The organism is Klebsiella terrigena, from assembly GCF_006539725.1.
In the GTDB taxonomy this organism is placed as follows: domain Bacteria; phylum Pseudomonadota; class Gammaproteobacteria; order Enterobacterales; family Enterobacteriaceae; genus Klebsiella; species Klebsiella terrigena.
Window position 1 is genome coordinate 1 of record NZ_BJNO01000003.1, and the last position, 55,390, is coordinate 55,390.

General features: G+C 56.8%; 58 protein-coding genes, 1 tRNA gene and 4 pseudogenes (1 of these 63 cut by a window edge). 43 read left to right on the forward strand and 20 right to left on the reverse strand.

Annotation, left to right across the window (positions count from 1 at the left end; translation table 11 throughout):
- Positions 1–647: 647 nt before the first annotated feature.
- The 4 genes and pseudogenes from RTE01_RS04925 to RTE01_RS26340 all read left to right on the forward strand — a co-directional run.
- The gene (locus RTE01_RS04925) at positions 648–1,019 is read left to right on the forward strand and encodes a type VI secretion system contractile sheath small subunit (protein WP_141334749.1); all 372 of its coding nucleotides are present in this window, start codon (positions 648–650) and stop codon (positions 1,017–1,019) included.
- 2 nt (positions 1,020–1,021) lie between these two features.
- Positions 1,022–1,453: pseudogene (tssK, locus tag RTE01_RS04930) on the forward strand (type VI secretion system baseplate subunit TssK); the annotation flags it as partial.
- Between the two features lie 2 nt (positions 1,454–1,455).
- Positions 1,456–1,824: a DUF6201 family protein gene (locus RTE01_RS04935; RefSeq protein ID WP_134527200.1), complete on the forward strand. Its 369-nt coding sequence runs from the start codon at positions 1,456–1,458 to the stop codon at positions 1,822–1,824.
- Between the two features lie 106 nt (positions 1,825–1,930).
- Positions 1,931–1,996 (forward strand): annotated as a pseudogene (locus RTE01_RS26340) (type VI secretion system baseplate subunit TssE); the annotation flags it as partial.
- A gap of 16 nt (positions 1,997–2,012) precedes the next feature.
- Here the strand turns inward: RTE01_RS26340 and RTE01_RS04945 are convergent.
- From RTE01_RS04945 to RTE01_RS04965, 5 genes and pseudogenes are all read right to left on the reverse strand, one after another.
- Positions 2,013–2,105 (reverse strand): annotated as a pseudogene (locus RTE01_RS04945) (integrase); the annotation flags it as partial.
- Positions 2,106–2,465: 360 nt separating this feature from the next.
- Positions 2,466–2,534, reverse strand: a complete 69-nt coding sequence (locus RTE01_RS26570) for a hypothetical protein (protein WP_406632634.1) — start codon at positions 2,532–2,534, stop codon at positions 2,466–2,468.
- Entirely contained in the window at positions 2,531–2,968 is a 438-nt protein-coding gene (locus tag RTE01_RS26345; RefSeq protein WP_255313506.1) for an integrase arm-type DNA-binding domain-containing protein, read from the reverse strand. Before RTE01_RS26345 ends, RTE01_RS26570 begins: the two co-directional genes overlap by 4 nt.
- Before the next feature lie 155 nt (positions 2,969–3,123).
- Positions 3,124–3,198 (reverse strand) — tRNA-Arg (locus tag RTE01_RS04960).
- Between the two features lie 74 nt (positions 3,199–3,272).
- Complete coding sequence (locus tag RTE01_RS04965) at positions 3,273–4,181, reverse strand: formate/nitrite transporter family protein (RefSeq protein WP_134527197.1); 909 nt, start codon at positions 4,179–4,181, stop codon at positions 3,273–3,275.
- Between the two features lie 270 nt (positions 4,182–4,451).
- Here RTE01_RS04965 and mlaA point away from each other — a divergent pair, with 270 nt between their 5' ends.
- Complete coding sequence (mlaA, locus tag RTE01_RS04970; protein WP_041146618.1) at positions 4,452–5,213, forward strand: phospholipid-binding lipoprotein MlaA; 762 nt, start codon at positions 4,452–4,454, stop codon at positions 5,211–5,213.
- Positions 5,214–5,274: 61 nt separating this feature from the next.
- Here mlaA and fadL read toward each other — a convergent pair whose 3' ends face one another.
- A complete protein-coding gene (gene fadL / locus RTE01_RS04975) occupies positions 5,275–6,597 on the reverse strand; it encodes a long-chain fatty acid transporter FadL (protein ID WP_041146617.1) in 1,323 nt (440 codons plus the stop codon).
- Between the two features lie 371 nt (positions 6,598–6,968).
- Between fadL and RTE01_RS04980 the strand changes: the two genes are divergently transcribed.
- The 4 genes from RTE01_RS04980 (at position 6,969) to sixA (ending at position 11,560) form a co-directional block, all read left to right on the forward strand.
- Complete coding sequence (locus tag RTE01_RS04980) at positions 6,969–7,253, forward strand: YfcZ/YiiS family protein (protein ID WP_134527194.1); 285 nt, start codon at positions 6,969–6,971, stop codon at positions 7,251–7,253.
- Between the two features lie 157 nt (positions 7,254–7,410).
- On the forward strand, positions 7,411–8,721 hold the full coding sequence (fadI, locus tag RTE01_RS04985; protein ID WP_141334751.1) for an acetyl-CoA C-acyltransferase FadI: 1,311 nt from the start codon (positions 7,411–7,413) through the stop codon (positions 8,719–8,721).
- Positions 8,721–10,865 (forward strand): fatty acid oxidation complex subunit alpha FadJ, encoded by a 2,145-nt coding sequence (gene fadJ, locus RTE01_RS04990; protein ID WP_141334753.1) that lies wholly within the window; start codon positions 8,721–8,723, stop codon positions 10,863–10,865. The genes fadI and fadJ overlap by 1 nt, the downstream gene beginning before the upstream one ends.
- A gap of 209 nt (positions 10,866–11,074) precedes the next feature.
- Positions 11,075–11,560, forward strand: a complete 486-nt coding sequence (gene sixA, locus RTE01_RS04995) for a phosphohistidine phosphatase SixA (RefSeq protein ID WP_045856130.1) — start codon at positions 11,075–11,077, stop codon at positions 11,558–11,560.
- Between the two features lie 21 nt (positions 11,561–11,581).
- On the opposite strand, the gene smrB is transcribed toward sixA, so the two are convergent.
- Positions 11,582–12,133 carry an endonuclease SmrB gene (gene smrB / locus RTE01_RS05000; RefSeq protein ID WP_134527191.1) on the reverse strand — a complete coding sequence of 184 codons (552 nt, stop codon included), beginning with the start codon at positions 12,131–12,133 and terminating at the stop codon, positions 11,582–11,584.
- A 166-nt stretch (positions 12,134–12,299) separates the two neighbouring features.
- Between smrB and prmB the strand changes: the two genes are divergently transcribed.
- From prmB to RTE01_RS05030, 6 genes are read left to right on the forward strand one after another with little or no spacing between them, the layout of a single operon-like run.
- The gene (gene prmB, locus RTE01_RS05005; protein ID WP_041146611.1) at positions 12,300–13,232 is read left to right on the forward strand and encodes a 50S ribosomal protein L3 N(5)-glutamine methyltransferase; all 933 of its coding nucleotides are present in this window, start codon (positions 12,300–12,302) and stop codon (positions 13,230–13,232) included.
- Between the two features lie 36 nt (positions 13,233–13,268).
- Positions 13,269–14,354: a chorismate synthase gene (gene aroC, locus RTE01_RS05010; RefSeq protein WP_041146610.1), complete on the forward strand. Its 1,086-nt coding sequence runs from the start codon at positions 13,269–13,271 to the stop codon at positions 14,352–14,354.
- 3 nt (positions 14,355–14,357) lie between these two features.
- Positions 14,358–15,182: a penicillin-insensitive murein endopeptidase gene (gene mepA / locus RTE01_RS05015; RefSeq protein ID WP_041146609.1), complete on the forward strand. Its 825-nt coding sequence runs from the start codon at positions 14,358–14,360 to the stop codon at positions 15,180–15,182.
- The gene (locus tag RTE01_RS05020) at positions 15,182–15,991 is read left to right on the forward strand and encodes a sulfite exporter TauE/SafE family protein (RefSeq protein ID WP_041146608.1); all 810 of its coding nucleotides are present in this window, start codon (positions 15,182–15,184) and stop codon (positions 15,989–15,991) included. The genes mepA and RTE01_RS05020 overlap by 1 nt, the downstream gene beginning before the upstream one ends.
- Complete coding sequence (locus RTE01_RS05025) at positions 15,991–16,539, forward strand: elongation factor P hydroxylase (RefSeq protein ID WP_041146607.1); 549 nt, start codon at positions 15,991–15,993, stop codon at positions 16,537–16,539. Before RTE01_RS05020 ends, RTE01_RS05025 begins: the two co-directional genes overlap by 1 nt.
- Before the next feature lie 31 nt (positions 16,540–16,570).
- Positions 16,571–16,846 carry a YfcL family protein gene (locus RTE01_RS05030; protein ID WP_041146606.1) on the forward strand — a complete coding sequence of 92 codons (276 nt, stop codon included), beginning with the start codon at positions 16,571–16,573 and terminating at the stop codon, positions 16,844–16,846.
- 81 nt (positions 16,847–16,927) lie between these two features.
- On the opposite strand, the gene mnmC is transcribed toward RTE01_RS05030, so the two are convergent.
- Positions 16,928–18,916, reverse strand: a complete 1,989-nt coding sequence (mnmC, locus tag RTE01_RS05035) for a bifunctional tRNA (5-methylaminomethyl-2-thiouridine)(34)-methyltransferase MnmD/FAD-dependent 5-carboxymethylaminomethyl-2-thiouridine(34) oxidoreductase MnmC (RefSeq protein WP_166793748.1) — start codon at positions 18,914–18,916, stop codon at positions 16,928–16,930.
- Between the two features lie 158 nt (positions 18,917–19,074).
- Between mnmC and fabB the strand changes: the two genes are divergently transcribed.
- Entirely contained in the window at positions 19,075–20,292 is a 1,218-nt protein-coding gene (fabB, locus tag RTE01_RS05040; protein WP_041146604.1) for a beta-ketoacyl-ACP synthase I, read from the forward strand.
- A gap of 111 nt (positions 20,293–20,403) precedes the next feature.
- Positions 20,404–21,579 (forward strand): MFS transporter, encoded by a 1,176-nt coding sequence (locus tag RTE01_RS05045; RefSeq protein ID WP_134527185.1) that lies wholly within the window; start codon positions 20,404–20,406, stop codon positions 21,577–21,579.
- A gap of 105 nt (positions 21,580–21,684) precedes the next feature.
- On the opposite strand, the gene flk is transcribed toward RTE01_RS05045, so the two are convergent.
- Positions 21,685–22,668: a flagella biosynthesis regulator Flk gene (gene flk / locus RTE01_RS05050; protein ID WP_115192171.1), complete on the reverse strand. Its 984-nt coding sequence runs from the start codon at positions 22,666–22,668 to the stop codon at positions 21,685–21,687.
- Positions 22,669–22,777: 109 nt separating this feature from the next.
- On the opposite strand from flk, the gene pdxB reads away from it, so the two are divergent.
- The 10 genes from pdxB (at position 22,778) to RTE01_RS05100 (ending at position 32,894) form a co-directional block, all read left to right on the forward strand.
- Complete coding sequence (gene pdxB, locus RTE01_RS05055; RefSeq protein WP_041146601.1) at positions 22,778–23,914, forward strand: 4-phosphoerythronate dehydrogenase PdxB; 1,137 nt, start codon at positions 22,778–22,780, stop codon at positions 23,912–23,914.
- 62 nt (positions 23,915–23,976) lie between these two features.
- A complete protein-coding gene (locus tag RTE01_RS05060) occupies positions 23,977–24,990 on the forward strand; it encodes an aspartate-semialdehyde dehydrogenase (RefSeq protein ID WP_115192172.1) in 1,014 nt (337 codons plus the stop codon).
- The gene (gene truA / locus RTE01_RS05065) at positions 24,990–25,802 is read left to right on the forward strand and encodes a tRNA pseudouridine(38-40) synthase TruA (protein WP_041146599.1); all 813 of its coding nucleotides are present in this window, start codon (positions 24,990–24,992) and stop codon (positions 25,800–25,802) included. The genes RTE01_RS05060 and truA overlap by 1 nt, the downstream gene beginning before the upstream one ends.
- Before the next feature lie 147 nt (positions 25,803–25,949).
- A complete protein-coding gene (locus RTE01_RS05070) occupies positions 25,950–26,609 on the forward strand; it encodes a DedA family protein (protein ID WP_041146598.1) in 660 nt (219 codons plus the stop codon).
- 200 nt (positions 26,610–26,809) lie between these two features.
- Positions 26,810–27,724: an acetyl-CoA carboxylase, carboxyltransferase subunit beta gene (gene accD / locus RTE01_RS05075; RefSeq protein WP_041146597.1), complete on the forward strand. Its 915-nt coding sequence runs from the start codon at positions 26,810–26,812 to the stop codon at positions 27,722–27,724.
- 131 nt (positions 27,725–27,855) lie between these two features.
- Positions 27,856–29,124 (forward strand): bifunctional tetrahydrofolate synthase/dihydrofolate synthase, encoded by a 1,269-nt coding sequence (folC, locus tag RTE01_RS05080; RefSeq protein WP_141334755.1) that lies wholly within the window; start codon positions 27,856–27,858, stop codon positions 29,122–29,124.
- The gene (dedD, locus tag RTE01_RS05085) at positions 29,114–29,830 is read left to right on the forward strand and encodes a cell division protein DedD (RefSeq protein ID WP_134527181.1); all 717 of its coding nucleotides are present in this window, start codon (positions 29,114–29,116) and stop codon (positions 29,828–29,830) included. The genes folC and dedD overlap by 11 nt, the downstream gene beginning before the upstream one ends.
- A 313-nt stretch (positions 29,831–30,143) precedes the next feature.
- Positions 30,144–30,632: a colicin V production protein gene (gene cvpA / locus RTE01_RS05090; protein WP_041147709.1), complete on the forward strand. Its 489-nt coding sequence runs from the start codon at positions 30,144–30,146 to the stop codon at positions 30,630–30,632.
- A gap of 33 nt (positions 30,633–30,665) precedes the next feature.
- Positions 30,666–32,183, forward strand: a complete 1,518-nt coding sequence (gene purF, locus RTE01_RS05095; protein ID WP_041146594.1) for an amidophosphoribosyltransferase — start codon at positions 30,666–30,668, stop codon at positions 32,181–32,183.
- A 141-nt stretch (positions 32,184–32,324) separates the two neighbouring features.
- Positions 32,325–32,894: a UbiX family flavin prenyltransferase gene (locus RTE01_RS05100; RefSeq protein ID WP_041146593.1), complete on the forward strand. Its 570-nt coding sequence runs from the start codon at positions 32,325–32,327 to the stop codon at positions 32,892–32,894.
- Between the two features lie 80 nt (positions 32,895–32,974).
- Here the strand turns inward: RTE01_RS05100 and RTE01_RS26130 are convergent, their stop codons facing one another.
- Entirely contained in the window at positions 32,975–33,136 is a 162-nt protein-coding gene (locus tag RTE01_RS26130; RefSeq protein ID WP_161795682.1) for a hypothetical protein, read from the reverse strand.
- A gap of 49 nt (positions 33,137–33,185) precedes the next feature.
- Here RTE01_RS26130 and argT point away from each other — a divergent pair, with 49 nt between their 5' ends.
- The 5 genes from argT (at position 33,186) to hisP (ending at position 37,243) form a co-directional block, all read left to right on the forward strand.
- On the forward strand, positions 33,186–33,968 hold the full coding sequence (gene argT / locus RTE01_RS05105) for a lysine/arginine/ornithine ABC transporter substrate-binding protein ArgT (RefSeq protein ID WP_041146592.1): 783 nt from the start codon (positions 33,186–33,188) through the stop codon (positions 33,966–33,968).
- Positions 33,969–34,213: 245 nt separating this feature from the next.
- The gene (hisJ, locus tag RTE01_RS05110; RefSeq protein ID WP_041146591.1) at positions 34,214–34,996 is read left to right on the forward strand and encodes a histidine ABC transporter substrate-binding protein HisJ; all 783 of its coding nucleotides are present in this window, start codon (positions 34,214–34,216) and stop codon (positions 34,994–34,996) included.
- A 66-nt stretch (positions 34,997–35,062) separates the two neighbouring features.
- Positions 35,063–35,749, forward strand: a complete 687-nt coding sequence (locus tag RTE01_RS05115) for a histidine ABC transporter permease HisQ (protein ID WP_041146590.1) — start codon at positions 35,063–35,065, stop codon at positions 35,747–35,749.
- The gene (locus RTE01_RS05120; protein WP_041146589.1) at positions 35,746–36,462 is read left to right on the forward strand and encodes an ABC transporter permease; all 717 of its coding nucleotides are present in this window, start codon (positions 35,746–35,748) and stop codon (positions 36,460–36,462) included. The genes RTE01_RS05115 and RTE01_RS05120 overlap by 4 nt, the downstream gene beginning before the upstream one ends.
- Positions 36,463–36,469: 7 nt before the next feature.
- Entirely contained in the window at positions 36,470–37,243 is a 774-nt protein-coding gene (hisP, locus tag RTE01_RS05125; protein ID WP_041146588.1) for a histidine ABC transporter ATP-binding protein HisP, read from the forward strand.
- 42 nt (positions 37,244–37,285) lie between these two features.
- Here hisP and RTE01_RS05130 read toward each other — a convergent pair whose 3' ends face one another.
- The 7 genes and pseudogenes from RTE01_RS05130 to RTE01_RS05160 form a co-directional block, all read right to left on the reverse strand.
- Positions 37,286–37,783: a GNAT family N-acetyltransferase gene (locus RTE01_RS05130; RefSeq protein WP_115192174.1), complete on the reverse strand. Its 498-nt coding sequence runs from the start codon at positions 37,781–37,783 to the stop codon at positions 37,286–37,288.
- Positions 37,784–37,868: 85 nt separating this feature from the next.
- Positions 37,869–38,435: a helix-turn-helix transcriptional regulator gene (locus RTE01_RS05135; RefSeq protein WP_134527178.1), complete on the reverse strand. Its 567-nt coding sequence runs from the start codon at positions 38,433–38,435 to the stop codon at positions 37,869–37,871.
- Positions 38,432–38,691 (reverse strand): annotated as a pseudogene (locus tag RTE01_RS26350) (hypothetical protein). Before RTE01_RS26350 ends, RTE01_RS05135 begins: the two are co-directional and overlap by 4 nt.
- Before the next feature lie 255 nt (positions 38,692–38,946).
- Positions 38,947–39,840 carry a TIGR01777 family oxidoreductase gene (locus RTE01_RS05145; protein WP_076945802.1) on the reverse strand — a complete coding sequence of 298 codons (894 nt, stop codon included), beginning with the start codon at positions 39,838–39,840 and terminating at the stop codon, positions 38,947–38,949.
- Between the two features lie 18 nt (positions 39,841–39,858).
- Positions 39,859–40,221, reverse strand: coding sequence for a dihydroneopterin triphosphate 2'-epimerase (gene folX / locus RTE01_RS05150; protein WP_041146583.1), 363 nt, complete (start codon positions 40,219–40,221; stop codon positions 39,859–39,861).
- A 65-nt stretch (positions 40,222–40,286) separates the two neighbouring features.
- Positions 40,287–40,916 (reverse strand): GSH-dependent disulfide bond oxidoreductase, encoded by a 630-nt coding sequence (gene yfcG / locus RTE01_RS05155; protein WP_141334757.1) that lies wholly within the window; start codon positions 40,914–40,916, stop codon positions 40,287–40,289.
- Positions 40,917–40,995: 79 nt separating this feature from the next.
- Positions 40,996–41,904 carry a LysR family transcriptional regulator gene (locus RTE01_RS05160; protein WP_115192177.1) on the reverse strand — a complete coding sequence of 303 codons (909 nt, stop codon included), beginning with the start codon at positions 41,902–41,904 and terminating at the stop codon, positions 40,996–40,998.
- A 103-nt stretch (positions 41,905–42,007) separates the two neighbouring features.
- On the opposite strand from RTE01_RS05160, the gene RTE01_RS05165 reads away from it, so the two are divergent.
- From RTE01_RS05165 to yfcD, 4 genes are all read left to right on the forward strand, one after another.
- Complete coding sequence (locus tag RTE01_RS05165; RefSeq protein ID WP_141334759.1) at positions 42,008–43,429, forward strand: aldehyde dehydrogenase family protein; 1,422 nt, start codon at positions 42,008–42,010, stop codon at positions 43,427–43,429.
- A gap of 85 nt (positions 43,430–43,514) precedes the next feature.
- The gene (yfcF, locus tag RTE01_RS05170; protein ID WP_123551769.1) at positions 43,515–44,159 is read left to right on the forward strand and encodes a glutathione transferase; all 645 of its coding nucleotides are present in this window, start codon (positions 43,515–43,517) and stop codon (positions 44,157–44,159) included.
- Positions 44,160–44,213: 54 nt separating this feature from the next.
- Positions 44,214–44,765 carry a phosphodiesterase gene (gene yfcE, locus RTE01_RS05175; protein WP_041147708.1) on the forward strand — a complete coding sequence of 184 codons (552 nt, stop codon included), beginning with the start codon at positions 44,214–44,216 and terminating at the stop codon, positions 44,763–44,765.
- Between the two features lie 57 nt (positions 44,766–44,822).
- Positions 44,823–45,377 carry an NUDIX hydrolase YfcD gene (gene yfcD, locus RTE01_RS05180; RefSeq protein WP_045856070.1) on the forward strand — a complete coding sequence of 185 codons (555 nt, stop codon included), beginning with the start codon at positions 44,823–44,825 and terminating at the stop codon, positions 45,375–45,377.
- A 4-nt stretch (positions 45,378–45,381) separates the two neighbouring features.
- Here yfcD and RTE01_RS05185 read toward each other — a convergent pair whose 3' ends face one another.
- Positions 45,382–46,401 (reverse strand): LacI family DNA-binding transcriptional regulator, encoded by a 1,020-nt coding sequence (locus RTE01_RS05185; protein WP_041146577.1) that lies wholly within the window; start codon positions 46,399–46,401, stop codon positions 45,382–45,384.
- Between the two features lie 238 nt (positions 46,402–46,639).
- Here RTE01_RS05185 and RTE01_RS05190 point away from each other — a divergent pair, with 238 nt between their 5' ends.
- From RTE01_RS05190 to RTE01_RS05210, 5 genes are all read left to right on the forward strand, one after another.
- Positions 46,640–47,083 carry a PTS sugar transporter subunit IIA gene (locus tag RTE01_RS05190; RefSeq protein WP_141334761.1) on the forward strand — a complete coding sequence of 148 codons (444 nt, stop codon included), beginning with the start codon at positions 46,640–46,642 and terminating at the stop codon, positions 47,081–47,083.
- 77 nt (positions 47,084–47,160) lie between these two features.
- Entirely contained in the window at positions 47,161–47,433 is a 273-nt protein-coding gene (locus tag RTE01_RS05195; RefSeq protein WP_041146575.1) for a PTS sugar transporter subunit IIB, read from the forward strand.
- A 20-nt stretch (positions 47,434–47,453) separates the two neighbouring features.
- On the forward strand, positions 47,454–48,845 hold the full coding sequence (locus tag RTE01_RS05200; RefSeq protein WP_041146574.1) for a PTS ascorbate transporter subunit IIC: 1,392 nt from the start codon (positions 47,454–47,456) through the stop codon (positions 48,843–48,845).
- Positions 48,842–49,672: a transketolase gene (locus RTE01_RS05205; RefSeq protein ID WP_041146573.1), complete on the forward strand. Its 831-nt coding sequence runs from the start codon at positions 48,842–48,844 to the stop codon at positions 49,670–49,672. The genes RTE01_RS05200 and RTE01_RS05205 overlap by 4 nt, the downstream gene beginning before the upstream one ends.
- Positions 49,665–50,618, forward strand: coding sequence for a transketolase family protein (locus tag RTE01_RS05210; RefSeq protein ID WP_123551766.1), 954 nt, complete (start codon positions 49,665–49,667; stop codon positions 50,616–50,618). Before RTE01_RS05205 ends, RTE01_RS05210 begins: the two co-directional genes overlap by 8 nt.
- A gap of 65 nt (positions 50,619–50,683) precedes the next feature.
- Here RTE01_RS05210 and pta read toward each other — a convergent pair whose 3' ends face one another.
- Positions 50,684–52,828 (reverse strand): phosphate acetyltransferase, encoded by a 2,145-nt coding sequence (gene pta, locus RTE01_RS05215; RefSeq protein ID WP_041146571.1) that lies wholly within the window; start codon positions 52,826–52,828, stop codon positions 50,684–50,686.
- A 231-nt stretch (positions 52,829–53,059) separates the two neighbouring features.
- Positions 53,060–54,262 carry an acetate kinase gene (gene ackA, locus RTE01_RS05220; RefSeq protein WP_041146570.1) on the reverse strand — a complete coding sequence of 401 codons (1,203 nt, stop codon included), beginning with the start codon at positions 54,260–54,262 and terminating at the stop codon, positions 53,060–53,062.
- 337 nt (positions 54,263–54,599) lie between these two features.
- On the opposite strand from ackA, the gene yfbV reads away from it, so the two are divergent.
- The gene (yfbV, locus tag RTE01_RS05225; protein WP_041146569.1) at positions 54,600–55,055 is read left to right on the forward strand and encodes a terminus macrodomain insulation protein YfbV; all 456 of its coding nucleotides are present in this window, start codon (positions 54,600–54,602) and stop codon (positions 55,053–55,055) included.
- Between the two features lie 86 nt (positions 55,056–55,141).
- On the forward strand, positions 55,142–55,390 hold the 5' portion of the coding sequence (locus RTE01_RS05230; RefSeq protein WP_041146568.1) for a YfbU family protein. 246 nt of this gene lie beyond the right edge of the window; the window shows 249 of its 495 coding nt (coding positions 1–249); the start codon lies at positions 55,142–55,144; the stop codon falls past the right edge of the window.

Below are 55,390 nucleotides of genomic sequence, written 5' to 3' on the forward strand. Positions count from 1 at the left end.
CTGGTTCTAAGTTAGTTTGATTACCTTGTGTCAGGACCGGAGTGGAGTAGTTGCTTACGGCTGAGTGGCCTGCAGGGATGAGAATTCCTGTCGGTCACTGCCGCCTGCCGGAAGAGGAATGAGACTTCCTGAATAATGTGCGAGTTTGCATAAAACCTCGGGAAGTTCTGCCGCTGTAAGGGCTGTAAGGAAGGGGGAACCGCCTGAGCGATCGACTTTAATACGATGGTAGTTACACAAACTTACTGACAGGTTCTGCGATCATAGTTTTGAGGAGTTAAATCCATTTGTTGCAAGTTTTATATTCCCCTTTAATATTTCACTCCGTATATATTTATCCTTGTTATTAATTGGTGGTTTTGTTTTTCAAACGTTGATTTACATCAACCCAGGAGCGTATTTTAAACAATGCTCTGACGGTATTGCCTTCTTCGATATAAATGATTGTTTATTTTGGATGGCGATAGTTTGTTTTCCTGCCGCCCCAGTGCAGCTCATTATTAATAATTAGACGAAAAATCCTGGTTATTTTATTGTTTTGGCTTGAGTGTATTTATTTTTGATCTTTTAATCATCATTATTCTATTATCGCCTCTAAGGAATCGAAACGTGAAAACGTGCATCGTGATAAGCAGAGGGATGATTAGATGGCTGAAAGTTTCCAAAATGAGTTGCCTAATTCGTGCGTCAATATAAGGTTTTATTTTTCAACGTGCAGGGCGATCAATAAAATAGAGTTGCCACTGAGGTTAATGGTTGCGGCTGATTTAAGTAACGGTCAGTTGACTGCGGCATTATCAGTGTATGAAAAAGGCAATGTTAATAACAATAACTTCAACGCTATTCTTTCCGAATATTCCCCAAAAGGGAATCTTACCGTTAAGAATAGCCTTGCTGATGACGGTAGCGAAAACAACATCGGTCTGACATTTTGCACTTCCCGGTGGAAGGCATGGGCGTCCACCCATTACGGGGTCGCCGGATGCCGTAATCCAGGTCATAAGGCCAGGGGAAATTAGCGATGAAAATTTATCGTCCCCTTTGGGAGGACGGGGCCGCTCTGGCTCCCCAGCAGTTTCAGCAGCAGGCCCGCTGGAGTGCGCACGTTACCGATATAGTGGCCCGGATGGGAATCTCTCATCCCTGGGGAGTGATTGCCGCAGAATTTGATGATACCGCGCTGGCACTCTCACGCCTGAACGCTACCTGCCTGGTGGTGCGCTTTCAGGACGGTACCCTGGTTGATACAGGCCTGGCTGACAATCTTCCCCCGGTCTGTGATTTATCCTCTGCTGCCGGCAGTGAGGCTGTTGAGGTAGTTGCCGCCTTGCCGCTGCTGAGCGCCAGTAACCTGGATAACGGACAGGACAGTGAGCGGCCTCGTCGCTGGAAAGCCGAGCGTGTGGTGGTCCAGGAGCTCGTGGGGTACGAGAATGGGGATAAGGTGGTTGTTTTATGATGAAGCGAGTGGCGCTGAAAGTGTTTGTTGTAGTATTAATGGTTGCTTGGTTAATTTTACCATCAACGATCATTCCTGCATCTTATTCTAAAGTATATGAGTTATATAGTCCTGATAAGAATTATAAGGTGATAATTTACCATGGTAAAATAATCTCTCCAATGTCACTTTACAAATATTTAAAGGATGAAGATTATTTTTTTATTGTTTACAGTAAGTCCGGGGAGGTGATTTTCAAACCGTCTCCATACTATGGTACTTCTAATATGGGTGCATATGATGGTATAGAATTCCAATACGGAGATGATCATTCTTTATTTTTTCCTGGACCGGAAGGCTATGATTCATACGAATTTAGCAAGTAGCTAATCCCAGCAAGGATTAAATTATGGGTAAAGTTATTTTAACTCTTAAGCCATTAATTGAAAATGGACATCAATCGTGCCCCGAAACAGACCTTTTTTGTGCGAAATGCTTTACGGCAATTTTGTCGGCGGCCTTGATCTTCACCAGGTCAGTGAAGAAAACCAGGTCATCTGTAAGCACATCCGTCTTAGTTCCACGCATTTTTTGAGGTTTCTGGTTTTTCGGCCATCATCCGGTACTCTTCCGGTGTCAGGTTATTCAGGGATTGGTGGGGACGCTCAAGGATTGAGCCGATAGTGGGACAACATGAGTACGTTTCATTTTCATTCTAGTTTTGGGAATTTCCCGGGTACGATTATCGAAGTCTATTTCACTCCATTCAGCCAGACACAACTCTACTTTTCACAAGCGTGTCAGTATGAGCTACCTGGTTGCGAGAAGAGTAATAAGACTTCCAAAGTAGCTGGATAACTTTTGCAAAAACTCAGGCCGCTCGGCGGCGGTAAGAAAGGGATAGTGCTGTTTCTCATGGCTTTGCAAAGCGCTACCAAGATCGGCTGCTGAGTTGTATTCAGCATGACCTGTAACAATCGCGTAGCGAAAACACTCACTACAACGCTAGCGTACTTTGCTTGCGAGCTCAGGCTCTCCCCCGTTTTTCCATTCGTTGCAATACGGATAAAAGCCCCAGTGGCTTTATTTCATTCACCGGCTTAGAGCCTGGATAGGGGAAAACATTATTTTTAAAACTCGCTTGACGTAATCAGCATAACTCTTCGACCAGCCAGATACTTTTGCGTTGCACCATTCGAGAGCTATAGCTTCAAATGTGTTGGTAACCGAGAGCTTTGGCTCGCTGGGCGGCTTTTTTGACCTTTCCGGAATCCTAATCGTTCGCCAATACCTTTCGTGCCTCCTCTCGCTTAGTACGAGCTTCTGCAAGTGATATGTCGGGATAGATTCCAATGACAGCTTTTTCTCTTTCCCGGCATATCGATATTTTATGCGCCAGTACTTTGAACCCTTAGCGTTGACCATGAGATAGAGCCCTCTGCCATCTGAGAGCTTATAGGCAGTATCTCTGGGCTTTGCTGTCTCAACCTGACGAGCATTTAAGGATAGTTTGGAGGGCTCATTTTTCATTGAACAGGATAAGCCCCCACTAAGGCCACCAGGCGCTTATTGATTCACGTTGAAATGGGGAGACATCCGTTGACTTCGCGTAGCCAATGTAGAGGGTTTTTCATTGATTGTAAGGGGATTTTATCGAATTAGGTAGGTATCAGGAGCGGTCGAAATGGTGTCCCCTGCAGGAATCGAACCTGCAACTAGCCCTTAGGAGGGGCTCGTTATATCCATTTAACTAAGGGGACGAAGCGGCGGGATTATAGCGTTTTTTTCCTTACAGGTTAAGCAGCTATCGGCTGACTGCTTAATCTATCGCCACTTAGCGCGTTTTTTTAGCTTTAGCCTGCGCTTTTTTCTCATTACTGATGTCGTTACGGATCTGGGCATGGCTGAGCAGGGCGAAAATAAACGTCCCGCCGCAAATATTGCCGGCCAGCGTCGGCAGGGCGAACGGCCAGATAAACTCCTGCCACGGCAGCGAGCCGTTGAAGACCAGATAAAATATCTCGACGCTGCCGACCACAATATGGGTGGTATCGGCGAGTGCAATAAGCCAGGTCATCATAATTATGACCACGATCTTTGCCGCACCGGCGGCGGGGAACATCCACACCATCGTTGCAACCAGCCAGCCGGAAATAATCGCGTTGGCAAACATTTCGCCCGGCGTGTTCTGCATGACCTTCAGGCTGATTTTCTCAAAGGCGTCGCGGGTGGCAGGGTCAAAGATTGGCATAACATCAAAGGCCCAGGCGGCGATGGCCGTGCCGATGAGGTTGCCCGCCAGCACAATGCCCCACAGACGTAACAACAGGCCGACGTTACCGAGGGTGGGTTTATGCATGATTGGCAGCACGGCGGTTACGGTATTCTCGGTAAACAGCTGCTGGCGGGCCATGATAACGATGATAAAACCGAAGGTGTAGCCGAGGTTTTCCAGCAAATACCCGCCTGCGATATCGGTAAGATGCACGTGAAAAATGCCTTTTGCTACCAGCGAGGCACCCATCGACAGGCCCGCAGCGACCGCTGACCAAAGCAGAGCCATGCCGTCGCGCTCAAGCTCCTTCTGACCCTCCTGGCGGATCTCTTCATGCGTGGCCATGGCGCGAGAGGGCAGACGATCCTCATCCACCTCTATTTCCTCGCCCTGCTGGTTCTCGTCGCTCTCAACTTCTATCTCTTCTTTACCGCTGTGGCGATCGGGCGATTCTGGACGTGGAGTCATGCCGTTTCCCTCAATGATTTTTCATTATCATAAGCGTAGAGATATTTTTCGTGGACGGCGCTGGTGAACATCCTATTTTTTGTGCAATGGCAAGAATAGCAATACGAATATTGCAAAATATGTATAGAATCAGGACGCAACAATTATACCAAAGAGGGCTATGCTGAAAGCAGGCACCAGAGTGCACCTTGCTTCGGGCGATATCTTCATCGAGGCTGCAGTCCCCGGATGACCCACAGCGATAGCCAAAATTAACAGGGAGACACACCTATGAATTATCGCCTGTCGGCGCTTGCGCTCGGCGCCACAATGCTGGTGGGATGTGCCAGTTCCAGCTCTGGCGATCGGCCGCAAGGGCGTTCAGACCCGCTTGAAGGGTTTAACCGTACGATGTTCAACTTCAACTTTAACGTGGTGGATCCGTACGTTCTGCGTCCGGTAGCCGTGGCATGGCGTGACTATGTCCCGCAGCCGGCGCGTAATGGGCTGAGTAACTTTACCAGCAACCTTGAAGAACCGGCGGTGATGGCCAACTACTTCCTGCAGGGCGATCCCTATAAAGGTATGGTGCACTTTACCCGCTTCTTCCTTAACACTATTCTCGGGATGGGCGGCCTGATTGACGTCGCCGGGATGGCTAATCCGCAGCTGCAGCGCGTCGAGCCGCATCGCTTTGGTAGCACTCTGGGTCACTACGGCGTTGGCTATGGCCCGTACGTGCAGCTGCCGTTCTACGGAAGCTTTACGCTGCGTGATGAAGGCGGTGATATGGCTGATGGACTCTATCCGGTGCTCTCCTGGCTGACCTGGCCGATGTCTATCGGTAAGTGGGCGGTTGAAGGGGTAGAGACCCGAGCCCAGCTGCTGGATTCCGATGGCCTGCTGCGCCAGTCCTCAGATCCGTATATCCTGGTGCGTGAAGCCTACTTCCAGCGCCATGACTTTATCGCTAACGGCGGCAAGCTCACGCCGGCAGATAACCCGAACGCCCAGGCGATTGAGGGCGATCTGAAAGATATCGACTCGCAGTAATCTGTTGATATAAATAAAAAGGGTGAACATCGCGTTCACCCTTTTTTATGCCGTCAGCTTATCAGAAGCGGTAGTTGAAGTTTGCGCCGTACAGCCAGGCCTTGCCTTCAGAACGGAAGGTGTAAGGACCTTCTTTGATCTCTACGTGCTGGCCGTGCATGTAGGAGACGCCAACGTCTACGGATGCATCTTTATTGAAGGCGTAGGTGGTACCCGCGCTCAGCCACAGACGGTCCTGATCCGGAATGGAGATGGAGCGGTTAGAGGCTGGAACCGGGCTATCATCAAAGGCGATACCGCTACGGAAGGTCCAGTTATCGTCGTAGTAATAGGTGGTACCCAGCGCGATGCGGTAGGCATCCTTAAAGCTCTCATCTTTATAGAACAGCGTCTCGCCGTTGCTGCCGGTCGCTTTCAGCTCCTGGAACTGACTCCAGCTGGTGTAGGTCAGGCTATAGTGAACCGCCCACTGCGGTGCGACGCGGTTGTAGCCGGACAGCTCCCACATTTCAGGCAGGTTCAGGGTCAGAGAACCATCGGTAGTCTGCCCGTTGGTCCCGGCCGGAAGGCCGAAATTGCCGAGGATTTGGTTATACGCTGACGGCAGGCTGCTCTTGTAGTTACCGTCAAAGTCGATTTTCACTTCAGAACGGTAGGTGAAGCCATAGCGGTTATTCTTATCAAGTTCATAAAGAATACCGGCGTTCCAGCCGAAGCCCCAGGCGTTACCGTTCAGGTGCGCAATCTGCGTATCCGCAGGGATTTTCGATACCGGGCCCGCCAGCTGCGGCGGCAAGGCGCCTGAACCGGCAACGATCTGCCCCAGATCGCCCGCGTAGCGCTCGATCTTGGCCTTCGCATACACCGCGTCAAACCCTAAGCCAAAGCTCCAGTGGCTGTCCAGGCGATAGGCGCCGCTCAGGTTGAAGTTGGCGGTGGTTAAATCGGTTTTTCCCCCCATGCTGCCGGCGGCATAATCGTCGGCGTACTCGGTAGCCAGACCGTAGTTAGAGGTAATCGATGCCCCCCAGCCAAACTGATCGTTAATCGGCGACACGAAGTGGAAGTTAGGTACCCATGCGGTTGGCGCAATATTTTTGGCGTTCAGGCTTTTGCCCGTTGGCGAGTTGCCCGACATGTTGACATCGGGATCGACAAATACCGCGCCCATAGACATGGTTGGACGATCGAACATCATAATCAATGCTGGGTTACGGCTGGCATTGCCCGCATCGTCAGCAATTGCACCTTCACCGGAGTAGGCGCGACCAAGGCCTGATGAAGAGAATTCGTTTAACTGAAAGCCTGCTGACCAGGCCTGTGTGGAAACAAGTGCTACAGCCACTGCGAGGGCAGATTGGGTAAAGCGGGTTTTCTGGCTCATGCCCATAACCTCATTGAGTTATTTTTATTTAAACTATGTTACATGCCGTAACAGAAGCGCGAAGTGTAGGGTCTGCTTTACGACAGAGAAATCAGACCAGTGCGCTGAGTATAGGTCTGACCAGATGAGATGTTGCAAGTTTGTTTATGAGATTTTTCAATTGTGATACGAAAAAAGCGATCCAGCTGGCAAATTTGCCTTCACCCAGGGGGCTGATTCGGGTAATTCTTGTTTTGGATCATTTTTAAGTGTGATTTCGGTCACTTAGCGCCGTTGTCGTCATTAACGACTGGAGGCACTCCTCGCCCGGGCGTAAAATAAGCCTATTAATTGTCTGGCACCCTTGTGTGCATATACAGAGGAAATCTACGATGAGTAAAGTTAGTGCAGATGAAACCCCGGTTTGCTGCTGTATGGATGTTGGCACCATTATGGACAACACCGATTGCACCGCTTCCTACAGCCGCGTGTTTGCCAAACGCGCTGAAGCAGACGAAACCCTGGCGGCGTTGAGCGAAAGAGCTCGCGGCGTGGAATCCGATCCGTGCAAAATTATCCCGACCTTTACCGAGGTTGAAGGCGGCGTGCAGCTGGATATCGATTTTGTATTCTGCTGCGAAGCGGAAACCCTGATTTTCCAGCTCGGCCTGCGTTAATTCCGTTCTGACGCCCCTTTCTGCGGGGCGTCATCTTCTCCTTTCAATGTGTTTTGGCTCCCACTTTTTTGCTTCTCCGATTGGCTTAATGTAAAAAATTAGTTAAAACTGTTATCAGGTCAGACCACTTGGTTTTATCGGTTAACAGGGGAGAGTTATGAGTCAGGCACTACCGCTTGTCACCCGTCAGGGCGATCGCATTGCCATCGTCAGCGGTTTACGTACGCCGTTTGCCCGTCAGGCAACGGTATTTCACGGCGTTCCCGCGATTGATTTGGGAAAAATGGTCATCAGTGAAATGCTGGCTCGCAGCGATATTCCCCCGCAGATTATTGAACAGCTGGTCTTTGGCCAGGTGGTACAGATGCCGGAAGCGCCGAATATTGCGCGCGAGATCGTGCTTGGCACCGGCATGAGCGTGCACACCGATGCCTATAGCGTCAGCCGCGCCTGTGCGACCAGCTTCCAGGCCGTCGCTAACGTCGCCGAAAGCCTGATGGCCGGAACGATCCGCGCGGGCATTGCCGGCGGCGCCGACTCCTCATCGGTACTGCCTATCGGCGTAAGTAAAAAGCTGGCCCGCACGCTGGTGGATGCCAATAAGGCGCGCACCCTTGGCCAGCGGCTGAAGCTTTTTTCTCGCCTGCGCCTGCGCGATCTTTTACCGGTACCACCCGCCGTCGCCGAATACTCGACCGGGCTGCGGATGGGCGATACCGCAGAGCAGATGGCAAAAAGCTGGGGCATCACCCGTGAACAGCAGGATGCGCTGGCGCTTCGTTCCCATCAGCTGGCGGCCAAAGCCTGGGAAGAGGGAAAGCTTGCAGCAGAAGTAATGACCGCCTACGCGCCGCCGTTCCGCGAGCCTGTAGAAAGCGATAACAATATTCGTAAGAATTCTACCCTCGCTGATTACCAAAAGTTACGACCGGCTTTCGATCGCAAGCACGGCACGGTCACCGCGGCCAACAGTACGCCGCTAACCGACGGCGCGGCGGCGGTGATGATGATGACGGAATCCCGGGCGAAAGAGCTGGGATTAACCCCGCTGGGCTATCTGCGCAGCTACGCCTTCACCGCCATCGACGTTCAGCAGGACATGCTGCTGGGGCCGGCTTGGTCAACGCCTCTGGCGCTGGAAAGGGCGGGTCTGACCCTCGCTGATTTAACCCTTATCGATATGCATGAGGCGTTTGCCGCGCAAACGCTGGCCAACCTGAAGTGTCTGGCAAGCGATCGTTTTGCCCGCGAAGTGCTGGGCCGCTCGCAGGCCACTGGCGAAGTGGATGACAGCAAATTTAACGTCCTCGGCGGCTCTATTGCCTACGGCCATCCTTTTGCCGCGACCGGCGCGAGGATGATCACGCAAACGCTGCACGAGCTGCGGCGCAGAGGGGGCGGGTTTGGTCTGGTCACCGCCTGTGCGGCGGGCGGTTTAGGCGCAGCCATGATTCTGGAGGTGGAGTAATGACTCCTGCATCAGCGTTTACTCTTGATATTCGTCCGGACAACGTGGCGGTTATCACCATCGATACGCCAGGCGAAAAAATGAATACCCTGAAGGCCGAGTTTGGCAGCCAGGTGCGGGCTATTATCCGCCAGATCCGTGATAACAAATCCCTGCGTGGCGTGGTGATCATTTCTGCTAAACCGGACAACTTCATCGCCGGGGCGGATATCAATATGATTGCCCGCTGTACCAGCGCGGAAGAGGCGGAGGCGCTGGCTCGTCAGGGGCAGCAGATCATGGCCGAGCTCCACGGGCTGACTATTCCGGCGATCGCCGCTATCCACGGTGCCTGCCTTGGCGGAGGCCTTGAGCTGGCGCTGGCCTGCCATGGGCGAGTCTGTAGCGATGATGATAAAACCCGCCTTGGTCTGCCTGAGGTGCAGCTGGGTTTACTGCCGGGTTCCGGCGGCACGCAGCGGCTGCCGCGGTTGATTGGCGTCAGCAGCGCGCTGGAGATGATTCTCACCGGCAAACAGCTGCGCGCCAGACAGGCGCTTAAGGCCGGGCTGGTGGACGATGTGGTACCGCAGGCTATTTTACTGCAAACGGCGGTGGAACTGGCGCTGAAAGGGCGTCCGGCAAGCCGCAATATGCCAATGCGCGAGCGTGTTCTTGCCGGCCCGCTAGGGCGTAATCTGCTGTTTAGGCTGGTGGCGAAGAAGACGCAGCAGAAGACCCAGGGCAACTATCCCGCCGCGAAAAAAATTCTGCAGGTTATTGAGAACGGGCTGGCTCATGGCTGCAGCAGCGGCTACGCCGAGGAGGCGAGAGCCTTCGGCGAGCTGGCGATGACGCCGCAATCGCAGGCGCTGCGCTCTATTTTCTTTGCCAGCACCGAGCTGAAAAAAGATCGCGGTGCCGAGGCTGAAGCCGGGCCTTTAAACAGCGTCGCCGTTCTCGGCGGCGGCCTGATGGGCGGGGGGATAGCTTACGTTACCGCCAGCAAAGGCGGATTGCCGGTGCGAATCAAGGATATTCAGGCCAGCGGGATTAACCATGCGTTGAAGTACAGCTGGGCGCTGCTGGACAAGCAGGTACGCCGCCGCTACATGCGCGCCAGCGAGCGCGACCGCCAGCTGGCCCTTATCTCCGGGACCACGGATTATCAAGGATTTGCCCACCGCGATGTGGTGATCGAAGCCGTATTCGAGGATTTAGCGCTTAAGCAGCGCATGGTTGCCGAAATAGAACAGCATTGCGGCCCGGAGACGATCTTTGCCTCCAATACGTCGTCGCTGCCGATCGCCGGGATTGCGGCGCAGGCCAGCAGGCCTCAGCGGGTGATCGGCCTGCACTATTTCAGCCCGGTTGAAAAAATGCCGCTGGTGGAGGTTATCCCGCACCAGCATACGGACCCGCAGGCCGTCGCCACGGTGGTCCGGCTGGCAAAAATGCAGGGTAAAACGCCGATCGTGGTGGCGGATAAAGCCGGCTTCTACGTTAACCGCATTCTCGCCCCTTACATTAACGAGGCGATGCGTTTACTGATGGAAGGTGAACCCGTTGAGCATATCGATAACGCACTGGTTAAATTCGGCTTTCCGGTAGGGCCTATCCAGCTGCTCGATGAAGTGGGTATCGACACCGGCACCAAAATTATTCCCGTTCTGGAATCGGCGTGGGGAGAACGTTTTAGTCCGCCTGCAAATATCATTAATGCGATCTTGAATGACGATCGCAAAGGCAGAAAAAATAGCCGCGGTTTCTATCTTTATGAGAAAAAAGGGCGTACAAGCAAAAAACGACCCGATGCGGCAATTTACTCGCTACTGGGGATTTCTGCTCCGCAGGCGCGATTGTCAGCGCAGCAGGTGGCGGAACGCTGTGTGATGATGATGCTCAATGAAGCGGCGCGCTGCTTCGATGAGCAGGTTATTCGCTGCGCCCGCGATGGCGATATCGGCGCCGTGTTTGGTATTGGCTTCCCGCCGTTTCTTGGCGGCCCGTTCCGCTATATGGATACATCCGGGGTGGGTGAAGTGGTTGCAATTTTGCAGCGTCTGGCCGCTCAGTACGGCCCGCGTTTTACGCCATGTGAAAATTTATTGCGCATGGCCGAGCAGGGGGCGACATTTTGGCCCGCTGGCGAACGGACGACCTAAGTTCTGGTCAAAGAAGATAAATCCGACGATGAATGACGCTGTCGATTGGCTGTTTTGTAAACAATCATTGACTATACTTACGCCACTGAGGTAAAAAACAGCGTTTCATTCGTTGGATGGATCAGGCACAATGCCCGGCCACTGAGTCGACTGCGTATTACCTTCGCGGGCAAGACTACGGTGCTTCTGGTTAACAAAAGCGGTGCAATATGCAAGTTTTTATCATGCGTCACGGCGACGCTGCCCTCGATGCAGCCAGTGACTCGGTTCGTCCATTAACCGCATGCGGTTGTGATGAGTCTCGTCAGATGGCAACCTGGCTGAAAGGTCAGAAAGTGGATATTGAGCGGGTTCTTGTGAGTCCTTATCTGCGTGCAGAACAGACGCTGGATATCGTAAGAGAGTGCATGAACCTGCCGAAGAACGTCGACGTCATGCCGGAGCTGACGCCGTGCGGCGACGTTGGCCTGGTCAACGCCTATCTTCAGGCGCTGGCGAATGAAGGTGTGGCAACGGCGCTGGTCGTTTCTCACCTGCCGTTAGTGGGGTACCTCGTCTCAGAGCTCTGCCCGGGAGAGACTCCCCCGATGTTCACGACCTCGGCCATTGCCTGCGTGACGCTCGATGCCAACGGCAAGGGCGAATTCAACTGGCAGATGAGCCCCTGCAACCTGAAGATGGCGAAAGCTATCTAATCTCCCCCCGGAGCCGACGTATTACGGAAGCTCCGGCGGTTGCCACTCTTCAATCTCAATCAGCACCAGCAGTGCGGCGTCTCCGCCGTACTCTTTTGGCGCCTGATGGAAGGCCATAATATGCGGATGCTGCGCCAGCCATAATGGCGTTTGCTGCTTCAGAATATGCTTTCCGTGGCCGTGTATCACGCAGGCGCAGAATACGTGTTCCCGGCGGCATGCGGCAATCAGCGCGCCCAGCTCCTGCTTTGCCTGCTGCTGGGTTAAACCGTGCAGGTCAAGAAACAGCTCGGGCGAATAGTCTCCGCGGCGCAGCTTTTTCAACTCAAAGTGGCTCACGTCCGAACGGACGTATTTTACCGACCCCTCGGTATTCAGCAGCGGCTGAAACTCATCCGAAAAGTAGTGGCTGTTGTCGGCCTGCTCCTGAAGCAGCCGCTTCGGCGGCACTTCGGTTATTTTCTTGCGCAGCGGGCGGTGAACGATAGTGTCCTGCTTAATCTTACGCGTGCCGGTCATGAGCTGACGGAACAGCGTCTGATCCTCCACGCTAAGCGATGTTTTCTTTTTCATTGCCCACTCTCATCTTTTCTTTGCGCTAGTTTACCCGACCCGGAGTAGATCCAGGCAAGCAAAACGTACTTTTCCCCCTCTGCCTGACGTAAGAATGCTGATTTATCGCCGTCTTCGTGGCAAACTAGCCGCCGAATTTACAGTAGAGCGTGTCCTGGAGGATGGCGTGGATAAAATTTTTGTTGATGAAGCAGTCAATGAGCTGCAGACCATTCAGGACATGCTGCGCTGGGCGGTAAGCCGCTTCAGCGCGGCGAATATCTGGTACGGTCACGGCACCGACAACCCGTGGGACGAAGCGGTGCAGCTGGTGCTGCCTTCGCTGTACCTGCCGCTGGACATCCCGGAAGACATGCGCATTGCGCGCCTGACCTCCAGTGAAAAGCACCGCATCGTTGAGCGCGTGATTCGCCGCGTCAACGAGCGCATTCCGGTCGCCTATCTGACCAACAAAGCCTGGTTCTGCGGCCATGAGTTTTACGTCGATGAGCGCGTGCTGGTGCCGCGCTCGCCGATTGGCGAGCTTATCGAAAACCAGTTTGCCGGACTGATCGACCATCAGCCGCAGCACATCCTCGATATGTGCACCGGCAGCGGCTGTATCGCCATCGCCTGCGCCTATGCCTTCCCACAAGCGGAAGTCGACGCGGTGGATATCTCCCCTGACGCGCTGGCCGTCGCCGAACAAAACGTGGAAGAGCACGGGCTTATCCATCAGGTTACGCCGATTCGCTCCGATCTGTTCCGCGACCTGCCGAAGGTGCAGTATGACCTGATCGTCACCAACCCGCCGTATGTCGACGAAGAAGATATGTCCGATCTGCCGGGCGAATATCGCCATGAGCCGGTGCTTGGGCTGGCCTCAGGCAGCGACGGTCTGAAGTTAACCCGCCGCATTCTCGCCTGCGCCCCGGATTACCTCAACGATGACGGTATTCTGATTTGTGAAGTCGGTAACAGCATGGTACATCTGATTGAACAGTATCCGGATGTCCCGTTCACCTGGCTTGAGTTCGATAACGGCGGAGACGGCGTGTTTATGCTGACCAAACCGCAGCTGATCGCCGCCCGAGTGCATTTCGGTATTTATAAAGACTAAAAAGCAAAAACAACACGCAAACATGACGGAGCCGTGATGGCAGGAAATACAATTGGACAACTCTTTCGCGTAACCACCTTCGGCGAGTCGCACGGCCTGGCGCTGGGCTGCATCGTCGACGGCGTACCGCCAGGCATCCCGCTGACCGAAGCCGATCTGCAGCACGATCTGGATCGCCGTCGTCCCGGCACCTCGCGCTATACCACCCAGCGCCGCGAACCGGACCAGGTTAAGATCCTGTCCGGCGTATTCGAAGGCGTCACCACCGGCACCAGCATTGGTCTGCTGATTGAGAATACCGACCAGCGTTCGCAGGATTACGGTGCGATTAAAGACGTTTTTCGTCCCGGCCACGCGGATTATACCTACGAGCAGAAGTACGGCCTGCGCGATTATCGCGGCGGCGGACGCTCGTCGGCGCGCGAAACCGCGATGCGCGTTGCGGCAGGGGCGATCGCCAAGAAGTTCCTCGCGGAGAAGTTTGGCATCGTCATCCGCGGCTGCCTGACCCAGATGGGCGATATCCCGCTGGCCATTAAAGACTGGGAGCAGGTTGAACAGAACCCGTTCTTCTGTCCCGATCCGGATAAAATCGACGCCCTTGATGAGCTGATGCGCGGCCTGAAAAAAGAAGGTGACTCGATTGGCGCAAAAATCACCGTTGTAGCCGATGGCGTGCCTCCGGGACTCGGTGAGCCGGTATTCGACCGCCTGGATGCCGACATTGCCCACGCGCTGATGAGCATCAATGCGGTGAAAGGCGTTGAGATTGGCGACGGCTTTGAGGTGGTTAAGCTGCGCGGCAGCGAAAACCGCGATGAGATAACCAAAGCCGGTTTCCAGAGCAACCATGCGGGCGGCGTGCTCGGCGGGATCAGCAGCGGTCAGCAGATTGTCGCGCATATTGCGCTGAAGCCGACCTCCAGCATCACCGTTCCGGGACATACCATTAACCGCTTTGGCGAAGAAGTCGAGATGATCACCAAAGGGCGGCACGATCCGTGCGTGGGGATCCGCGCGGTGCCGATCGCGGAAGCGATGCTGGCGATTGTGTTAATGGATCACTTTATGCGTCAACGCGCGCAAAACGGCGACGTGACGACATCAATTCCACGCTGGTAATCGATGAAAAAAACCGTTATCGCTCTGCTGGCGCTCGTGGCCAGCTCTGCCTGCTCTGCGGCAACGCCGTGGCAAAAAATCACTCAGCCGATAGGCGGCAGCGCGCAGTCTATCGGCGCTTTTGCTAACGGCTGTATTGTGGGAGCCCAGGCGCTGCCGCTGAACTCGGTAAACTACCAGGTGATGCGTACCGACCAGCGCCGCTATTTCGGCCACCCCGATCTTGTCCGGTTTATCCAGCGCCTGAGCAATCAGGTGCATAGCCGGGGAATGGGCACGATGCTGATTGGCGATATGGGCATGCCCGCCGGCGGGCGTTTTAACGGCGGCCACGCCAGTCATCAGAGCGGCCTGGACGTGGATATTTTCCTCCAGCTGCCGCAGACGCGCTGGAGCCCGGCGCAGCTGCTGAAGCCGCAGGCGCTGGATCTGGTCTCCGGCGACGGCAAGCGCGTTGTCCCGGCGCGCTGGAGCCCGCAAATTAGCCAGCTGATCAAGCTGGCGGCGGAAGATAGCGAGGTCACGCGCATCTTCGTTAACCCGGCCATCAAACAGCAGCTCTGCCTTGATGCCGGAAGCGATCGCGACTGGCTGCATAAGGTTCGCCCGTGGTTCCAGCACCGCGCGCATATGCACGTCCGCCTGCGCTGCCCTGCCGGAAGCCTGGAGTGCGAAGAGCAGGCGCCGCCGCCTGCCGGCGATGGCTGCGGTGCTGAGCTGCAAAGCTGGTTCGAACCCCCGAAACCCGGATCAACCCCTCCTGTGAAGAAGACGCCGCCTCCGCTGCCGCCTTCCTGCCAGGCGCTACTGGATGAGCACGTTCTTTAATGGATAGTTTTATCGACCTGTTTATGGTTTCGCCTACGGTACTGGTAGTGCTTTTCTTCGTCGCTATCCTCGCCGGGTTTATCGATTCTCTGGCCGGCGGCGGCGGGCTGTTGACCGTTCCGGCGCTGATGGCGGCGGGGCTTCCTCCGGCGCAGGCGCTGGCGACCAACAAGCTGCAGGCCTGCGGCGGCTCGCTCTCCGCGTCGCTCTACTTTATCCGCCGCAAGGTGGTGAACCTCGCCGATCAGAAGCTGAATATTGTGATGACCTTTATCGGCTCCACCGGCGGTGCGCTGCTGGTTCAGCACGTGCAGTCCGATATCCTCAAGCAGATTTTGCCGATCCTGATTATCGGGATTGGCCTCTATTTCCTGCTGATGCCGAAACTAGGCGAGGAGGATCGCCAGCGTCGTTTGTACGGCCTGCCGTTCGCGCTTATTGCCGGCGGCTGCGTGGGGTTCTATGACGGCTTCTTCGGCCCGGGCGCCGGCTCGTTCTACGCCCTGGCTTTTGTGACCCTGGCGGGGTTCAACCTTGCAAAATCAACCGCTCACGCGAAGGTGCTCAACGCGACCTCTAACGTTGGCGGCCTGCTGCTGTTTATTATTGGCGGCAAAGTGATTTGGGCCACCGGATTCGTGATGATGGCGGGGCAGTTTATCGGCGCCCGCGCGGGCTCACGGCTGGTATTGAGCAAAGGGCAATCGCTGATTCGACCGATGATCGTGGTCGTGTCCGCAGTGATGAGTGCGAAACTTCTTTATGACAGCCACGGGGCGGAAATCCTGCAGTGGTTGGGAATGAATTAATGCAACAGCAACACCATTATGAGCAGCTGATCGCTATTTTTGACGGCTGCTTCGCCGACGATTTTAATACCCGTCTGATTAAAGGCGATGACGAACCGATCTATCTTCCGGCTGATGACGACGTACCTTTTAACCGTATCGTCTTTGCCCACGGCTTTTATGCCAGCGGCCTGCACGAAATTTCGCACTGGTGTATTGCCGGGAAAGCGCGTCGTGAACTGGTTGATTTCGGCTACTGGTACTGCCCGGACGGCCGCGATGCGATGACTCAGTGTCAGTTTGAAGATGTCGAAGTGAAGCCCCAGGCGTTTGACTGGCTGTTTTGCGTGGCGGCGGGCTTCCCGTTTAACGTCAGCTGCGACAACCTGGAAGGGGACGTCGAGCCCGATCGCATTGCCTTTCAGCGGCGGGTCCATGCCCAGGTCATGAGCTATCTGGAGCAGGGGATCCCGGAACGTCCGGCACGATTTATTCAGGCATTACAAAAATATTATCAAACGCCGCCACTGACGGCAGAACAATTTCCGTGGCCGGAAGACCTGCACTAAGGCCACGCTTTACACTAGAAGAGGAAAGACAATGCTCGCGGAGTTTGAATCACGCATTCTGGCGCTAATCGACGAAATGGTAGACCACGCCAGCGATGATGAACTGTTTGCCGGCGGCTATCTGCGTGGCCACCTGACGCTGGCGGTAGCCGAGCTGGAAGGCGGAGACGATCACTCGCCGCAGGCGATCAGTGACCGGGTGACTCATAGCCTGGAAAAAGCGATCGGTGCGGGAGAGCTTTCGCCGCCGGACCAGATCCTCGTTCAGGATATGTGGAATAAATTGTATCAGCAGGCAAAACGCTAAACAGCCTGCTCGATAGCCCTGGCCGCGCATTGCGAGGTCGGGGAATAGCCCGGAGAGTGCCGTCCGGGCTACCTCAACGGATTATTTCACTGCTTTTCCCTTCAGCAGTTTCCTCACCCATAGCCGATTGGGATTGAGCGCCGCCAGCGTTTCGCGATCCATTGGCAGCGGTTCACCGCTCATCTGTGCCGCCAAAATTTCCGCCGTTAACGGAGCGGAGCACAGCCCGCGCGATCCCAATGCCCCAAGAAGATAGAGATTGCTATGCACCGGTGCAGAGGGCGCATCCTCCTTCTGCCCGGCAAGCTGAGCGTACCGGGCAAGCGTAGCATCATAGTCGGGCACGTTGCCGACCATCGGTAAGTGGTCGCGGGTGGCGCAGCGCACGCCGCAGCGAGCCTCGTTGGCGCTGGTATCGACCTCCTGGGCCCACTGCGCACCGGGGAAGCAGTCTACCAGGCGCTGACGGTTCTGCCGCTGGTCCTCGGCGCTGAACGCCGTTTCCGTCTGCCCGCGATGATAGCTGGCTCCGATACAGTGCTGCTGGTTACGCGGGTTTTGCGGCGTCAGATAGCCGTCATAGCACAGCACCTGGCGCAGCTGAGAAAGCCCCGGCGTCGTCGGGATATGGCTAACCTGGCCGCCCACCGGATAGGCCGGCAGCTGCGCGGTTTGGCTGAAGGTTGTCAGCTGATGGCCGTTCGCCAGTACCACCACGGCATGCTGCTGGCGCTGGTTCAGCTGCCAGCCGTCGCCCTCGGCGGTGAGTGTCTCCACCTTAAAGCCATAGCGCGTCTGTAGCCCTCGGGTCGCCGCCAGCGCGAGGAGTTCGGCCGTCAGCTGCTGCGGGCAGAGCCAGCCTCCTGCGGGATAGGCGATCCCGCCGCAGCCGGTCTCGACGCCGGTCGTCTGCACCACCGCCTCGGCGCTGACGGCGGCGGCAATTTCCGCCGGCAGATTGAGCTCAAGCATCTGGGCGATTTTTTGCCCGCTTTTCTCATCCCAGGCGAGCTGCGTCACGCCGCACCACTGGTGGTCGAAGGTGACCGGCAGCGCGTCGTAAATCCTGCGCGCGAAGGTAAATGCGGCGGGGAAGAAGCGGGTCAGGGCCGGGTCGTGCTGGCTGAGCAAAGGATACAGCGCTCCCTGACGGTTGCCGGATGCGCCTTTGGCAGGGGCATCGTCGGCGCAATAGAGCGTCACCTGCCAGCCGCGGCGCAGCAGCGCGAGTGACAGCAGGGCGCTGGCAATTCCACCGCCGATAATCGCCACCTCGCGTTTTTCGCTGGCGGTGCGGGCAAACCACGGCGCGCGCGCGGGCAGGTTCAGCTTTCGGCTCATCTCGCCGATCAGCATCTCTCGCTTGCGGCCGAAGCCTTTATGCTTATGCATGGTGAAGCCGGCTTCCTGCAGGCCGCGACGGACAAAACCTGCGGAGGTGAAGGTTGCCAGGGTTCCGCCCGGTTTTGCCAGCCGGGCCATGGCCGCGAAGAGCTCTGGCGTCCACATATCCGGGTTTTTTGCCGGCGCAAACCCGTCGAGAAACCAGGCATCGACCTGCTGATTAAGGGAGTCATCAAGCTCAAGGGTCAGCTCGTTGATATCGCCGAACCACAAATCGAGGGTCACGCGTCCGTCATCAAGCAGCAGCCGGTGGCAGCCGGCAACGGGCAGTGGCCACTGTGCCTGCAGCTGCTCCGCCCACGGCGCCAGCTCCGGCCAGTGCTGGTGGGAGAGGGACAGATCGGCGGCGGTGAGCGGAAATTTTTCAAAACTGATGAAATGTAATCTTTGCAGGGTAGCTTCGGGGTAGTCACGGTGAAAAACGTCGAACGCCTGCCACAGCGTAAGGAAGTTGAGGCCGGTGCCGAATCCGCTCTCCGCCACCACAAACAGCGGCTGGGAATGAACGGGAAAGCGTTCACCGAGGCGGTTGCCGCCGAGAAAAACGTAGCGGGTCTCTTCCAGACCGTTGTCATTGGAAAAGTACACGTCGCCGAAATCTCGGGAAACAGGTGTACCCTCAGCGTTGAATTCCAGGTTGGCAGGTTGTATGGCGTTTTGTTTCACGTAAGTTACTCGAATCTCAAGGCGTAGAACGATCTTAACGATGTGTGCCGGGAGGCGCAAATTTATACACAAAATGGCTGATCGGACTTGTTCGGCGTACAAGTGTACGCTATTGTGCGACTCGAAACTTAAAATAGTGCGACTTACAGAGGTATTGAATGAAACGTGCAGTTATTACTGGCTTGGGCATCGTTTCCAGCATCGGTAACAACCAGCAGGAAGTCCTGGCATCTCTGCGTGAAGGACGTTCAGGGATCACTTTCTCTCAGGAATTTCAAGATTCAGGTATGCGCAGCCACGTATGGGGCAACGTTAAGCTGGATACCACCGGTCTGATCGACCGTAAAGTGGTTCGCTTTATGAACGATGCCTCCATCTACGCCTATCTCTCAATGCAGCAGGCCGTAGAAGACGCAGGATTGAAAGAAGAAGTTTATCAAAATAACCCGCGCGTCGGTCTGATCGCCGGTTCCGGCGGCTCTTCAAAATATCAGGTGTTTGGCGCAGATGCGATGCGTAGCCCGCGCGGCCTGAAGGCCGTTGGCCCGTACGTGGTGACCAAAGCGATGGCCTCTGCCGTTTCTGCCTGCCTGGCCACGCCGTTCAAAATCCACGGCGTTAACTACTCTATCAGCTCCGCCTGTGCGACTTCCGCACACTGTATCGGCAATGCCGTAGAGCAGATTCAGCTGGGCAAACAGGATATCGTTTTTGCCGGCGGCGGCGAAGAGCTGTGCTGGGAAATGGCCTGCGAATTCGACGCAATGGGCGCGCTGTCCACCAAATACAACGAAACCCCGGACAAAGCGTCCCGTACCTATGATGCGAACCGCGACGGTTTCGTTATCGCTGGCGGCGGCGGTATGGTTGTGGTTGAAGAGCTGGAGCACGCTCTGGCTCGTGGCGCACACATCTATGCGGAAATCGTCGGCTACGGCGCAACTTCCGATGGCGCTGACATGGTTGCTCCGTCTGGCGAAGGCGCAGTCCGCTGCATGCACATGGCGATGCAGGGCGTTGACACCCCGATTGATTACCTGAACTCCCACGGTACCTCAACGCCGGTTGGCGACGTGAAAGAGCTGGGCGCAATCCGTGAAGTCTTCGGCGATAACAGCCCGGCAATCTCCGCAACAAAAGCGATGACCGGCCACTCGCTGGGCGCCGCTGGCGTACAGGAAGCTATCTACTCTCTGCTGATGCTGGAACACGGCTTTATCGCCCCAAGCATCAACATCGACGAGATGGACGAGCAGGCCGCAGGCCTGAACATCGTGACTAAGCCGACTGAACGTGCGCTGACCACCGTGATGTCCAACAGCTTCGGTTTTGGTGGCACCAACGCCACCCTGGTAATGCGTAAACACGACGCATAGTCAGTCAGTAATTGAAAAGGGAGCCAACAGGCTCCCTTTTTTGCATTATTGATAGAGCCTGGCGCAGGGAGGCACACTCACCTCGTCTTACTCTGCGAACTGGAGTAAAGCATGTCCGCAGCGACAAAAACAACGCATCCCTCTTCGGCGAATATTTCGCTATTTCGCATTACGTTCTCCGTCTTTCTGACCTACATGACCGTTGGCCTTCCGCTGCCGGTGATCCCCCTTTTCGTGCACCACGAGCTCGGTTTTGGCAACACGATGGTTGGCATCGCCGTCGGAATTCAGTTTCTGGCGACGGTGCTGACGCGGGGCTACGCCGGTCGCCTGGCCGACCAGTACGGGGCGAAACGCTCGGTGCTGCAGGGCATGCTCGCCTGCGCGCTGGCCGGCGCCGCGTGGCTGCTGGCGGCGCTGCTGCCAGTATCGATTGTGGCAAAATTTGCGCTGCTGGTGTTGGGCCGCCTGATCCTTGGCTTTGGCGAAAGCCAGCTGCTAACCGGTAACCTGAGCTGGGGGCTGGGCCTCGTCGGGCCGACGCGCTCGGGGAAAGTCATGTCATGGAACGGAATGGCCATATACGGATCGCTGGCGGCCGGCGCCCCGCTGGGGCTGCTGATCTACACGCAGTACGGCGTTGCCGTGCTGGCCTGCGTCACCATGGCGCTGCCGCTGCTGGCTTTCGCGATTAACGGCACGGTCCGCAGAGTTCCGGCGCACGGTGGCGAACGTCCGTCGCTGTGGAGCGTTGTCGGTATGATCTGGCGTCCAGGGATCGGCCTTGGCCTGCAGGGCGTCGGGTTTGCGGTGATTGGCACCTTCGTCTCGCTCTACTTCGCCAGCAACGGCTGGGCGATGGCCGGCTTTACGTTGACCGCTTTTGGCGGCGCCTTCGTGCTGATGCGCATCCTCTTTGGCTGGATGCCCGATCGCTTCGGCGGGGTGAAGGTGGCGATGGTCTCGCTGCTGATTGAGGCCGCGGGCCTGACGCTGCTGTGGCTGGCGCCGGATGCCTGGACCGCCTTAGCCGGCGCCGCGCTGACCGGCTGCGGCTGCTCGCTTATCTTCCCGTCGCTGGGTGTGGAGGTGGTGAAACGCGTTCCGCCACAGGTACGGGGCACCGCGCTCGGCGGCTATGCGGCGTTTCAGGATATCTCATACGGTATCAGCGGTCCGCTTGCCGGACTGCTGGCGACGTCTCTGGGCTACTCCTCCGTCTTCCTGGCGGCGGCCGTCTGCGCCGCACTGGGTATCGTCGTCACCCTGGTATCACTACGAAAATAGCCTTATGGCTCGGTCCTCGAAGAGTGAGGGCCGCCCGCCTTGCGCGGGCGTTACCGTAAGGGTAACTTTAGCCGTCCGGTGACGGAGTTTCTCTGGCGGCAGGCGCTACGCAACCATAAGCCATATCAGTACCAGCGCGGCCAGTGCCAGCAGGATAAGCCACGGCTTTTTGAGCCGCGCGGAGAGCGGGGTGGCCTCCGTTTGCAGCGAGGGGATCGCCAGGGTTTCCTGGGCGCGCGCTACCCGCAGCACGAAAACTTTGTTTAACAGCGTCAGTATCTGGCTGGAGCTCAGCGTCGACTGCGGCGTCACGTGCCAGCTGTTGCGGGCAAAATCGGCGATCTTCTGCCACTCCTGCGCTTCAAGCGGCTGCTTCAGCGCTGCCTGCAGCGAGTTGAGCGTCGGGCTGGCCTGGGTGCTTAGCGTTTGCCGCGCCTGAAGCCAGTAGGAGAGCGGGGTAAAATGCGTTGCCGGGATCAGCTCGCCGGTTTTCACGCCGCACAGCTCCAGCATCGATTGCCAGATAAGCTTACCGGGCTCGCCGGTTGCGGCGGCAAGACGGGTCACCAGCTGATTCAGCGTGTTGTGCTCCGCCGGCAGCAGCGGGCGCAGCGTAGGCTGACGCTGCTGGGGCGACGGAATCGACAGCCGGCTGTTTTGCAGCAGCTGCAGCACGTTCTCAAGCTGCTGCTGGGTCAGCGCGTGTAGCGTAGTTTGGCCATAATTCTGGCGAATATAATCGCTCACCGCCTGACGATTGTTGCCCTGACTCAGCAGCTCGCCGAGCTGCGCCAGAGTCTGACGGTGGTGATGGTTTTGCTGCGCAACGGTCAGGCGCTGGTTCAGGTGACTTTCGGCGGCGGCAAAATGGCATGCCAGCAGCGGCGCATCGCCTTTCAGTCCCAGATCGTGCTTGATTCCGGCCCACACTTCCGCGTTCTGCTGCGATGTTAGCGCCACCAGGCGGGTGATCAGTCGCTCGAGAACGGTGCGTTGTTGGGTGGTCAGCGAAAGCTCCCCGGCGACGGGCGCACCGGAGGGAGCCGTCCCCGGAGGGCGATCGGACATACCTGAAACGGGTTGTGTCATGATTAATCCTTTCCGTATTACTGTACTGAGGCCCGGTGATGATGTTCCTGGCGGCGAGATTATGGCACACTTCCCCGGTTTACTCTCGTTCTCAGACAGGTACTGAACCGTGAAAATCCTCGTTGATGAAAATATGCCCTATGCCCGTGAGCTTTTTAGCCGTTTGGGCGAGGTGAGGGCGGTCCCCGGCCGCCCAATTCCGGCTGAAGCGCTGACCGATGCCGACGCGCTGATGGTCCGCTCCGTCACTAAAGTCAATGAAGCACTGCTTGCCGGTAAGGCTATTCAGTTCGTCGGTACCGCGACCGCGGGCACCGATCATGTCGATCAGGCGTGGCTCCAGCAGGCGGGGATCGGATTTTCCGCCGCACCGGGCTGCAACGCCATTGCGGTAGTTGAGTATGTTTTCTCGGCGCTGCTGATGCTGGCCGAGCGCGACGGCTTTGCGCTGACCGATCGTACCGTCGGGATCGTAGGGGTGGGCAACGTCGGCGGGCGGCTGCAAAAACGTCTTGAAGCGCTGGGGATTAAAACGCTGCTTTGCGATCCGCCGCGCGCGGATCGCGGTGATGAGGGCGATTTCCGCAGCCTCGACGAGCTGGTTCAGCAGGCCGATGTGCTGACGTTCCACACGCCTTTATATAAAGAAGGGCAGTACAAGACGCTGCACCTCGCGGATGAGGCGCTGATTAGCCGCCTGAAGCCGGGAACGGTGTTAATTAACGCCTGCCGTGGTCCGGTGGTGGATAACGGCGCGCTGCTGAAGTGCCTGCAGGCCGGGCAGCCGCTGAGCGTGGTGCTGGACGTCTGGGAGCCGGAGCCGGATCTTAACCTTGAGCTGCTGGATCGCGTGGATATCGGTACCGCGCATATCGCGGGCTATACCCTTGAAGGGAAAGCGCGCGGGACGACCCAGGTGTTTGAAGCCTACAGCGCGTTTATCGGCCATCCGCAGCAGGTTGCGCTGGACACCCTGCTGCCAGCGCCGGAGTTTGGCCGTATCACTCTCCACGGCGCGCTCGATCAGGCAACCCTGAAAAGGCTGGTCCATTTGGTGTATGATGTGCGCCGCGACGATGCGCCGCTGCGAAAAGTGGCCGGTGCTGCGGGTGAATTTGACAAGCTGCGCAAAAACTACCAGGAACGCCGTGAATGGTCTTCGCTGTACGTACAGTGCAGCGATGAGCAGGCGGCGACGCTGTTGCGGCAGCTCGGCTTTAATGCCCTACATCACCCTGTTCGTTAATATCTTCTTAATAACCCTGTTGGATACTCCTGCAGGGTCGCTTTTTTCTGGAGTAAACCACCATGTCTGAAGGCTGGAATATTGCCATACTGGGCGCAACGGGCGCCGTCGGCGAAGCCCTGCTCGAAACCCTTGCTGAACGTCAGTTCCCGGTGGGTGATATTTACGCCCTGGCGCGTAACGAAAGCGCGGGCGAACATCTGCGCTTCAACGGTAAGTCGGTCATCGTACAGGACGCCGCGGAGTTTGACTGGACCCAGGCCCAGCTGGCCTTTTTCGCCGCCGGCGTCGAAGCTACCGCGGCCTACGTTGATGAGGCGACTAACTCAGGCTGCCTGGTTATCGACCTCAGCGGCCTGTTTGCGCTGGAGCCGGACGTCCCGCTGGTCGTGCCGGACGTCAACCCATTCGTGCTGGCTGATTACCGCAATCGTAACGTTATTGCCGTGGCCAACAGCCTGACCAGCCAACTGCTGGCCGCGCTGAAACCGCTGATTGACGAAGGCGGCCTGTCGCGTATTCAGGTCACCAGCCTGCTCTCCGTTTCCGCCCACGGTAAAAAAGCCGTCAGCGCGCTGGCAGGGCAGAGCGCTAAGCTGCTCAACGGCATGCCGATTGATGAAGATGATTACTTTGGCCGTCAGCTGGCGTTCAATATGCTGCCGCTTCTGCCCGATCGCGAAGGCAGCGTGCTGGAAGAGCGACGTATCGTCGACGAAGTGCGGAAGATCCTGCAGGACGAAGGGCTGATGATCTCCGCAAGCGTGGTCCAGTCGCCGGTATTCTACGGCCATGCGCAGATGGTTAATTTCGAAGCCATGCGTCCGCTGGCCGCAGAAGAGGCGCGCGATGCCTTTGCGCGCGGGGAAGATATCGAGCTGTCCGAAGCGCGTGAGTTCCCGACCCAGGTTGGCGACGCCTCCGGCACCACCCATCTCTCCGTCGGCTGCGTGCGCAACGATTACGGGATGCCGGAGCAGATTCAGTTCTGGTCCGTTGCCGACAACGTCCGTTTCGGCGGCGCGCTGATGGCGGTCAAAACCGCCGAGAGGCTGGTGCAGGAGTATTTTTACTGATGTCTGAGATGGAGCAGCTGCCGGTCTATAAAATCGCGCTGGGCATCGAGTACGACGGCAGTAAATATTACGGCTGGCAGCGGCAGAACGAAGTACGCAGCGTGCAGGAGAAGCTGGAAAAGGCGCTCTCGCAGGTGGCGAATGAACCGATTAACGTCTTCTGCGCGGGCCGCACCGACGCCGGCGTTCACGGCACCGGCCAGGTGGTGCATTTTGAAACGCGCGCGCTGCGTAAAGACGCGGCCTGGACGCTGGGCGTGAATGCGAATCTGCCTGGTGACATTGCCGTGCGTTGGGTGAAACATGTGCCGGACGCGTTCCACGCGCGCTTCAGCGCAACGGCGCGCCGCTACCGTTACGTTATCTATAACCACCGGCTGCGCCCGGGGGTATTAAGCCAGGGGGTGACCCATTATCACCAGCCCCTGGACGCCGAGCGGATGCAGCGCGCGGCGCAGTGCCTGCTGGGCGAGAATGATTTTACCTCGTTCCGTGCGCTGCAGTGCCAGTCGCGTACGCCCTGGCGCAACATGAAGCACATTAGCGTCACGCGTTACGGCGCATATGTGGTGGTCGATATCAAAGCAAACGCCTTTGTACATCATATGGTAAGGAATATTGTCGGCAGCCTGATGGAAGTAGGGGCCGGTAACCAGCCGGAGAGCTGGATTGCAGAACTTCTGGCGGCAAAAGACAGGAAGCTAGCCGCCGCGACGGCCAAAGCCGAGGGATTGTATCTGGTGTCGGTTGATTATCCGGCCCATTTCGATCTGCCGGTGATGCCGATGGGCCCGCTATTTCTGGCGGACTGACGTATACGCCTCATCCTTCAGGCCGCCGTTTTGCCGGCCGCGCTGGTTTTCCCGGACCCGCTTTTTTGCGCGGTCCGGCAGCCGTCGCTCGGCCGCCTGGCTGCGCCGCGAAGGATTTTACGTATTGCTATTAAGGACTAAAACGGTATGGACCTGATCCGCTTTTTAATTGATTTCATCCTGCATATAGATGTACACCTGGCCGAACTGGTTGCCGAGTACGGTATCTGGGTTTATGCCATTCTGTTTTTGATTTTGTTTTGCGAAACAGGTCTGGTGGTGACACCGTTCCTGCCGGGAGATTCGCTGCTGTTTGTTGCCGGGGCGCTGTCAGCGCTGCCGACTAACGATCTGAACGTGCATCTGATGGTGGTGCTGATGGTTATCGCGGCGATTATCGGCGATGCCCTGAACTACACGATCGGCCGGCTGTTCGGTGAAAAGCTCTTCAGTAATCCTGATTCTAAAATCTTCCGCCGCAGCTATCTGGACAAGACCCACGCGTTCTACGAGCGTCACGGTGGCAAAACCATTATCCTCGCTCGCTTCGTGCCGATTGTCAGAACCTTTGCGCCATTTGTGGCGGGAATGGGCCACATGTCCTATCGTCATTTTGCGGCCTATAACGTTGTTGGCGCGCTGCTGTGGGTGCTGCTGTTCACCTATGCAGGCTACCTGTTTGGCGATTTACCGATCGTCCAGGAAAACCTGAAGCTGCTGATTGTGGCTATTATTCTCCTGTCCGTGCTGCCGGGGGTGATTGAAATCATTCGCCACAAGCGCGCGGCGGCGAAGCAGTCAAAATAATCACCGTAGCCTAATCATCTTCGGGCGGAGCGCCGCCGCCCGAAGAGTGAAGTGTGAGCGGTACGACCACTTTTTTATCCCATGTGACGGGATGTTATGATTTAATGTGCAACATTCATGGTCTGTAAGGGTCAAAAATGGCATTATGCGCCCCTTACGACAAAACTGGCATCGACCAGGTTCAGGCAGAAAGGTTATCAATGAGCTGGATTGAACGAATTAAAAGCAATATAACTCCCACCCGCAAGGCAAGCATTCCTGAGGGTGTATGGACCAAGTGCGACAGTTGCGGTCAGGTATTGTACCGCGCAGAGCTGGAGCGCAACCTGGAGGTTTGCCCTAAGTGCGATCACCATATGCGTATGTCGGCGCGTAATCGCCTGCATAGCCTGTTGGACGAAGGTTCCCTCGTGGAGCTGGGAAGCGAGCTCGAGCCGAAAGATGTGCTGAAGTTCCGCGATTCGAAAAAATACAAAGACCGCCTGGCGTCGGCTCAAAAAGAGACCGGCGAGAAAGATGCGCTGGTGGTCATGAAGGGCACCCTGTACGACATGCCGGTTGTCGCCGTTGCTTTTGAATTCGCCTTTATGGGCGGTTCGATGGGCTCGGTGGTGGGCGCGCGCTTCGTACGTGCCGTTGAACAGGCGTTGGAAGACAACTGCCCGCTGGTTTGCTTCTCAGCGTCCGGCGGCGCGCGTATGCAGGAAGCGCTGATGTCGCTGATGCAGATGGCGAAAACGTCAGCCGCGCTGGCGAAAATGCAGGAGCGCGGTTTACCGTATATCTCCGTGCTGACCGACCCGACGATGGGCGGCGTATCGGCGAGCTTTGCGATGCTCGGCGATCTTAACATCGCGGAACCGAAAGCGCTGATCGGCTTTGCCGGTCCTCGCGTTATCGAGCAAACCGTGCGCGAAAAGCTGCCGCCAGGATTCCAGCGCAGCGAGTTCCTGATTGAAAAAGGGGCGATCGACATGATCGTACGTCGCCCTGAAATGCGCCTGAAGCTGGCCAGTATTCTGGCGAAGCTGATGAATCTCCCGGCACCGTGCCCGGAGGTTCCTCATGAAGGCGACGCGGTACCACCGGTACCGGATCAGGAACCAGAGGCCTGATGATGCAGAGGGCAGGCCTGACGGTGCTGCCCTTTTTTTATATTCAAATAGCTACGCGACATCATCCTGACCTGACCGCTTCGCGGCACGCTGAAGGATGAGCGTATTTACCGTTAACTCTTGCGGACATCATGGAAAAAGAACCTATTCCTCAGGCCACGTCGCCCCTGGCTACGTGGCTTTCTTATCTGGAGCATCTGCACAGCAAAACTATCGATCTCGGGCTGACGCGGGTGAACGAAGTTGCCGGGCGGATGGCGGTAGTGAAACCCGCACCTTTCGTCTTTACGGTGGCGGGAACCAACGGTAAGGGGACCACCTGCCGTACGCTGGAATCGGTGCTGATGGCGGCGGGCTATAGGGTCGGCGTCTACAGTTCCCCACATCTGGTGCGCTATACCGAACGCGTTCGCGTGCAGGGAGAGGAGCTGCCGGAAGCGGCACATACCGCCTCTTTCGCCGAAATCGAAGCCGCGCGCGGTGAAATCTCCCTGAGCTATTTTGAGTTCGGTACGCTCTCCGCGCTGTGGCTGTTTAAGCAGGCGCAGCTGGATGTCGTTATCCTTGAGGTCGGGCTCGGCGGTCGCCTTGATGCGACAAATATCGTTGATGCCGATGTGGCGGTGGTGACCAGCATTGCGCTCGATCATACCGACTGGCTGGGGCCGGATCGCGAAAGCATCGGCCGCGAAAAGGCCGGTATTTTCCGCTCAGGCCGGCCGGCTATCGTCGGTGAACCGGATATGCCCCATACCATCGCCGACGTTGCGGCCGAGAAAGGCGCGGTGCTGCGGCGTCGCGGCGTTGACTGGCGCTACGCGAGCGGCGAGCAGGGGTGGGATTTCAGCGATGAGCAGGGGACGCTAGCGGGACTGCCGCTGCCTCAGGTGCCCATGCCGAATGCGGCGACGGCGCTTGCCGCGCTGCGCGCCAGCGGGCTGACGGTGAGCGAGCAGGCGATTCGCGACGGCATTAGGCAGGCGATGCTGCCCGGGCGTTTCCAGATAATTGGCGAGGCGCCGCGCGTGATCCTCGACGTTGCCCATAATCCGCACGCGGCGGCCTATCTGGCCGGGCGTCTCAAAAGCCTGCCGAAAACGGGGCGCGTGCTGGCGGTTATTGGTATGCTGCATGATAAGGATATTGCCGGTACGCTGGCAAACCTGATGGCTGAAGTTGATTGCTGGTACTGCGCGCCGCTGGAAGGGCCGCGTGGGGCAACGGCGGAGCAGCTACTGGAGCATTTGCGTACAGGGAGAGCCTGCGCAGACGTCGCTCAAGCATGGCATGCGGCCATGGCCGATGCCGGACCTGAAGATACGGTGCTGGTGTGTGGCTCATTCCACACGGTAGCGCACGTAATGGAAGAAATAGACGCGGGGAGAATCGGTGGCGAGTAAGTTTCAGAACCGTTTAGTCGGGACGATTGTGCTGGTGGCGCTGGGGGTCATTATCCTTCCAGGGCTGCTTGACGGTCAGAAAAAACACTATCAGGATGAGTTTGCGGCGATCCCGCTGGTGCCAAAGCCGGGCGATCGTGATGAGCCTGATATGCTACCGGCGGCAACGCAGGCCTTGCCTGCCCAGCCTCCGGAAGGGGCGGCAGAAGAGGTGAGGGCCGGAAATGCGGCGGCGCCGTCGCTGGATCCGTCGCGCATCCCGGTAAACAATAACAGCTTCGATGATGTCCAGGAGCCGGTTGTCGCGCCGAAGCCGCAGCCGAAACCTCAGGCCCAGCCGAAGCCGCAACCTCAGCCGCAGCAGCAGCCTAAGCCGGTCGAGAAGCCTCAGCAGCCGCAGCAGCAGCAGCAAACTGCCGCCCAGACGCCGGCGCCGAAGCCAGCTGAAATTCCTGCGCCGACTGGCAGAGCCTACGTGGTGCAGCTGGGCGCGCTGAAGAACGCGGACAAGGTCAACGAAATCGTCGGTAAGCTGCGCTCCTCCGGGTTCAAGGTTTACACGTCGCCTTCAACGCCGGTGCAGGGGAAAATCACCCGCATTCTGGTTGGCCCTGATGCCTCGAAAGATAAGCTGAAAGGCCAGCTTGGCGATCTGAAGCAGCTGTCGGGTCTGAGCGGCGTGGTGATGGGATACACGCCAAACTAGCCTTGCTATTCAGTCTGATAGCGTTGAAGAACGCCGAGGCTTGTGCCGGGAAAGGAGGTATTCTTCCTTGCGCGGTCAGGGTCGGGCAGATCGGTGGGCCGTCGGGCCCGCCACCCCGCTTGCTGTCGGCGAGCGAAGGGGCTGAATCCCTTACCTGACGCGCCCTGCAGAGGCGAAAGGCAGCATGGCGTTGAATGTTTTTTCAGCGCCATTTTTATTTCTGTAGGGCACGGAAATCCCTACGCAAACGTTTTCTTTTTCTGTTAGAATGCGCCCCGAACCGGACGACAGGGCGTAAAATCGTAGGATGTATATGGTCTGGATTGATTACGCCATTATTGCGGTGATTGGTTTTTCCTGTCTGGTAAGCCTGATCCGCGGCTTTGTTCGTGAAGCGTTATCGCTGGTAACCTGGGGATGTGCTTTCTTTGTTGCCAGTCATTACTACACTTACCTGGCTGTCTGGTTCACGGGCTTTGAAGACGAAATGGTCCGCAATGGGATTGCTATCGCGATACTGTTTATCGCAACGCTTATCGTCGGCGCTATCGTTAACTACGTGATTAGCGCACTGGTAGAGAAAACCGGCCTGTCGGGTACCGACAGGGTGTTAGGGATCTGTTTTGGCGCCCTCCGTGGCGTGCTGATTGTCTCGGCGATCCTGTTCTTTCTCGATAGTTTTACCGGTATGGCGAAGAGCGAAGACTGGCAAAAGTCGGAGCTTATCCCGCAGTTCAGTTTCGTTATCAGATGGTTTTTTGACTATCTGCAGAGCTCGTCAAGTTTCTTGCCCAAAGCATAAGCGTTGGGATGTAGCTGAACGAGGAAAAGACGTATGTGCGGTATTGTCGGTATCGCCGGTGTTATGCCGGTCAACCAGTCGATTTATGACGCGTTAACGGTGCTTCAGCATCGTGGCCAGGATGCCGCAGGCATCATCACCATTGATGCAAATAATTGCTTCCGCTTGCGTAAGGCAAACGGGCTGGTGAGCGATATTTTTGAGGCTCGCCACATGCAGCGTATGCAGGGCAACATGGGGATCGGCCACGTCCGTTACCCTACGGCTGGCAGCTCCAGCGCCTCCGAGGCTCAGCCTTTCTACGTTAACTCGCCGTATGGCATTACGTTGGCGCATAACGGTAACCTGACCAACGCGCACGAGCTGCGTAAAAAGCTGTTTGAAGAAAAACGCCGCCACATCAACACCACCTCCGATTCTGAGATTCTGCTCAATATTTTCGCCAGCGAGCTGGATAACTTCCGCCATTATCCGCTAGAAGCCGACAATATCTTTGCGGCAATTGCTGCGACCAATCGGCAGATTCGCGGCGCCTATGCCTGCGTGGCGATGATTATCGGCCACGGTATGGTGGCGTTTCGCGATCCGAACGGTATTCGCCCGCTGGTGCTGGGCAAGCGTGATATTGGCGACGGCCGTACCGAGTACATGGTGGCCTCCGAAAGCGTGGCGCTGGATACGCTGGGCTTTGAGTTCCTGCGCGACGTTGCGCCGGGTGAAGCGGTGTACATCACCGAAAAAGGCCAGCTGTTTACCCGCCAGTGTGCGGAGAACCCGGTCAGCAACCCGTGCCTCTTTGAGTACGTCTATTTTGCCCGTCCGGACTCCTTCATCGATAAGATCTCCGTCTACAGCGCTCGCGTGAATATGGGGACGAAGCTGGGCGAGAAGATTGCCCGCGAGTGGGAAGATCTGGACATTGACGTGGTCATTCCGATTCCGGAAACCTCCTGCGACATCGCGCTGGAAATTGCCCGTATTCTCGACAAGCCTTATCGTCAGGGCTTCGTTAAAAACCGCTACGTCGGCCGTACTTTTATCATGCCGGGTCAGCAGCTGCGTCGTAAATCAGTACGTCGTAAGCTCAACGCTAACCGCGCCGAGTTCCGTGATAAAAACGTCCTGCTGGTCGATGACTCCATCGTTCGCGGCACCACCTCGGAACAGATTATCGAGATGGCGCGCGAAGCGGGTGCGAAAAAGGTCTATCTGGCTTCCGCTGCGCCGGAAATTCGCTTCCCGAACGTCTACGGCATCGATATGCCGACGGCCACCGAGCTGATCGCTCACGGTCGTGAAGTTGACGAAATTCGGCAGATCATCGGCGCTGACGGCCTAATCTTCCAGGATCTGGACGATCTGATCGACGCCGTGCGGGCCGAGAATCCGGATATTCAGCAGTTTGAGTGTTCGGTATTTAATGGCGTGTACGTCACTAAGGACGTCGATCAGCAGTATCTGGATTATCTCGACTCCCTGCGTAACGACGATGCCAAAGCGGTGCAGCGTCAGAACGAAGTGGAAAACTTAGAGATGCATAACGAAGGCTAAACCGCGCCTTTGTTGTCAAAGCCCGCCGTCGGCAGACTGCGGGCTTTTTGTTTTTCGGGCCGCGGTTAGCGGGCCACCGGACTTGCGTCCGATGCTATAATCCGGCAAAGTCTGCGACTCTAAGCAGAAGGGGCAACCATCGTGAAACGACTTATCATTGGAATTTCTGGCGCCAGCGGTGCCGTTTACGGCGTGCGGCTGCTCCAGATATTGCGCGATGTCGCGGATGTTGAAACCCATCTGATCATGAGCCAGGCGGCGCGGCAGACTTTGGCGCTGGAGACCGACTACTCGCTGCGTGAAGTTCAGGGGCTGGCTGACGTCGTCCACGATGCCCGCGACATCGCCGCCAGCATCTCTTCCGGCTCGTTTAAAACGGCCGGGATGGTGATACTACCCTGCTCGATGAAAACGCTTTCAGGCATTGTTCATAGCTACACCGATGGTCTGCTGACCCGGGCGGCGGACGTGGTGCTGAAAGAGCGTCGTCCGCTGGTGCTCTGCGTGCGCGAAACGCCGTTCCACCTCGGACACCTGCGTCTGCTGGTCCAGGCGGCGGAAATGGGCGCGGTAATCATGCCCCCGGTGCCGGCCTTCTATCACCGCCCGCAAACCCTGGATGACGTGATCAATCAGACGGTCAATCGCGTTATCGATCAGTTCGATATCACGCTGCCGCAGGACCTGTTTGCCCGCTGGCAGGGGGCCTGATCGCGCGCTAAAATAGTGCGCTTTATGATTCTTTGCGCCCAGATGGTGCAATTTTGTCGCCCCGATCAAATCCTCAACATTTAATTTGTTTTTTTGCGTTTCGACGCTGCGGTTTCTCCGTTAATACTGGTATCTTCCCTTTCAAGACAATCCTGCAACTTTATATTAACAAATTTAACGCTGTTTCCAGCACGCACTGAGAAAATGGCACAAAAACTGCAGGATACGTCGGCACTACACATAACTAAACAACGCACCGCATAACAACATCACGACACTTAAGGGTATTGTATGAAGAAGACGATCCTGGCCCTCTCTTTAATTATGGGAATTAGCAGTGCTTCCAGCGTCTTTGCAGCTCTGCCGCAAAGCATCCGCATCGGTACCGATGCCACCTACGCGCCATTCTCCTCTAAGGATGCCAAAGGTGATTTCGTCGGCTTTGACATCGATTTGGGTAACGAACTCTGTTCGCGTATCAAGGTAAAATGTACCTGGGTAGGGAGTGATTTTGATTCACTGATCCCGTCGCTGAAGGCGAAGAAAATTGACGCCATCATCTCTTCATTATCGATTACCGAAAAACGTCAGCAGGAAATTGCCTTCTCTGACAAGCTTTATGCCGCAGACTCCCGTCTGATTGCGCCGAAAGGCTCCTCCATCCAGCCGACCCTGGAGTCGCTGAAGGGCAAACACGTCGGCGTGCTGCAGGGCTCTACTCAGGAGTCTTACGGTAACGAACGCTGGCGCAGTAAAGGCGTTGACGTGGTGGCCTATCAGAACCAGGACCTGATCTACTCTGACCTCGCCGCCGGCCGCCTTGACGCCGCGCTGCAGGATGAAGTGGCCGCCAGCGAAGGGTTCCTCAAACAGCCTGCCGGCAAAGATTTCGCCTTCGCCGGTCCCTCAGTCAAAGACAAACAGTTCTTCGGTGATGGCACCGGTATTGGCCTGCGCAAGGCGGATGGCGAGCTGAAAGCTGCCTTCGACAAAGCGTTGGGTGAAATGCGTAAAGACGGCACCTACGACAAGATGGCGAAGAAGTACTTCGACTTTAACGTTTACGGTGACTAAGCATGCCGTGGGCCCGGTATACCGGGCCCTTTAGCGTAGTGATAGCTATCAATGCCCCTTATTGGTGCATTCGTCGTATCGGCGTCTCATTTTGGTGCGAAAAATGCATAGTTAAGCGTTTCTGATGCGAAAAAATTTGCTCCCCGGCGCAGAATGTTTTGCCATATCGGGGAGAAAAGTGGCACGATAACTGGCTTAAGTACTTCTAATAAACCCATTAGAATGACAGTTTGTTGAGGATAGTTATGAAAAAACTGGCGTTGTCTCTTTCTTTAGCGCTGGCCCTTTCCAGCGTTTCCACGGTATTCGCAGCAATTCCGCAAAAGGTTCGTATCGGTACAGATCCCACTTATGCCCCGTTTGAATCGAAAAATGCGCAGGGTGAGTTGATTGGTTTTGACATCGATCTGGCCAAAGAGCTGTGTAAGCGCATCAATACGCAATGTACCTTCGTTGAAAACCCGCTGGACGCGCTGATCCCCTCTTTAAAAGCGAAGAAAATCGATGCGATTATGTCTTCGCTTTCTATTACTGAAAAACGCCAGCAGGAAATTGCCTTCACCGACAAACTTTATGCCGCCGATTCCCGCCTGGTGGTGAAAAAGGGCAGCGATATCACGCCGGATCTGACTCGTCTGAAGGGCAAGCGTATCGGCGTGCTGCAGGGCACAACCCAGGAAACTTACGGCAACGAGCACTGGGCGCCAAAAGGGATTGAGATTGTCTCCTATCAGGGCCAGGACAATATCTATTCCGACCTGACCGCTGGCCGCATTGACGCTGCGTTCCAGGATGAAGTGGCCGCCAGCGAAGGCTTCCTCAAGCAGCCGGTAGGTAAAGACTATCAGTTCGGCGGCCCGTCCATTAAGGACGAGAAGCTGTTTGGCGTCGGTACCGGCATGGGCCTGCGTAAAGACGACAACGAGCTGCGCGAAGCGCTGAACAAAGCCTTCGCTGAAATGCGCAAAGATGGCACCTACGACAAGCTGGCGAAAAAATATTTCGATTTTAACGTGTACGGCGACTAACCATCACGCGTACGCCACCGCGCGTCTCTTTGCGCGCGGTGGTCGATGATAGACAGGGCAGACAGCATGCTGTACGGGTTTTCACAGGTAATATTGCAGGGCGCTCTTGTCACGCTGGAGCTGGCCCTTAGTTCGGTTGTGCTGGCGGTCCTGATTGGTCTGGCCGGCGCCGGCGCGAAGCTATCGAGCAATCGACCGCTGGCGCTGGTATTTGAAGGCTACACCACCTTAATTCGCGGCGTGCCGGATCTGGTGCTGATGCTGCTGATTTTCTACGGGCTGCAGATCGCGCTGAACACGCTCACCGATGCGCTGGGAATGTCGCAGTTTGATATCGACCCGATGATTGCGGGCATCATCACGCTGGGCTTTATCTACGGCGCGTACTTTACGGAAACCTTCCGTGGCGCTTTCCTCGCGGTACCGAAAGGACATATCGAAGCGGCGACCGCCTTTGGTTTCAGCGGCGGGCAGACGTTCCGGCGCATTCTATTCCCGGCGATGATGCGCTATGCGCTGCCGGGGATCGGCAACAACTGGCAGGTTATCCTGAAAGCCACGGCGCTGGTTTCGCTGCTGGGGCTGGAGGATGTGGTGAAAGCGACGCAGCTGGCGGGGAAAAGCACCTGGCAGCCGTTCTATTTTGCCATCGTCTGTGGCCTGATTTATCTCGTATTTACAACGATTTCCAATGGTGTGCTGCTGCTGCTTGAACGCCGTTATACCGTGGGCGTGAAGAGGGCTGACCTGTGATTGAGATTATTCAGGAGTACTGGAAATCCCTGCTGTGGACCGACGGCTACCGCTTTACCGGCGTCGCCATCACGCTGTGGCTGTTAATCTCCTCGGTGGTGATGGGCGGCGTGCTGGCGATTTTTCTCGCCATCGGGCGCGTCTCCAGCAATAAGTACATTCAGTTTCCGATCTGGCTTTTTACCTATATTTTCCGCGGCACGCCGCTCTACGTGCAGCTGCTGGTGTTTTACTCCGGTATGTATACGCTGGAAATTGTCAAAGGTACCGAGCTGCTGAACGCCTTCTTCCGCAGCGGCCTGAACTGCACGGTGCTGGCGCTAACGCTGAATACCTGTGCCTATACGACGGAGATTTTTGCCGGGGCAATTCGTTCGGTTCCCGCCGGTGAAATTGAGGCGGCGCGGGCGTATGGTTTTTCATCGGCCAAACTGTATCGCTGCATTATTCTCCCCTCCGCGCTGCGCATCGCGCTGCCGGCGTACAGTAATGAAGTGATTCTGATGCTGCACTCCACCGCGCTGGCCTTTACCGCCACGGTGCCGGATCTGCTGAAAATTGCCCGTGATATTAACTCGGCGACCTATCAGCCGTTTACCGCCTTCGGCATTGCCGCGGTGCTGTACTTAATTATCTCGTATGTGCTGATTAGCCTGTTCCGCAAGGCGGAAAAGCGCTGGTTGCAGCATATAAAACCTTCTTCGACGCACTGAGAACGCCATGTCCGACAATAAATTAAACGTTATCGATCTTCATAAACGTTACGGCGAGCATGAGGTACTGAAAGGTGTCTCGATGCGGGCAGAAGCCGGGGACGTTATCAGCATCATCGGCTCATCGGGTTCCGGTAAAAGTACCTTTTTGCGCTGTATTAACTTCCTTGAGAAACCGAGCGAAGGCACGATTGTGGTGAGCGGGCAGAATATTGGCCTGGTGCGCGACAAGGATGGTCAGCTTAAGGTTGCGGATAAAAACCAGCTGCGCCTGCTGCGCACCCGTCTGACGATGGTATTCCAGCATTTCAACCTGTGGAGCCATATGACGGTGCTGGAAAACGTCATGGAAGCGCCCATTCAGGTGCTGGGGCTGAGCAAGCAGGAAGCGCGAGTGCGGGCAGAGAAGTACCTGGCGAAAGTCGGCATTGACGAGCGTCAGCAGATCAAATATCCGGTGCATCTCTCCGGCGGTCAGCAGCAGCGCGTTTCCATTGCGCGCGCGCTGGCGATGGAGCCTGAAGTCCTTCTGTTCGACGAACCGACCTCCGCGCTCGACCCTGAGCTGGTGGGAGAAGTGCTGCGCATTATGCAGCAGCTGGCGGAAGAGGGGAAAACGATGGTGGTGGTGACGCACGAAATGGGCTTTGCCCGCCACGTTTCCTCGCACGTTATTTTCCTTCATCAGGGCAAAATTGAAGAGGAAGGCCATCCTGATGAGCTTTTCGGTAATCCGAAAAGCCCGCGTCTGCAGCAGTTCCTCAAGGGTTCGTTGAAGTAAATTTCACGCTCTCCCGGCGGGGTTAACCCTGCCGGGACAGGATCAGCGCTCCAGGCGATAGATCCAGTCATCGTAGTCAACGCCGTCCAGATGCCAGGCCTTTTCGAGGATCTGGATCCGCCGGAAACCGTGCTTTTCCAGCAGCCGCGAAGAACCTGAATTATCCCCGATGACCCACGCATTAATCGCGTTAACGCCGAGCCGGGCAAATCCATAGCGGCAAACCGCCTCCAGCGCTTCGCTGGCATAGCCATTCCCCTGAGCCTCAGGCAACAGGGCGTAGCCGACGTCGGCTTCGTGCGGATTTTTACTGCTGATGCGCAGGCCGATGTCGCCAAGAGCCTCGCCGCGGCTATCGCGTAGCACGAATACGCCGGATGCCTCACGCCGCGCATCGAAGACGTTTCGCAGCGCTTTCTCGTCAAGGATTGGCCCCATAAAGCGCATCACCTGAGGGTCGCTGCGCAGGCGCAGGAAAAAGGGCCAGTCGGATTCGGTGAACGGGGAGAGCAGCAGGCGCGAGGTGGTTAGCGTAATCATAAGCGGGCCATGACGGAGGATCGTCCGTTAACCTTAACACCAGAAAGTCCCGGATAACACGATCCTGTCCCGATCGTTGCGGCGGTTACCCGGCGGCCGGTGAGGCTGGCTGCAGCTTGTCGAGCCCATGAAAATAGTGCATCACGGTTTCGCTCTGCTGAGAGGCCCGCAGCTGCAGGGCCAGATTCAGGCTGTCGAGGACTTCCGCGTGTACCACCAGCGGTGAGTCTGCCGCAATTCTTGCTTCCGCGACCAGCCAGCTGACAATGGTTTTCCAGCGCCACAGCGGCGAGTTGCCTTTTACGCGCTGTACGGGGCCGGGGAATTTGCCGGAGCCGCGCGCCCCGTCTTTCAGCAGGGCAACGGCCTGTCGTGAAAGACCGGTGAGTTCGGCGATATCGCTTAGGCCCACCAGCGTGGCGTCAACGGACTCGACCCGGGCGTTCAGCTTCGATGCGGATTCGATGTTATCGATGGCAGACAGAATCGCCCGTTCGAGGGATTCGCTTTCGCGATCGAACTCCAGATACACCGCCGTTCCGTAAAAACAAACCAGCGCGTCGGCACAGCCGGCGCGATACAGCGCGTCCTCGAGATCTGGCGTGTGGGCGCTAACGCCTGAAAGCGTCAGGGTAAAGTTATAGAGGGTCATAGTTTGCGCTCCTTATGATTAAACCAGGCCGTCGACGTTGAACGACAGCGGTCGACCATCCTGATAATTTGCCTCGCGTGGTTCTCGGGAACGGCAGGAGTAGACCAGATGCTCATCATGTGTTCGCGATGATTGGCCGTACCGCACCTGAGCCGTCCGAAGCAGTGCGCGCTTTTCCCACCAGCAATAAAAATCCACCCCGGGCGCGAGCATAGTCGATGGCTGCCCTAATGTGCTTATCCGGATGTTCCTTCATCAATGTGTCCTCAGATACTGAACGTTATGTTGACGGTTGTCAACAGTATTGTGTCGAAAAAACAAACACCGGGACGTTATGACAGAGAGCGGGAAAGAACGCTGGAACGAGCTTCACGGCAATAAGTGAACGGCGGTGGGAGATTGGATTACTGCGAGATAGCTTCCACGGGCGGCAGGAGAGCAGGAGAGCAGGAGAGCAGGCGAGCAGGAGAGCCCGGGAGAGCATTAATAAATCTCCCGGGATTAAATTGGGTTAGCCAAGGACGTCTTTTAGCGCTTCTTCTAAATCGTACCAGCGAAAGCCAAAGCCCGCGGCTTCCAGGCGTTTTGGCAACGCGCGCTGGCCGCCGAGCACCAGTACCGATGATTCACCCATAAGCAGGCGTATCGCCGCCGCCGGGACGCGAAAAATAGCCGGGCGATTTAGCGCCTGGCCAAGCGCGTGGGCGAACTGTTCGTTGCGTACCGGATAAGGCGAAACCATGTTGAAGGGGCCGCGCAGGTCGTTATCCAACAGCCACAGAATAGCGTTAACCATATCGTCGATATGGATCCACGCCAGATACTGCCTGCCGCTGCCGATAGGGCCACCAAGGCCGAGCTTAAAGGCAGGGGTCATTTTGGCAAGGATGCCGCCTCTGGATGCCAGCACAACGCCGGTTCGCAGCAGGCAGACGCGGGTGCGGTCGCTTTGCGCTTCGCAGGCCAGCTGTTCCCAGCGGGCGCAGAGTTTGTGGGTGAACTCATTGTGCGGCGGCTCTTCTTCGGTGACAACAACCTCCCCCAGGTCGCCATAATAACCTGCCGCAGAGCCGCTAATCAGCACCGCAGGCGGGGTGTCGCTGGCGTTGATGAGCGCGACCAGCTTTTGCGTGATGTCCCAGCGGCTGTGGCACAGGCGCTGCTTTTGCTCCGCCGTCCAGCGCTTGTCGGCGATAGGCTCGCCCGCCAGATTGATAACGGCGTCAATGTCGTTGAGGTGCTGGTGATTGTCAAAGCCGCGCCACAGCGTGACGCGGGGATCGAGCCGGGCGCGGGCTTTTTCCGGGCTGCGCGTGGATACCGTTACGTTATGCCCCAGCTCAAGCAGCCGGGGGATGAGATGTCGACCAATCAGGCCGGTACCGCCGGTAAGCAGAATCTTCATAGCGCCTCCCTAAGAAGCCTACCGCCGCCAGCTCATGGTCATTGATACCGAGTCGGCGTAGCGTAGTGCATAAAGTTTATCGATCTCAACTTCAGCATAAGTGACCCAGTGATGTTCGCATGCGATATCGAGCACATCCTGAGTTAATTTTTCCAGTAAGGAGAAGCGGTTATTCTCTATATGGCTGATGATACGCTTGGTGATGGTGCGGTAATTCAGCGCATCGTTGATATCTTCGCTGTTGCGTGATTGATCCGCTGGGTAGTGAATGGCGACATTGACCACCACATCCTGACGGTTAGCAATCTCTTCCTCTTTAATACCAATAAAAGTACGCAAGCGTAGGTTCTTTATACGAATAATGGCGTCTGGCTGAGACATTGCAGGCTTCCTCCGTGTTGTAATTTCCGCAATCATACATGAAAGCAGGTCGTGCGAGCAGGGGGTTAAGATTGCTGAATTTTCAGCAACGCCTCGGCGGTTGCAGGGCGCTGGCGAATACGCTCAAACCAGTTATGTACCGCCGGGAAGTTTGCCAGATCGATACGCTGTCGCTGATGCGCGTTAATCCACGGCCAGCAGGCGATATCGGCAATGCTGTAGCGCTCGCCGCCGAGCCACGGGCTGACCTCCAGACGCCGGTTGAGCACGCTATATAGCCGCTGCGTTTCCACCTGATAGCGCTCAATGGCATAGGGAACCGTCTGCGGCGCTGAATGGTTAAAGTGCTGATTTTGCCCCAGCATCGGCCCCAATCCGCCCACCTGCCAGAACAGCCACTGCAGCGTAACGTGGCGCTCGCGCAGCTCTCCGCTCAGCAGCTTTGCCGATTTCTCGGCGAGATAGAGCAGAATGGCCCCGGATTCGAACAGGCTTAGCGGCGCTCCGCCGTCAACGGGAACGTGGTCGACTATCGCCGGGATTTTATTGTTGGGTGAGAGGATGAGAAACTGCGGGCGGAACTGTTCGCCCTTGTTGATATCGACCCGAATCAGCCGATAGGCCAGCTCAGCCTCTTCGAGGAACAGAACGATTTTTTGGCCGTTTGGGGTGGGTGCGTAGTAAAGATCGATCATGATGTCTCCCGCCGTCGTGGGTCGCCAGTTTTCGAGTATAGGTGACCTGGCGTATTACGGGAGCGCAGGGAGCGGAAATTCAGCGCGCCGCGGTGGCCGGAGCCCTCATTTCGCGCACCAGAGCGATAAACGCCTGCAGCCCCGGTGGGATATGGCGGCGGCCCGGGTAGTAGAGAGAGAGGCCGCCAAAAGAAGGACACCAGTCGTCCATCACGCTGATAAGCCTGCCGCCGGCAAGATCGTCCTGGATAAACCAGTCAGAAATAAACGCCAGCCCGATCCCCGCCAGCGCCGCGCGGTGAATGGCCTGCATCTCGCTAAGAATAATGCGCGGCGGGACGTTAAGCGCCATTTTTTGCCCATCCCGCTCGAGCTCCCAGCGATAAATTCCGCCGTGAGACATACGCATGCCAATCCCCTGATGATGCATAAGATCGTCCGGACCGAATGGAACGCCATGCCGGGCAAAATAGTCCGGGGTGCCGACGATCAGCATCCGCGCGTTGGGCGTCAGGGCGACGGCAATCATGTCCTGTGGCAGCGACTCCGCCAGGCGGATCCCCGCGTCGTAGCCTTCGGCAACGATATCCACCAGCCGGGATTCGGTGGTGATATCCAGGCGCATGGATGGGTAGCGCTTGAGGAAGGTCTCGAAAATATCAAACAGCAGGGCAACGCTTTCGCGCGGCGCGTTGATCCGCAGCGTCCCGCTCGGCATTTCAGGCCGGGTGGCGACCTCCTCCGAGGCGCGCTGGATTTCGGCTACGGCGGGCGCTATCCGCTCAACGTAACGCTGTCCGGCTTCGGTCAACGCGACGCTGCGGGTCGTACGATTGAACAGGCGCACGTTCAGGCGGGCCTCCAGTCCGGCAACGGCGTTGCTGACGGCGGTTGCCGACATACCCAGCTCCCGGGCCGCTGCCCGAAAGCTTTGCCGGTGCGCGACGGCGAGGAGGACTTCGAGTTCGGTAATACCGCTACGCTGCATAATTATCCCGATTTTCGTAACAGACTGTGTTGATTATACCTGCTTATCGCGGCAATACGACGACCCTATACTGCCGGGTATCCAACAAGATGGGGAGAGCGTTATGCAGAACATCGACCAAATTTATATCAACGGCCAGTTTGTCACGCCGCACGGTAGCGAAGAGTTTGCGCTGTTTAATCCGACGACCGAAGCGACGATTGGCCGGGTCCGCCTGGCTGATGAACGGGACGCAGAGCAGGCGATTGCTGCGGCAAAAGCGGCATTTCCGGCGTGGTCGCGGACGACGAAAGAGGCGCGTTTGGCGGTACTGGAACGCATGTATCTTGCCGTTCAGGCGCGGGAGGCCGACCTGCTGGAAGCGATTGTCACGGAATACGGCGCACCGGCTTCCCGCTCGCAATGGATGGCGACGTGGCCGGCGCAAACCATCAGGCAGGCGATGGTCACGCTGGAGCGCTTTGAGTTCGTCGAGCAGGCCGGGCGTGCCCGGGTGGTGATGACGCCGCTCGGCGTCGCGGGATTGATTACGCCGTGGAACAGCGATGCCGGTTTTATTTGCAGCAAGCTGGCGACGGCGATGGCTGCGGGCTGTACGGCGGTGATTAAGCCGAGCGAGATGAGCGCCTGGCAGACGCAAATTATTAGCGAAGCGCTGCACGCGGCCGGGATCCCGGCGGGGGTATTTAATATCGTCACCGGGCGCGGTGAGATCGTGGGGGATGTGATTAACCATCACCCCGATATCGCAAAAATTTCGTTTACCGGCTCAACCGCCGTCGGCAAACATATTATCGAAAGCGGGGCGCAAACGCTCAAGCGCGTGACGCTGGAGCTTGGGGGCAAGTCGCCCACCGTGATTCTTGATGATGCGGATATCGAGCAGGCGGTTCCGCTGGCGCTGGCGGCCGGGTTTATGAACAGCGGGCAGGCGTGCGTTGCGGGCACGCGTATTTTGGTCCCCGCCCGGCGCCAGGCCGAGTTTGAGCAGGCCATTGTGCAGGCCGTGGAAGCCGACTATACGTCTGGCGACCCGCGCGATCCGCGGACCGTGATTGGCCCGATGGTCAGCCATAAGCAGTGGCAGCGGGTGCAGGATTATATCCGCCTTGGCCAGCAGGAGGGCGCCCGGGTGCTGACGGGAGGCGTTGGCCGGCCGCAGGGCATGGAAAAAGGCTGGTGCGTTAAACCGACCGTGTTCAGCGATGCGCATAATCAGATGCGTATCGCGCGGGAAGAGATTTTTGGCCCGGTGCTGGTCATTATCCCTTATCAGGACGAGGCTGAAGCGATTGCGATCGCTAACGACACCGCGTATGGACTGAGCGCGCTGGTACTATGCGGCGATCGCCAGCGCGGGACGGAGGTGGCGCTGGCGATTGAGTCCGGGCGCGTGCTGGTTAATACCCTCGAACATGAGCCGCAGGCGCCGTTTGGCGGGTTCAAGCAATCCGGGGTGGGGCGTGAAATGGGGAGATGGGGAATGCAGGCCTATCTGGAGCCGAAAACGCTGCTCGTTGGCTAGTGCAAAATCCTCATGGTGCGGTAAGTGACATCCCTCAGAAGACAGGATATGTTGCTTTATCGCCCCATTATTAATTGAGGATGCCATGAGCCAGCCGGTCATTACCCTGTGGTCCGATTCCGATTTTTTCTCTCCGTACGTGATGTCAGTCTACGTTTCCCTGCAGGAGAAGAGCCTGCCTTTTACGCTTAAAACCGTCAATCTGGACAGCGGCGAACACCTGCAGGCGGGCTGGAAGGGATACTCCTGCACCCGGCGCGTGCCGCTGCTGGAAGTTGACGATTTTGCCCTCAGCGAATCGTCCGCGATTAGCGAATATCTCGACGAGCGTTTTGCGCCGCCGGAGTGGGAGCGGCTCTATCCCCACGATCTGCAAAAGAGAGCCCGCGCCCGCCAGGTTCAGGCCTGGCTGCGCAGCGATCTGCTGCCCATTCGCGAAGAGCGCTCTACCGACGTTATCTTCGCCGGACAAAAGAAACCGGCCCTTAGCGCGGCGGGGCGCAGGAGCGCGGAAAAACTATTCGAGACCGCTTCCGAACTGCTGGCCCACGGCGGCACCAATCTGTTCGGCGAATGGTCAATTGCCGATACTGACCTCGCACTGATGCTCAACCGGCTGGTGCTTAACGGCGATGAGGTGCCGGAGCGGCTGGCAGATTACGCCGCCTTCCAGTGGCAGCGGGCGTCCGTTCAGCGCTATGCCGCACTGTCGGCCAAACGAGCCGGCTGATTCGCGTTCGCGGTTCCGCTATCATGGGGCATCGTAATGCGTGGAGATGAAAAAATGCGGCTGATGTTTGCATCGGATATTCATGGCTCTTTGCCCGCCGCCGAGCGCGTGCTGGAACGGTTCGCGCAGAGCGGGGCGCAGTGGTTGATTATTCTGGGTGACGTGCTCAACCACGGGCCGCGTAACGCTCTCCCTGAGGGCTACGCGCCGGCAGAAGTTGCCGGGAAGCTCAATGGCGCTGCGGCGCGCATTATTGCCGTACGCGGCAACTGCGACAGCGAGGTCGATCAGATGCTGCTGGACTTTCCCATCACCGCGCCCTGGCAGCAGGTTCTGACTGAACGGTGTCGGCTGTTTCTGACTCACGGGCATCTGTACAGCCCCGAAAAATTGCCGTCGCTCTGCGCTGGCGATGTCCTGGTTTATGGTCATACTCATATTCCGGTAGCCGAGAAGCGCGGCGATATTTTTCTCTTTAACCCCGGTTCCGTGAGCATCCCCAAAGGGGGATTTCCCGCCAGCTATGGCCTCCTTGACGGGGATCGGTTGCAGGTTTTAGCACTCGATGATCATCAGGTTATTGCAGAGGTGGCAATTAACCCGTAATTTACCCCCAACCGTAAAGACGCGCCGCAAGAGCGCTTTAAAAAGTAAGGTTTCCTGATGGCGGAACAGAACGATTTGGCAAGCACAGAATGGGTAGATATCGTTAATGAAAACAATGAGGTGATAGCGCAATCGAGCCGCGAGCAAATGCGCGCGCAGTGCCTGCGCCATCGTGCAACCTACATTGTCGTTCATGATGGGATGGGCAAAATTCTGGTGCAGCGTCGTACCGAGATAAAAGATTTTCAGCCGGGCATGCTGGATGCCACCGCCGGTGGCGTGGTGCAGGCCGACGAGCAGCTGCTGGATTCAGCGCGTCGAGAGGCCGAAGAGGAGCTGGGCATTGCAGGCGTCCCCTTTGCCGACCACGGCCAGTTCTACTACGAAGATAAGCACTGCCGCGTCTGGGGAAGCCTGTTTAGCTGCGTGTCGCACGGTCCCTTTGCTTTGCAGGAAGAAGAGGTCAGCGAAGTGTGCTGGCTGACGCCGGAAGAGATCACCGCCCGCTGCGATGAGTTCACCCCGGATTCGTTAAAAGCGCTGGCGCTGTGGATGACCCGCAATGCCAACAACGAGTCGGCAAAACCGGAAAAGCAGGAAGAGGCCGAGTAGCCGCCTAGCAGCTATCCCGCAGGCATAAACTGGAGACGATGGGTTTTCTGCCGCTCCAGTTTCCTTCATTAAGGCGCTCCAGAAGGGCGCGTCCAGCTTCAATACCAATCTTGTGATGCGGTACCGCCATCGTGGTTAGCGGCGGCTGGCAGACCCGGCTGACATCGCTATCGCCGAAGCCGACGACCGCCAAATCGTCAGGGACTTTAATGCGTCGACGCTGGCACTCATACAGCGCGCCGCACGCCAGCTCGTCAGAAACGCAGACCAGCGCATCCAGCTCCGGCCACGCCAGCAAAAATTCCGGTAGCTGCGAAGCGCCGGTGGAAAAACTGGGAGGAAGCGCGGCGTTAATTACCCGATTCGGCGACATATGGTGGCGCAGCATCGCTTTGTACCACCCCTGCAGATGCTGCTGAAAAATCCACTGCTCCTGGTTGGCGCACAGCAGGCCGATATTCTGATAGCCGCGATGGATGAGCATTTCAGTGAGCTCGAACATGGCGGCAACGTTATCAATGCCGATATTCATGTCAATCGGGTCGGCGCGCATGGCGCCCATCTCCATCACCGGAATCGACGCGTTATTCAGCCAGTGGCGTACGGTGTCGCTATGTTCAACGCTGAGCAGAATAGCGGCCGCAATGTTCGACGCCAGCAGCGTTTCCAGCAGCTTCTCTTCTTGTTCAAGGCGATGCTGCGACTCCGCCAGCATAATCTGGTAACCCGCCGGTTGCAGCACCTGCTGTAGCCCGGCAAACATCGCGGAGCAGCCCGCTTCGGCAAGATTTGGCACCACCATGGCTATCGTTCTTGAGGAGGCGGAAGCCAGCGCGCTGGCGGCCAGATTGGGCATATATCCCAGCTCCTGCACCGCGGCTTCTATTTTTTCACGAAGCTTGTCGGAAACCTGCTCCGGCGTGCGCAGCGCACGCGAGACGGTCATCGTGCCCACGCCGGCAAGCTGGGCAACATCGGCGATCGTCACCTTACCGGTACTACGCCGTTTTCGGGTTAGAGACATACACATTCCTGCTGAACAGACGCTTTTCATTAGCATCCATCACTTTACGTTTCAGGGAGTATACGCCTTAAATCCACATTTTTGCTGCGTTTTCATATGATGATTGCGAATTGATAGCGCTATCACAATTTTGAATGTTATCTGTTGGTAGCGCTATCTTTGTGATCGCCGTCGCAGCTAACTGCTGTGCGCTTGAATAAAGTTTGCCCATCTTTTGCTAAAAGACGGGGGAGATAAAATGCTCAGTAAATGGATCTTTGATGCCACTATCACGCTCCGGCAGAGCGTAGAAGAGTGGCCTCAGGCTCTTGAGGTTTGTGCCAGGCCGCTGCTCGAGGCTGGCGTTATTGCGCCCGAGTACGTGACCGCGATTGTGGAACAACATGCGAAGCTGGGGCCCTACTATGTGCTGGCGCCAGGGCTGGCAATGCCGCATGCGCGGCCGGAAGAGGGGGCCAGAGGCCTCGGCCTTTCGCTGCTGAAGCTGGAGCAGGGCGTGTCGTTTGGTTCAGAAGAGTTCGACCCGGTCGATATTATTATTATGCTGGCGGCGCCCGACAAGCACAGTCATATCGAGATGATTTCCGCGCTGGCTGAATTATTTTCCAGTGACGAAGATATGGCGCAATTACATCAGGCGAAAACCCTGGAGGAAATTAAAACGATAATCGCGCGATTCTGATCTTATCCATAACCTGATTTATAACCCATTACGCCCGGCGTGATGCGGATCAACTGTACCCAAAAAAGGTGATAACAATGAAAATTATGGCGATTTGCGGTTCTGGCCTGGGCAGTAGTTTTATGGTTGAAATGAATATTAAAAAAGTACTTAAAAAGCTCGAAATTGAAGCGGAAGTTGAACACTCCGATCTCTCATCGGCAACGCCGGGAGCGGCAGATTTATTCGTGATGGCTAAAGATATCGCTGCCAGCGCCAGCGTGCCGGAAAGCCAGCTGGTGGTGATTACCAACATCATCGACATCAATGAACTCGAAGCGCAGCTGCGCGCGTGGTTCGCCAAACAATAACTATTTGTAGCGAGGCGGATATGTTTATCCTTGAAACGCTGAATTTTGTTGTTGATATTCTGAAAGTGCCCTCGGTGCTGGTGGGGTTAATTGCGCTGATCGGCCTGGTGGCACAAAAAAAATCATTTTCTGACGTCGTCAAAGGAACGATTAAAACCATTCTTGGCTTTATTGTTTTGGGCGGTGGGGCGACGGTATTAGTCGGCTCGCTGAATCCGCTGGGAGGCATGTTTGAACACGCCTTTAATATCCAGGGGATTATTCCAAATAACGAGGCGATTGTTTCTATTGCCCTCGAAAAATACGGCGCGTCAACCGCGCTGATTATGGCCTTTGGGATGGTTGCGAATATCATCGTCGCCCGCTTTACGCGGCTGAAGTATATCTTCCTGACCGGGCATCATACCTTCTATATGGCCTGTATGATCGGCGTGATCCTCACCGTGGCTGGCTTCGAAGGCGTCGGGCTGGTGTTTACCGGCTCGCTGATCTTAGGCCTGGTGATGGCGTTCTTCCCGGCGCTGGCGCAGCGCTATATGAAGCGAATTACCGGAACCGATGATATCGCCTTCGGCCACTTCGGTACCCTGGGCTACGTGCTTTCGGGCTGGATTGGCAGCGTCTGTGGAAAAGGCTCCCGCTCCACCGAAGAGATGAATCTGCCGAAGAACCTCAGCTTCCTGCGCGACAGCTCCATCTCTATCTCCCTGACGATGATGATTATCTACCTGATCATGGCCGTAAGCGCCGGGCGCGAGTATGTAGAAAGCACCTTCAGCGGCGGCCAGAATTATCTGGTCTACGCCATCATCATGGCGATTACCTTCGCCGCCGGGGTGTTCATCATCCTGCAAGGGGTGCGTCTGATCCTCGCGGAAATCGTGCCGGCATTTACCGGATTCTCAGAAAAGCTGGTGCCGAACGCGCGTCCTGCGCTGGACTGCCCGGTGGTCTACCCGTATGCGCCCAACGCGGTGCTGATCGGCTTCCTGTTCAGCTTCCTCGGTGGTCTGGTGGGGCTGTTCCTGCTCGGACAAATGAGTCTGGTGCTGATTCTACCGGGCGTCGTGCCGCACTTTTTCACCGGCGCGACGGCGGGAGTCTTCGGCAACGCCACCGGCGGTCGTCGGGGCGCAATGATTGGCGCGTTTGCCAACGGCCTGCTGATCACCTTCTTGCCGGTGCTGCTGCTGCCGGTTCTGGGGGCGATCGGTTTTGCCAATACCACCTTCTCTGACGCAGACTTCGGCGCAATCGGCATCGTGCTCGGCAACCTGGCGCGCTACCTGTCGCCGTTTGCGATTACGGGTCTTGTTGTGGCGCTGTTCGCTCTGCTGGTTGCGTACAACGTCTTTGCGAAGAAGAAACCTGCGGGCAATGGCGCGCAGGAGAATACCGGAGCCAAATCATGAATGTGCAAGAAGTGACCCAACTGGCGCGCGACATTCGCGTCGCCACGCTTAAATCGCTGACCAATCTGGGTTTTGGCCACTATGGCGGCAGCATGTCGGTCGTCGAAACGCTGGCGGTGCTGTACGGCGCGGTGATGAAAATCGACCCCGCCGACCCGGACTGGCCGGAGCGCGACTACTTTGTGCTGTCAAAAGGACATGCCGGTCCGGCGCTCTACAGCACCTTAGCCATCAAGGGCTATTTTCCGATGGAAGAGCTCAGCACGCTGAACCATAACGGCACCCGTCTGCCGAGCCACCCGGACCGCCTGAAAACGCGGGGAGTCGATGCGACCACCGGTTCGCTGGGGCAGGGGATTTCCATCGCCGGCGGCATGGCGCTCTCGCATAAGCTGGCCGGGCGCCCGAATCGGGTATTCTGCATTGTCGGCGACGGCGAGCTCAACGAGGGGCAGTGCTGGGAGGCGTTTCAGTTTATCGCCCACCATCGCCTGAATAACCTGACGGTGTTTGTTGACTGGAACAAACTGCAGCTCGACGGCGCGCTCGACGAAATTATCCGCGCCTTTAACCTGGAGGAGAAGTTCCGCGCCTTTGGTTTTGACGCCATCACCGTGAAGGGGGATGACATTGTCGGGCTGCTGGAGGCGGTACAGCCCGTGCCGGCCGCCGATGCCCGTCCGCGGGTGGTGATCCTCGACAGCATTAAAGGGCAGGGCGTGCCGTATCTCGAGCAGCTCAGCAACTCCCATCACCTGCGCCTGACGGATGAGATGACTGCGGCGCTGAATGAGACGATTCGTCAACTGGAGGCCGCACATGATTAACGTCGCACCCGCAGGACAAAAAGACGCCGTGGAAATGCGCAAAGTGTACGCTGGCTTTGTCGCCCGGCAGATTGAGGCCGGGAGCGACATTATCGCCCTCGAGGCCGATCTGATGAGTTCGATGGCAATGGACGGCGTGGCGCGGGATTATCCGCAGCACGTGATCAACTGCGGCATCATGGAGGCCAACGTTATCGGGACCGCCGCTGGCCTGTCGCTGACCGGACGCCAGCCGTTTGTTCATACCTTTACCGCGTTTGCCAGCCGTCGCTGCTTCGACCAGCTGTTTATGGCGCTGGATTATCAGCGTAACAACGTCAAGGTGATTGCCTCCGACGCCGGCGTTACCGCCTGCCATAACGGCGGCACCCATATGTCGTTTGAAGATATGGGGATTGTTCGCGGCCTGGCGCACTCGGTGGTGCTGGAGGTCACCGATGCGGTGATGTTCGACGATATCCTGCGCCAGCTGATGAAGCTTCACGGTTTCTACTGGGTGCGTACCATCCGCAAGCAGGCGCCGAGCGTCTACGCCCCGGGCTCAACGTTTACCATCGGCAAGGGCAACGTGCTGCGGGAAGGCGAAGATATTACCCTGATCGCCAACGGCATTATGGTGGCCGAGGCGCTGGAGGCGGCGCGACAGCTCGAACAGGAAGGCGTCAGCGCGGCGGTGATTGACATGTTTACCCTCAAGCCTATCGACCGCATGCTGGTGAAAAATTATGCCGAGAAAACCGGGCGTATCGTGACCTGCGAAAACCACAGTATTCACAACGGGCTGGGCTCAGCCGTCGCCGAGGTGCTGGTGGAAACCTGTCCGGTGCCGATGCGCCGCGTGGGGGTGAAGGAGCGCTATGGTCAGGTCGGTACCCAGGATTTCCTGCAGAAGGAGTATGGCCTGACGGCCCACGATATTGTGTCGGCGGCGAGAGAGCTGCTGTAAATAAAAAAGGCGACCACAGGGTCGCCTTTGTTGTTACCGACCGGCGCAGGCGCCGGTGGTGAGTATTACTGCTGCTGCTGAGACGACTGAATCGCGGTCAGCGCGATGGTGTAGACGATATCGTCTACCAGCGCGCCGCGGGACAGGTCGTTCACCGGCTTACGCATACCCTGCAGCATCGGCCCGATGGAGATCAGGTCAGCAGAACGCTGTACGGCTTTGTAAGTGGTGTTACCGGTGTTCAGATCCGGGAAGATGAACACGGTCGCGCGGCCGGCAACCGGAGAGTTCGGTGCCTTGGATTTTGCCACGTCAGCCATAACGGCGGCATCGTACTGCAGCGGGCCGTCGATCATCAGGTCAGGACGTTTTTCCTGCGCCAGACGCGTTGCTTCACGCACTTTTTCGACGTCGCTACCGGCGCCGGAGGTGCCGGTGGAGTAGGAGAGCATCGCCACGCGCGGTTCAATGCCAAAGGCAATTGCGGAGTCCGCAGACTGAATCGCGATCTCTGCCAGCTGTTCTGCGGTTGGGTCCGGGTTAATCGCGCAGTCGCCGTACACGTAAACCTGTTCAGGCAGCAGCATGAAGAACACGGAGGAAACCAGAGAGCTGCCCGGCGCCGTTTTGATCAGCTGCAGCGGCGGACGGATGGTGTTGGCGGTGGTGTGTACCGCGCCGGACACCAGGCCGTCGACTTCGTCCTGTTCCAGCATCAGGGTGCCGAGAACGACGTTGTCTTCCAGCTGCTCGCGAGCAACCGCTTCGGTCATACCTTTGCTCTTACGCAGTTCGACCAGGCGAGCCACGTAGCTTTCGCGAACCACTTCCGGATCGACGATTTCGATACCCGAACCCAGCTCTACACCCTGAGCGGCGGCAACGCGGTTGATCTCATCCGGGTTACCCAGCAGCACGCAGGTTGCGATACCGCGTTCTGCACAGATTGCCGCAGCTTTAACGGTACGTGGCTCGTCGCCTTCCGGCAGAACGACGCGTTTGCCCGCTTTGCGCGCCAGCTCGGTGAGCTGGTAGCGGAAGGCCGGCGGAGAGAGGCGACGGCTGCGCTCGGAGGTCGCAGTCAGGGACTCGATCCAGTCGGCGTTGATGTAGCTTGCCACGTATTCCTGAACTTTCTCGATGCGCTCGTGATCGTCAACCGGAACTTCCAGGTTGAAGCTCTGCAGGCTCAGAGAGGTCTGCCAGGTGTTGGTGTTCACCATGAATACCGGCAGGCCGGTGGCAAACGCGCGTTCGCACAGCTTGCTCACGCGGGCGTCCATTTCGTAGGCGCCGGTCAGCAGCAGCGCGCCGATTTCTACGCCGTTCATCGCCGCCAGGCAGGCTGCAACCAGGACGTCAGGACGATCGGCGGAGGTCACCAGCAGGGAACCTGCGCGGAAGTGTTCCAGCATGTGCGGAATGCTGCGCGCACAGAAGGTAACGGATTTCACGCGGCGGGTGTTAATGTCGCCTTCATTGATGATGGTGGCATTCAGGTGGTGCGCCATATCGATTGCGCGGGTGGCAATCAGATCGAAGCTCCACGGCACCGCGCCGAGGATCGGCAGCGCGCTGCCGTTCTGCAGCTGGGCCGGATCGATCTTGACCACTTTCGCTTTCGATGAGTCATCGAAAATTTCAGACAGGTCAGGACGGGTACGTCCCTGCTCGTCAACCGGCGCGTTCAGCTTGTTGACGATAACACCGGTAATGTTGGTGTTCTTCGTGCCGCCGAAGCTGTTGCGGGTCAGTTCGATACGCTCGTTCAGCTGTTCCTGGGTATCGGTGCCCTGGGACATCACGAAGACGATTTCAGCGTTCAGGGTTTTGGCGATTTCGAAGTTCAGCGACTGGGCAAACTGGTGTTTACGCGTCGGAACCAGGCCTTCTACCAGCACGACTTCAGCATCCTGAGTGCTTGCGTGGTAGTTAGCGATGATCTCTTCCATCAGCACGTCTTTCTGGTTGCTGGACAGCAGCGACTCGACGTGGCTCATCTTCAGCGGCTCTGCGGCCGGAAGGTTGGAATTCGCGCGCACGATAGCGGTCGTCTGGTCAGGCGCATCGCCGCCAGCACGCGGTTGCGCGATAGGTTTAAAGACGCTCAGACGAACGCCTTTACGTTCCATAGCACGGATAACGCCGAGGCTGACGCTGGTCAGGCCTACGCTGGTTCCGGTAGGGATTAGCATGATTATACGGGACACGATATATCCTCTTTCGTTACCGCCAGTATCAGGCGGGATACAAAAACAGCACCCCCAGCTTCCCGTCATACTTCAAGCTGCATACTTGTTGGCTTTTGCCCTTGCGGGCCGCCGCGACGACAGATTTGTCGCTCACCCCGGTCACGTACTTCTCTTACGCTTCCGGGGATTTGCTGCGTCGCCGCTTTCCTGCAACTCGAATTATTGAGGGTTATCGCTGGCGGTGTGCAATCAGGCGGTCAGACGGTTGGCGTCTTGCGCGATAACCAGCTCTTCGTTGGTCGGGATGACCAGTGCAGGGCGGGTACCTTCTTTGTTGATGAAGCCGGACTTGCCGAAACGGGCTGCCAGGTTGCGTTCATGGTCAACATCGAAGCCCAGTACGCCCAGTTTGCCCAGAGACAGTTCACGCACCATCGCCGCGTTTTCACCGATGCCGCCGGTGAAGATAACCGCGTCCAGACGACCGTCCATCAGCGCGGTGTAGGAGCCGATGTATTTTGCCAGGCGGTGGCAGTAAACGTCCATCGCGCGCTTAGCGTCTGCTTTATCCGCGTAGTTGTCTTCAACATAACGACAGTCGCTGGTGACTTCAGTCAGGCCGAGCAGGCCGGACTCTTTGGTCAGCATTTTGTTGATTGCATCAACGCTCATGCCCAGGGAGTCGTGCAGATGGAAGATGATTGCCGGGTCGATATCGCCTGAGCGGGTACCCATGACCAGGCCTTCCAGCGGAGTCAGACCCATAGAGGTATCAACGCACTGGCCGTTACGGATAGCGGAAACAGAACCACCGTTGCCCAGATGGCAGGTGATGATGTTCAGCTCTTCAACCGGTTTGTTCAGGACTTTTGCTGCTTCCTGAGTCACGTAGAAGTGGCTGGTGCCGTGGGCGCCATAGCGACGGACGCCATGCTCTTTGTAGAGGCTGTACGGCAGGGCGTAGAGGTAAGACTCTTCCGGCATGGTCTGATGGAACGCGGTGTCGAACACGGCAACGTTCTTGTTTTTCAGGTGCGGGAAGGATTTCAGCGCTTCAGCAATACCGATCAGATGCGCCGGGTTGTGCAGCGGTGCGAAAGAGGCGGAATCTTTGATGCCCTGAATGACGGAATCGTCAATGACCACGGAACTGGTGTATTTCTCACCACCGTGAACGATACGATGGCCAATTGCGGTCAGCTGAGCAGACAGTTCTGGTTTTTGTGCCAGAATAGTGTTAACGATAAAGTTAAGCGCTTCACTGTGAGCGGCGCCAGCGCCTAAATCTGCTTCTTGTTTGCTGCCATCCATTTTCCATTTGATACGCGCTTCAGGAAGATGGAAACATTCGGCTAAACCGGACAGATATTCGTCACCGTTGAGAGCATCAATGATAGCAAATTTCAGTGAGGAACTACCGCAGTTCAGAACCAGTACTAGCTTACTCGACATGGAAGTACCTTTTATGATACGTGGCTAAAAAAACGTCATTGTGTCACAAAGCGTAGCGCAGGATGACATCGACATTTATGATTAACATCATGCCTTGTTCTGTTTCCGGGCACGATGAGATAAGTACATTTGATTTTATGCCATTTTGGATAATTTTCAGACAATGGCAGAATATGCGATAATTTGACTAACCTGGTAAAAGGGTCTATCGCCCTTTCAGGTGGGCACAGGATACCTGATTGCCGCACCCATTGCCAAAATGTTTTGAACGTTGTCATGCACAGTTGGTGTTTTGCACGAATATTTTAAGATTTATATGTAAAGTTGAGGTACAGCCATGTCGACACCCGAGAATCGTCCCGTTAGCTTTTTCAGCTTGTTTCGCCGCGGGCAGCATTACACAAAGACCTGGCCTTTAGATAAACGCCTCGCCCCGGTGTTTATTGAAAACCGCATTATTCGCGCCACCCGCTACGCGATTCGTATCATGCCGCCGGTCGCCGTCTTTACGCTATGCTGGCAAATTGCCCTCGGCGGCCAGCTGGGTCCCGCGGTCGCCACGGCGCTGTTTGCGTTGAGTCTGCCCATGCAGGGACTGTGGTGGCTGGGTAAACGGTCGGTGACGCCGCTGCCGCCGTCAGTATTGAACTGGTTTTATGAAGTTCGCGGCAAGCTGCAGGAGGCGGGACAGGCGCTGGCGCCGGTTGACGGTAAGCCGGATTACCAGGCTTTAGCTGACACGCTTAAGCGCGCCTTCAAACAACTGGATAAAACTTTCCTTGATGATTTGTAATTCCCTAAGGAAAACGCATATAAAAGAAGGCGCATAATTAATGCGCCTTCTTTTTTCACGCCGTAAAGTGCCACAGGAGTCAAAAAATGGAAATGACCAATGCGCAGCGCCTGATTTTGTCAAATCAGTACAAGATGATGACGATGCTCGACCCGGACAACGCGGAGCGCTATCGCCGTCTGCAGACCATCATTGAGCGTGGCTACGGGCTGCAGATGCGTGAACTGGACCGCGAATTCGGCGAGCTGACCGAGGAAACCTGCCGTACCGTCATCGATATCATGGAAATGTATCATGCGATGCACGTCTCCTGGACTAACCTCAAGGACGGCAGC

Bases quoted from the DNA above. Each gene is read 5' to 3' on its own strand.
- RTE01_RS04925 (WP_141334749.1), top strand. From the start codon at position 648: ATGGCTGAAAGTTTCCAAAATGAGTTGCCTAATTCGTGCGTCAATATA.
- RTE01_RS04935 (WP_134527200.1), top strand. From the start codon at position 1,456: ATGATGAAGCGAGTGGCGCTGAAAGTGTTTGTTGTAGTATTAATGGTT.
- RTE01_RS26345 (WP_255313506.1), bottom strand. From the start codon at position 2,968: ATGAAAAATGAGCCCTCCAAACTATCCTTAAATGCTCGTCAGGTTGAG.
- RTE01_RS04965 (WP_134527197.1), bottom strand. From the start codon at position 4,181: ATGACTCCACGTCCAGAATCGCCCGATCGCCACAGCGGTAAAGAAGAG.
- mlaA (WP_041146618.1), top strand. From the start codon at position 4,452: ATGAATTATCGCCTGTCGGCGCTTGCGCTCGGCGCCACAATGCTGGTG.
- fadL (WP_041146617.1), bottom strand. From the start codon at position 6,597: ATGAGCCAGAAAACCCGCTTTACCCAATCTGCCCTCGCAGTGGCTGTA.
- RTE01_RS04980 (WP_134527194.1), top strand. From the start codon at position 6,969: ATGAGTAAAGTTAGTGCAGATGAAACCCCGGTTTGCTGCTGTATGGAT.
- fadI (WP_141334751.1), top strand. From the start codon at position 7,411: ATGAGTCAGGCACTACCGCTTGTCACCCGTCAGGGCGATCGCATTGCC.
- fadJ (WP_141334753.1), top strand. From the start codon at position 8,721: ATGACTCCTGCATCAGCGTTTACTCTTGATATTCGTCCGGACAACGTG.
- sixA (WP_045856130.1), top strand. From the start codon at position 11,075: ATGCAAGTTTTTATCATGCGTCACGGCGACGCTGCCCTCGATGCAGCC.
- smrB (WP_134527191.1), bottom strand. From the start codon at position 12,133: ATGAAAAAGAAAACATCGCTTAGCGTGGAGGATCAGACGCTGTTCCGT.
- aroC (WP_041146610.1), top strand. From the start codon at position 13,269: ATGGCAGGAAATACAATTGGACAACTCTTTCGCGTAACCACCTTCGGC.
- mepA (WP_041146609.1), top strand. From the start codon at position 14,358: ATGAAAAAAACCGTTATCGCTCTGCTGGCGCTCGTGGCCAGCTCTGCC.
- RTE01_RS05020 (WP_041146608.1), top strand. From the start codon at position 15,182: ATGGATAGTTTTATCGACCTGTTTATGGTTTCGCCTACGGTACTGGTA.
- RTE01_RS05025 (WP_041146607.1), top strand. From the start codon at position 15,991: ATGCAACAGCAACACCATTATGAGCAGCTGATCGCTATTTTTGACGGC.
- RTE01_RS05030 (WP_041146606.1), top strand. From the start codon at position 16,571: ATGCTCGCGGAGTTTGAATCACGCATTCTGGCGCTAATCGACGAAATG.
- fabB (WP_041146604.1), top strand. From the start codon at position 19,075: ATGAAACGTGCAGTTATTACTGGCTTGGGCATCGTTTCCAGCATCGGT.
- RTE01_RS05045 (WP_134527185.1), top strand. From the start codon at position 20,404: ATGTCCGCAGCGACAAAAACAACGCATCCCTCTTCGGCGAATATTTCG.
- flk (WP_115192171.1), bottom strand. From the start codon at position 22,668: ATGACACAACCCGTTTCAGGTATGTCCGATCGCCCTCCGGGGACGGCT.
- RTE01_RS05060 (WP_115192172.1), top strand. From the start codon at position 23,977: ATGTCTGAAGGCTGGAATATTGCCATACTGGGCGCAACGGGCGCCGTC.
- truA (WP_041146599.1), top strand. From the start codon at position 24,990: ATGTCTGAGATGGAGCAGCTGCCGGTCTATAAAATCGCGCTGGGCATC.
- RTE01_RS05070 (WP_041146598.1), top strand. From the start codon at position 25,950: ATGGACCTGATCCGCTTTTTAATTGATTTCATCCTGCATATAGATGTA.
- accD (WP_041146597.1), top strand. From the start codon at position 26,810: ATGAGCTGGATTGAACGAATTAAAAGCAATATAACTCCCACCCGCAAG.
- folC (WP_141334755.1), top strand. From the start codon at position 27,856: ATGGAAAAAGAACCTATTCCTCAGGCCACGTCGCCCCTGGCTACGTGG.
- cvpA (WP_041147709.1), top strand. From the start codon at position 30,144: ATGGTCTGGATTGATTACGCCATTATTGCGGTGATTGGTTTTTCCTGT.
- purF (WP_041146594.1), top strand. From the start codon at position 30,666: ATGTGCGGTATTGTCGGTATCGCCGGTGTTATGCCGGTCAACCAGTCG.
- RTE01_RS26130 (WP_161795682.1), bottom strand. From the start codon at position 33,136: ATGTGTAGTGCCGACGTATCCTGCAGTTTTTGTGCCATTTTCTCAGTG.
- argT (WP_041146592.1), top strand. From the start codon at position 33,186: ATGAAGAAGACGATCCTGGCCCTCTCTTTAATTATGGGAATTAGCAGT.
- hisJ (WP_041146591.1), top strand. From the start codon at position 34,214: ATGAAAAAACTGGCGTTGTCTCTTTCTTTAGCGCTGGCCCTTTCCAGC.
- RTE01_RS05115 (WP_041146590.1), top strand. From the start codon at position 35,063: ATGCTGTACGGGTTTTCACAGGTAATATTGCAGGGCGCTCTTGTCACG.
- hisP (WP_041146588.1), top strand. From the start codon at position 36,470: ATGTCCGACAATAAATTAAACGTTATCGATCTTCATAAACGTTACGGC.
- RTE01_RS05130 (WP_115192174.1), bottom strand. From the start codon at position 37,783: ATGATTACGCTAACCACCTCGCGCCTGCTGCTCTCCCCGTTCACCGAA.
- RTE01_RS05135 (WP_134527178.1), bottom strand. From the start codon at position 38,435: ATGACCCTCTATAACTTTACCCTGACGCTTTCAGGCGTTAGCGCCCAC.
- RTE01_RS05145 (WP_076945802.1), bottom strand. From the start codon at position 39,840: ATGAAGATTCTGCTTACCGGCGGTACCGGCCTGATTGGTCGACATCTC.
- folX (WP_041146583.1), bottom strand. From the start codon at position 40,221: ATGTCTCAGCCAGACGCCATTATTCGTATAAAGAACCTACGCTTGCGT.
- yfcG (WP_141334757.1), bottom strand. From the start codon at position 40,916: ATGATCGATCTTTACTACGCACCCACCCCAAACGGCCAAAAAATCGTT.
- RTE01_RS05160 (WP_115192177.1), bottom strand. From the start codon at position 41,904: ATGCAGCGTAGCGGTATTACCGAACTCGAAGTCCTCCTCGCCGTCGCG.
- RTE01_RS05165 (WP_141334759.1), top strand. From the start codon at position 42,008: ATGCAGAACATCGACCAAATTTATATCAACGGCCAGTTTGTCACGCCG.
- yfcF (WP_123551769.1), top strand. From the start codon at position 43,515: ATGAGCCAGCCGGTCATTACCCTGTGGTCCGATTCCGATTTTTTCTCT.
- yfcE (WP_041147708.1), top strand. From the start codon at position 44,214: ATGCGGCTGATGTTTGCATCGGATATTCATGGCTCTTTGCCCGCCGCC.
- yfcD (WP_045856070.1), top strand. From the start codon at position 44,823: ATGGCGGAACAGAACGATTTGGCAAGCACAGAATGGGTAGATATCGTT.
- RTE01_RS05185 (WP_041146577.1), bottom strand. From the start codon at position 46,401: ATGTCTCTAACCCGAAAACGGCGTAGTACCGGTAAGGTGACGATCGCC.
- RTE01_RS05190 (WP_141334761.1), top strand. From the start codon at position 46,640: ATGCTCAGTAAATGGATCTTTGATGCCACTATCACGCTCCGGCAGAGC.
- RTE01_RS05195 (WP_041146575.1), top strand. From the start codon at position 47,161: ATGAAAATTATGGCGATTTGCGGTTCTGGCCTGGGCAGTAGTTTTATG.
- RTE01_RS05200 (WP_041146574.1), top strand. From the start codon at position 47,454: ATGTTTATCCTTGAAACGCTGAATTTTGTTGTTGATATTCTGAAAGTG.
- RTE01_RS05205 (WP_041146573.1), top strand. From the start codon at position 48,842: ATGAATGTGCAAGAAGTGACCCAACTGGCGCGCGACATTCGCGTCGCC.
- RTE01_RS05210 (WP_123551766.1), top strand. From the start codon at position 49,665: ATGATTAACGTCGCACCCGCAGGACAAAAAGACGCCGTGGAAATGCGC.
- ackA (WP_041146570.1), bottom strand. From the start codon at position 54,262: ATGTCGAGTAAGCTAGTACTGGTTCTGAACTGCGGTAGTTCCTCACTG.
- yfbV (WP_041146569.1), top strand. From the start codon at position 54,600: ATGTCGACACCCGAGAATCGTCCCGTTAGCTTTTTCAGCTTGTTTCGC.